The sequence below is a fragment of the Pseudomonas sp. LBUM1660 genome (assembly GCF_059695935.1).
In genome coordinates this window covers 5237481-5294412 of sequence record NZ_CP166795.1, presented here as the reverse complement: position 1 = coordinate 5294412, position 56932 = coordinate 5237481, and the positions used below count along the sequence as shown (strand labels likewise).

Annotated in this window: 50 protein-coding genes, 1 other RNA gene, 1 pseudogene and 1 riboswitch (2 of these 53 only partly in view); of the genes and pseudogenes, 33 read left to right on the top strand and 19 right to left on the bottom strand. The window is 59.3% G+C overall.

Translation table 11 applies throughout. The features are described 5' to 3' along the window. Together ACA068_RS24520 and ACA068_RS24515 are read left to right on the top strand one after the other, a co-directional pair. On the top strand, positions 1-77 hold the 3' end of the coding sequence (locus ACA068_RS24520) for a hypothetical protein (protein ID WP_497305386.1). 409 nt of this gene lie to the left of the window's left edge; 77 of the gene's 486 nt are visible here — the last part of the coding sequence; its start codon lies beyond the left edge, outside the window; it ends in the stop codon at positions 75-77. Between the two features lie 63 nt (positions 78-140). Continuing rightward, positions 141-428: a PA4642 family protein gene (locus tag ACA068_RS24515; RefSeq protein WP_010458223.1), complete on the top strand. Its 288-nt coding sequence runs from the start codon at positions 141-143 to the stop codon at positions 426-428. Between the two features lie 96 nt (positions 429-524). Here ACA068_RS24515 and mqo read toward each other — a convergent pair whose 3' ends face one another. Beyond that, positions 525-2033, bottom strand: coding sequence for a malate dehydrogenase (quinone) (gene mqo / locus ACA068_RS24510; protein WP_497305384.1), 1509 nt, complete (start codon positions 2031-2033; stop codon positions 525-527). 739 nt (positions 2034-2772) lie between these two features. Next, a complete protein-coding gene (locus tag ACA068_RS24505; RefSeq protein WP_497305382.1) occupies positions 2773-3006 on the bottom strand; it encodes a hypothetical protein in 234 nt (77 codons plus the stop codon). Positions 3007-3211: 205 nt separating this feature from the next. Between ACA068_RS24505 and ACA068_RS24500 the strand changes: the two genes are divergently transcribed. Next, the gene (locus ACA068_RS24500; protein WP_109634763.1) at positions 3212-3796 is read left to right on the top strand and encodes a YajG family lipoprotein; all 585 of its coding nucleotides are present in this window, start codon (positions 3212-3214) and stop codon (positions 3794-3796) included. Between the two features lie 181 nt (positions 3797-3977). On the opposite strand, the gene ACA068_RS24495 is transcribed toward ACA068_RS24500, so the two are convergent. Beyond that, positions 3978-4184, bottom strand: coding sequence for a hypothetical protein (locus ACA068_RS24495; protein WP_010458215.1), 207 nt, complete (start codon positions 4182-4184; stop codon positions 3978-3980). Between the two features lie 192 nt (positions 4185-4376). On the opposite strand from ACA068_RS24495, the gene ACA068_RS24490 reads away from it, so the two are divergent. Next, positions 4377-4655: a hypothetical protein gene (locus ACA068_RS24490; RefSeq protein ID WP_497305380.1), complete on the top strand. Its 279-nt coding sequence runs from the start codon at positions 4377-4379 to the stop codon at positions 4653-4655. An 89-nt stretch (positions 4656-4744) separates the two neighbouring features. Here ACA068_RS24490 and ACA068_RS24485 read toward each other — a convergent pair whose 3' ends face one another. After that, complete coding sequence (locus ACA068_RS24485) at positions 4745-5911, bottom strand: 1-acyl-sn-glycerol-3-phosphate acyltransferase (RefSeq protein WP_497305378.1); 1167 nt, start codon at positions 5909-5911, stop codon at positions 4745-4747. A gap of 139 nt (positions 5912-6050) precedes the next feature. Between ACA068_RS24485 and ACA068_RS24480 the strand changes: the two genes are divergently transcribed. Genes ACA068_RS24480 through ACA068_RS24470 form a run of 3 tightly spaced genes read left to right on the top strand, consistent with a single transcriptional unit; the run spans position 6051 to position 7162 of the window. After that, positions 6051-6233, top strand: coding sequence for a CPXCG motif-containing cysteine-rich protein (locus ACA068_RS24480; protein ID WP_214378625.1), 183 nt, complete (start codon positions 6051-6053; stop codon positions 6231-6233). A gap of 9 nt (positions 6234-6242) precedes the next feature. Next, positions 6243-6503, top strand: a complete 261-nt coding sequence (locus ACA068_RS24475; protein ID WP_010458208.1) for a putative signal transducing protein — start codon at positions 6243-6245, stop codon at positions 6501-6503. A gap of 35 nt (positions 6504-6538) precedes the next feature. Beyond that, positions 6539-7162: an SOS response-associated peptidase gene (locus ACA068_RS24470; protein WP_497305376.1), complete on the top strand. Its 624-nt coding sequence runs from the start codon at positions 6539-6541 to the stop codon at positions 7160-7162. A gap of 142 nt (positions 7163-7304) precedes the next feature. Here the strand turns inward: ACA068_RS24470 and ACA068_RS24465 are convergent, their stop codons facing one another. After that, positions 7305-8048, bottom strand: coding sequence for a methyl-accepting chemotaxis protein (locus ACA068_RS24465; RefSeq protein ID WP_370693218.1), 744 nt, complete (start codon positions 8046-8048; stop codon positions 7305-7307). A gap of 111 nt (positions 8049-8159) precedes the next feature. Next, a pseudogene (locus ACA068_RS24460) lies at positions 8160-8357 on the bottom strand (HAMP domain-containing protein); the annotation flags it as partial. Positions 8358-9719: 1362 nt separating this feature from the next. Here ACA068_RS24460 and ACA068_RS24455 point away from each other — a divergent pair. Beyond that, positions 9720-10538 (top strand): M48 family metallopeptidase, encoded by an 819-nt coding sequence (locus tag ACA068_RS24455; protein WP_497305375.1) that lies wholly within the window; start codon positions 9720-9722, stop codon positions 10536-10538. Positions 10539-10580: 42 nt separating this feature from the next. Here ACA068_RS24455 and ACA068_RS24450 read toward each other — a convergent pair whose 3' ends face one another. The 4 genes from ACA068_RS24450 to ACA068_RS24435 form a co-directional block, all read right to left on the bottom strand. Continuing rightward, positions 10581-11069 (bottom strand): hypothetical protein, encoded by a 489-nt coding sequence (locus tag ACA068_RS24450; RefSeq protein ID WP_497305374.1) that lies wholly within the window; start codon positions 11067-11069, stop codon positions 10581-10583. A gap of 146 nt (positions 11070-11215) precedes the next feature. Next, on the bottom strand, positions 11216-11800 hold the full coding sequence (locus ACA068_RS24445; RefSeq protein ID WP_403107213.1) for a TMEM165/GDT1 family protein: 585 nt from the start codon (positions 11798-11800) through the stop codon (positions 11216-11218). Positions 11801-11891: 91 nt separating this feature from the next. Next, positions 11892-12016: riboswitch (yybP-ykoY riboswitch) on the bottom strand. A 40-nt stretch (positions 12017-12056) separates the two neighbouring features. Further along, positions 12057-13055, bottom strand: a complete 999-nt coding sequence (locus tag ACA068_RS24440; RefSeq protein ID WP_497305373.1) for a methyltransferase — start codon at positions 13053-13055, stop codon at positions 12057-12059. 32 nt (positions 13056-13087) lie between these two features. Further along, positions 13088-14053 carry a 2-hydroxyacid dehydrogenase gene (locus ACA068_RS24435; RefSeq protein WP_497305371.1) on the bottom strand — a complete coding sequence of 322 codons (966 nt, stop codon included), beginning with the start codon at positions 14051-14053 and terminating at the stop codon, positions 13088-13090. Between the two features lie 236 nt (positions 14054-14289). Between ACA068_RS24435 and ACA068_RS24430 the strand changes: the two genes are divergently transcribed. From ACA068_RS24430 to ACA068_RS24410, 5 genes are all read left to right on the top strand, one after another. After that, the gene (locus ACA068_RS24430) at positions 14290-14919 is read left to right on the top strand and encodes a LysE family translocator (protein WP_497305369.1); all 630 of its coding nucleotides are present in this window, start codon (positions 14290-14292) and stop codon (positions 14917-14919) included. 163 nt (positions 14920-15082) lie between these two features. Next, entirely contained in the window at positions 15083-16765 is a 1683-nt protein-coding gene (locus ACA068_RS24425; RefSeq protein WP_497305367.1) for a fatty acid--CoA ligase, read from the top strand. A gap of 337 nt (positions 16766-17102) precedes the next feature. Further along, positions 17103-18989, top strand: coding sequence for a DUF1302 domain-containing protein (locus tag ACA068_RS24420; RefSeq protein WP_497305365.1), 1887 nt, complete (start codon positions 17103-17105; stop codon positions 18987-18989). Between the two features lie 28 nt (positions 18990-19017). Next, positions 19018-20382 (top strand): DUF1329 domain-containing protein, encoded by a 1365-nt coding sequence (locus ACA068_RS24415; protein WP_109634739.1) that lies wholly within the window; start codon positions 19018-19020, stop codon positions 20380-20382. 365 nt (positions 20383-20747) lie between these two features. Then, on the top strand, positions 20748-23486 hold the full coding sequence (locus ACA068_RS24410) for a winged helix-turn-helix domain-containing protein (RefSeq protein WP_497305363.1): 2739 nt from the start codon (positions 20748-20750) through the stop codon (positions 23484-23486). 77 nt (positions 23487-23563) lie between these two features. Here the strand turns inward: ACA068_RS24410 and ACA068_RS24405 are convergent, their stop codons facing one another. Beyond that, positions 23564-32194: a M10 family metallopeptidase C-terminal domain-containing protein gene (locus tag ACA068_RS24405; RefSeq protein WP_497305361.1), complete on the bottom strand. Its 8631-nt coding sequence runs from the start codon at positions 32192-32194 to the stop codon at positions 23564-23566. Positions 32195-32406: 212 nt separating this feature from the next. Here ACA068_RS24405 and ACA068_RS24400 point away from each other — a divergent pair, with 212 nt between their 5' ends. Further along, a complete protein-coding gene (locus ACA068_RS24400) occupies positions 32407-33051 on the top strand; it encodes an MBL fold metallo-hydrolase (protein ID WP_497305360.1) in 645 nt (214 codons plus the stop codon). A 103-nt stretch (positions 33052-33154) separates the two neighbouring features. Next, a complete protein-coding gene (locus ACA068_RS24395; RefSeq protein WP_497305358.1) occupies positions 33155-33862 on the top strand; it encodes a YiaD family glycine zipper/OmpA-like lipoprotein in 708 nt (235 codons plus the stop codon). A 244-nt stretch (positions 33863-34106) separates the two neighbouring features. Here ACA068_RS24395 and ACA068_RS24390 read toward each other — a convergent pair. Next, positions 34107-35332 (bottom strand): IS3 family transposase gene (locus tag ACA068_RS24390; protein WP_497303223.1). Its coding sequence is split into 2 segments (ribosomal slippage): positions 34107-34981 and positions 34981-35332, totalling 1227 coding nucleotides; the frame shifts between segments, so codons are not numbered across the junction. A gap of 119 nt (positions 35333-35451) precedes the next feature. Continuing rightward, the gene (locus tag ACA068_RS24385; protein ID WP_497305357.1) at positions 35452-35886 is read right to left on the bottom strand and encodes a Z-ring associated ZapG family protein; all 435 of its coding nucleotides are present in this window, start codon (positions 35884-35886) and stop codon (positions 35452-35454) included. Between the two features lie 144 nt (positions 35887-36030). On the opposite strand from ACA068_RS24385, the gene ACA068_RS24380 reads away from it, so the two are divergent. The 3 genes from ACA068_RS24380 to zapE all read left to right on the top strand — a co-directional run bounded on the left by ACA068_RS24380 (position 36031) and on the right by zapE (position 39226). After that, the gene (locus ACA068_RS24380) at positions 36031-36660 is read left to right on the top strand and encodes an alpha/beta hydrolase (RefSeq protein WP_497305355.1); all 630 of its coding nucleotides are present in this window, start codon (positions 36031-36033) and stop codon (positions 36658-36660) included. A gap of 24 nt (positions 36661-36684) precedes the next feature. Next, positions 36685-38040, top strand: coding sequence for a tryptophan--tRNA ligase (locus tag ACA068_RS24375; RefSeq protein ID WP_497305353.1), 1356 nt, complete (start codon positions 36685-36687; stop codon positions 38038-38040). 91 nt (positions 38041-38131) lie between these two features. Continuing rightward, on the top strand, positions 38132-39226 hold the full coding sequence (zapE, locus tag ACA068_RS24370) for a cell division protein ZapE (RefSeq protein WP_109634727.1): 1095 nt from the start codon (positions 38132-38134) through the stop codon (positions 39224-39226). 176 nt (positions 39227-39402) lie between these two features. On the opposite strand, the gene ACA068_RS24365 is transcribed toward zapE, so the two are convergent. Continuing rightward, positions 39403-40299, bottom strand: a complete 897-nt coding sequence (locus ACA068_RS24365; protein ID WP_403107253.1) for a GlxA family transcriptional regulator — start codon at positions 40297-40299, stop codon at positions 39403-39405. 244 nt (positions 40300-40543) lie between these two features. On the opposite strand from ACA068_RS24365, the gene ACA068_RS24360 reads away from it, so the two are divergent. Beyond that, positions 40544-41680, top strand: coding sequence for an acyl-CoA dehydrogenase family protein (locus ACA068_RS24360; protein ID WP_010458159.1), 1137 nt, complete (start codon positions 40544-40546; stop codon positions 41678-41680). Between the two features lie 122 nt (positions 41681-41802). Here ACA068_RS24360 and ACA068_RS24355 read toward each other — a convergent pair whose 3' ends face one another. Then, the gene (locus tag ACA068_RS24355) at positions 41803-42843 is read right to left on the bottom strand and encodes an NADP(H)-dependent aldo-keto reductase (protein ID WP_497305350.1); all 1041 of its coding nucleotides are present in this window, start codon (positions 42841-42843) and stop codon (positions 41803-41805) included. A 245-nt stretch (positions 42844-43088) separates the two neighbouring features. Here ACA068_RS24355 and rplM point away from each other — a divergent pair, with 245 nt between their 5' ends. The 7 genes from rplM (at position 43089) to ACA068_RS24320 (ending at position 47976) form a co-directional block, all read left to right on the top strand. Further along, positions 43089-43517 carry a 50S ribosomal protein L13 gene (rplM, locus tag ACA068_RS24350; protein WP_007905295.1) on the top strand — a complete coding sequence of 143 codons (429 nt, stop codon included), beginning with the start codon at positions 43089-43091 and terminating at the stop codon, positions 43515-43517. 14 nt (positions 43518-43531) lie between these two features. Beyond that, entirely contained in the window at positions 43532-43924 is a 393-nt protein-coding gene (gene rpsI, locus ACA068_RS24345; RefSeq protein WP_003216038.1) for a 30S ribosomal protein S9, read from the top strand. 267 nt (positions 43925-44191) lie between these two features. Beyond that, on the top strand, positions 44192-44785 hold the full coding sequence (petA, locus tag ACA068_RS24340; RefSeq protein WP_007905300.1) for a ubiquinol-cytochrome c reductase iron-sulfur subunit: 594 nt from the start codon (positions 44192-44194) through the stop codon (positions 44783-44785). Then, positions 44785-45996 carry a cytochrome b gene (locus ACA068_RS24335; RefSeq protein ID WP_083375773.1) on the top strand — a complete coding sequence of 404 codons (1212 nt, stop codon included), beginning with the start codon at positions 44785-44787 and terminating at the stop codon, positions 45994-45996. Before petA ends, ACA068_RS24335 begins: the two co-directional genes overlap by 1 nt. Beyond that, positions 45996-46778, top strand: a complete 783-nt coding sequence (locus tag ACA068_RS24330; protein WP_497305348.1) for a cytochrome c1 — start codon at positions 45996-45998, stop codon at positions 46776-46778. The genes ACA068_RS24335 and ACA068_RS24330 overlap by 1 nt, the downstream gene beginning before the upstream one ends. Positions 46779-46928: 150 nt before the next feature. Beyond that, positions 46929-47546, top strand: coding sequence for a glutathione S-transferase N-terminal domain-containing protein (locus tag ACA068_RS24325; protein WP_027922678.1), 618 nt, complete (start codon positions 46929-46931; stop codon positions 47544-47546). Between the two features lie 16 nt (positions 47547-47562). After that, positions 47563-47976 (top strand): ClpXP protease specificity-enhancing factor, encoded by a 414-nt coding sequence (locus tag ACA068_RS24320; protein WP_008155980.1) that lies wholly within the window; start codon positions 47563-47565, stop codon positions 47974-47976. A gap of 120 nt (positions 47977-48096) precedes the next feature. Here ACA068_RS24320 and ACA068_RS24315 read toward each other — a convergent pair whose 3' ends face one another. From ACA068_RS24315 to ACA068_RS24300, 4 genes are all read right to left on the bottom strand, one after another. Next, on the bottom strand, positions 48097-48675 hold the full coding sequence (locus ACA068_RS24315) for a BON domain-containing protein (protein ID WP_109634717.1): 579 nt from the start codon (positions 48673-48675) through the stop codon (positions 48097-48099). Next, positions 48672-49265: a phosphoheptose isomerase gene (locus tag ACA068_RS24310; protein ID WP_008025961.1), complete on the bottom strand. Its 594-nt coding sequence runs from the start codon at positions 49263-49265 to the stop codon at positions 48672-48674. The genes ACA068_RS24315 and ACA068_RS24310 overlap by 4 nt, the downstream gene beginning before the upstream one ends. A gap of 104 nt (positions 49266-49369) precedes the next feature. Then, positions 49370-49732 carry a YraN family protein gene (locus ACA068_RS24305; RefSeq protein ID WP_007904371.1) on the bottom strand — a complete coding sequence of 121 codons (363 nt, stop codon included), beginning with the start codon at positions 49730-49732 and terminating at the stop codon, positions 49370-49372. Continuing rightward, complete coding sequence (locus ACA068_RS24300; protein WP_497305346.1) at positions 49732-51543, bottom strand: penicillin-binding protein activator; 1812 nt, start codon at positions 51541-51543, stop codon at positions 49732-49734. The genes ACA068_RS24305 and ACA068_RS24300 overlap by 1 nt, the downstream gene beginning before the upstream one ends. Before the next feature lie 174 nt (positions 51544-51717). On the opposite strand from ACA068_RS24300, the gene rsmI reads away from it, so the two are divergent. From rsmI to ACA068_RS24265, 7 genes are all read left to right on the top strand, one after another. Then, positions 51718-52623, top strand: coding sequence for a 16S rRNA (cytidine(1402)-2'-O)-methyltransferase (gene rsmI / locus ACA068_RS24295; RefSeq protein WP_497305344.1), 906 nt, complete (start codon positions 51718-51720; stop codon positions 52621-52623). Between the two features lie 76 nt (positions 52624-52699). Then, positions 52700-53053, top strand: an RNA gene (gene rnpB, locus ACA068_RS24290) — RNase P RNA component class A. 354 nt (positions 53054-53407) lie between these two features. Then, complete coding sequence (gene mraZ / locus ACA068_RS24285; RefSeq protein WP_008147486.1) at positions 53408-53863, top strand: division/cell wall cluster transcriptional repressor MraZ; 456 nt, start codon at positions 53408-53410, stop codon at positions 53861-53863. Further along, entirely contained in the window at positions 53860-54807 is a 948-nt protein-coding gene (gene rsmH / locus ACA068_RS24280) for a 16S rRNA (cytosine(1402)-N(4))-methyltransferase RsmH (RefSeq protein ID WP_497305342.1), read from the top strand. Before mraZ ends, rsmH begins: the two co-directional genes overlap by 4 nt. Next, on the top strand, positions 54804-55097 hold the full coding sequence (ftsL, locus tag ACA068_RS24275; protein WP_497305341.1) for a cell division protein FtsL: 294 nt from the start codon (positions 54804-54806) through the stop codon (positions 55095-55097). Before rsmH ends, ftsL begins: the two co-directional genes overlap by 4 nt. Beyond that, positions 55097-56836, top strand: coding sequence for a peptidoglycan D,D-transpeptidase FtsI family protein (locus ACA068_RS24270; RefSeq protein WP_219094613.1), 1740 nt, complete (start codon positions 55097-55099; stop codon positions 56834-56836). The genes ftsL and ACA068_RS24270 overlap by 1 nt, the downstream gene beginning before the upstream one ends. Next, positions 56836-56932, top strand: the 5' portion of a protein-coding gene (locus tag ACA068_RS24265; RefSeq protein ID WP_497305339.1) for a UDP-N-acetylmuramoyl-L-alanyl-D-glutamate--2,6-diaminopimelate ligase. It continues 1367 nt past the right edge of the window; only the first 97 of its 1464 coding nucleotides appear in the window; its start codon is at positions 56836-56838; its stop codon lies off the right edge, out of view. Before ACA068_RS24270 ends, ACA068_RS24265 begins: the two co-directional genes overlap by 1 nt.

Genomic DNA, 56932 nt, shown 5'->3' with positions numbered 1-56932 from the left:
TGTATTGCCAGTTCCTCAGCTACGCCAACGGCCATGTCTGGGCTGATCTGCACACGGGCGCTGTTCGTCCGCGTTGAGCCTTGTGCCCGGGCAGGGGTAAACTGCCCGCCCCGTGAAATGTCTGCGAGCTGGAGTCGGCAATGCGTAAAGATAAGAAGCAAGTGATTGGTGACGAGATCGGCGATGAGCAGATCAAGTTGTTTCTCGATTTCGAGCCGGTCGACGCCACTTCGCCGTCCCTGCACAAGCTGATCAAGGCCTACCGTGGCCTGCGCATCGATGATTTCGAGCGTTTTCTGACGTTCTTCGTCGCAGCCGGTCTGGACCTGGATGGCAAGGATGAGCACGGCAATGACTTCGTCGCCCTGATCAAGGATCAGCGCAATGCCGCCGAGTACATCGAGTTGATCGCCAAGGCGCGCGGCTGATCCTTTCTGGGAGGAACTCGCCACAAAGATGATTTCAGCGCCCTAAAAAAAACGCCCCGCTCTCACTGAGAACGGGGCGTTTTTTATGGGACCGAATCAAGCGTAGCTTTCGGTCTCGCTACTGGCTTCAACCAGTTCCAGCGCGACGTTGTTGTGCGCATTGATCTTGCGATACAGCGCAGCGTCGGTCTCCAGAACCTTTTCCCGAGCCGGGAAGATTTCCGCCAGTTTGGCAGACCATTCACCAGAGGCTTTGTTCGGGAAGCATTTTTCGATCAGCTCAAGCATGATCGAAACGGTCACCGAGGCACCTGGCGACGCGCCGAGCAGGGCGGCAAGGGAACCGTCCTTGGCCGCGACCAGTTCGGTACCGAACTGCAGAACGCCGCCCTTTTTCGGATCCTTCTTGATGATCTGCACCCGTTGGCCGGCCACTTCCAGGCGCCAGTCTTCGGCTTTCGCCTCAGGGTAGAAGCGACGCAGGGAATCCAGGCGCTGCTCCATCGACTGCATCACTTCGCTGACCAGGTACTTGGTCAGGTCCATGTTGTTTTTCGCCACGGCCAGCATCGGGCCGATGTTGCCGGCGCGAACCGACATCGGCAGGTCCATGAAGGAGCCATGCTTGAGGAACTTGGTGGTGAAACCGGCGTAAGGTCCGAACAGCAGGGACTTCTTGCCATCGACCACGCGGGTGTCCAGGTGCGGCACCGACATCGGTGGCGAACCCACCGCTGCCTGGCTGTAGACCTTGGCCTGGTGATGCTTGACCACTTCCGGGTTGTCGCAACGCAGCCACTGGCCGCTGATCGGGAAGCCGCCGAAGCCTTTGCTTTCCTCGATGCCCGACGCCTGCAACAGCGGCAGTGCCGCGCCGCCAGCGCCGAGGAAGACGAACCTGGCGTCGACTTCACGGGAGTTACCGCTGTTGACGTCCTTGATGCTGACGGTCCAGCCGCTGCCATTACGCTTGAGGCCAGTCACGCGCTTGCAGTACTTGACCTGGGCATCGGGTGCGCTGGTCAGGTGCTTGAGCAATTGATTGGTCAGGGCGCCGAAATTGACGTCGGTGCCGTTCATCACGCGGGTGGCGGCGACGACTTCGTCGGCTGGCCGGCCCGGCATCATCAACGGCATCCACTCGGCCATGGTGGCCTTGTCTTCGGTGTATTCCATGTCCGAGAAGGCGTGGTGCTTGCTCAGGGTCTTGAAGCGTTCCTTGAGGAAGGAAACGCCATCATTGCCCTGCACGAAGCTCAGGTGCGGCACCGGGCTGATGAACGTCTTGCAGGAGCCGAACGTGCCTTTTTTGGTCAGGTAGGACCAGAACTGCTTCGACACTTCAAACTGAGTGTTGATGTGCACGGCTTTCTTGATGTCGACGCTGCCGTCGGCGGCCTGCGGGGTGTAATTGAGCTCACACAGCCCGGCGTGACCGGTACCGGCGTTGTTCCACGGATTCGAACTCTCCGCGGCACCGGAATCCATCAGCTCGACGACTTCCAGCTTGATCGCGGGGTCGAGTTCTTTGAGCAGTACGGCAAGGGTGGCACTCATGATGCCGGCCCCAACCAGTACTACATCGACTGCTTCGTTATGCGCCATTTAACGCGTCTCCAAAATCTGCAGCACCAAATTGTCGGCATGGCTGCCAAGCGTTCCGGGGCGTGTCAGTGATGCCCCAAGTACCCATGGCCAGTGTCGCCATGTCCGAATCTTCGCAATTTTTCGCAACTTCGACGGATGCATGCGGCCGGGACAAAAGAGTTACATGAACTCATCTCTGCGCGCGGCTGGCAATTCGACTTATGGTCGAGACATCCGTTTGTGCAACCAAATCCGTAGCGGACAGGCTTCAGGCTCCGGTGTTCGAGGAGCACTCGGTCCTGTGTCGTTGGGCTGTTTCAGACGCTAATGGTGCATGTTCAGACGCAAAACTATTCATTTGCTCGCCACACTCTTGTGAAGTTGTGAAAACCCGTTTTTTTCACGCTCTTTTGAAGACGTGAACCTCAAAAAAGGGCTGTCACAGCCTGGCACCGTGCCCGGATGGATTGCCGCCATGGGGTACATGACAGGCAAAACGGGCAAACAGCTCAGTGACCGAGCGTAATGACAGCTCTGCAGATTCGCGAAAAGTGGGGTTTTTGCTCAAGGAACAGCAAGCGCGCCAGCTTCACTCGATCTGTGTGGGCGGCTCTCTGTGGGCGGTGCGGGGTGCCAATACCGAAGCATTGACGATGCTGCGAGGCCCGATCAGGAGACGTCCTTATAATCGGGGGGAGATTGTATCTAAGAAACGCAGGGAAATGGACGTGTTTAATGACTTTAATTAGGCGTCTGGTCAGGTGGTCAACAGATGTTGCACCCGTGCACGTGGCTGGCGCTGGTTGACACGGGCGCTCGGGGGCAGCGGATGGTGCAGCCAGTTGAGGCGGATTTCTTCGATTTCGACCCAGCCATCGCCCATCGGCTGGAGGCTGCACTGCTTGAACGCCTGGCAATGGCCATTGCGGTCGAGCAGGGCAAAGCTGCGGTGCAGCGGGCGTGGAGCGAACAGCGAGATGAGATAACGCATGGCGAAGTACCTTGTGGGTGACCTACTGAGAAGATTGCCAGCGAGCCGTGACGTGCAAGTGTATGGGCGGTGACAGATGTGTGACAGGAACCGGTTTCCCAAGGGTTTGTCAGACATTTCAGTATTCACTGTGAGGTGCTAGTTACCCGCAGTGGCCCACCGCTATACTGCGGGCCTGTTTGTGCCTGATTCTGGAGAGAAGAGCATGTTGCAACGCCTGTTGTTCGGTTTGATCACTGTGACCAGTTTGACCCTCGTCGGCTGCGCCCACAGCCCGCAACAACTGAACCCTGAACCCAAGTTGACGACTCAGCTGGCGCCGGTCGGCCGTGGTCAGCCGGTGGTGGTGCGTGTGGTGGACGGTCGTCCGTCGCCAACCCTGGGCACCCGTGGTGGCTTGTACCCCGAGACCAGCGCGATCACCGTGCAGGGCGCGCAGATCCTGCCGAAGTTGCAGGCTCAGGCCGAGGCCGCCGTGCGGTTGCTGGGCTTCACCCCGACGTCGAATGCGCTGAATGCTCCGCAGTTGACCGTGACCCTGGCCGAGCTGAAGTATCAGTCGCCTAAAGAGGGCATGTACGTGACTGAAGCGACCATCGGCGCAACCTTCCGCTCGGATGTGCAGAACGCCAACCGTCGCTACAGCGGCCGTTACGGCGCATCCCTGGACCAGCGTTTCGGCATGGCGCCAAATCAGGAAACCAACACCAAGTTGGTCAGTGATGTCTTGAGCGATGCGTTGACGCGTCTGTTCAAGGACCCGACGATTGGTCAGATTCTCAGCGAGTAACCTTCGCGAGATTCAAAAAAAGCCCGGAGCCAGCAATGGCCCCGGGCTTTTTCATGCCTGCTGATTACCGATCACCTGTAGGAGCGAGGCTTGCCCGCGAACGCGTTGTGTCAGGCAACATCACCGTTGGATGTTCCGCCGTCTTCGCGGGCAAGCCTCGCTCCTACAGGGGCTGGTGGGGTCAGGCAGCTTGGGAGTAGAAATCCAGCACACTCACGCCCGTCAGCAAATCCGTCTCCGGCAAATCCGCATGTTGATGCCCACCCAATGCGCAATAAACCAGCCAGTGGCGGTCCTGAACGTTAAAGGCGAGGCTTCCCACGAGATTTTGTTGTTCGTCACTCTGGGCGATGAGGTAGAGGCGGTCCTGGTTTTCGGCGTGCAGCATGACGGTTTCCGTGTCGGTTTCGAGGGCCGCCAGACTGGCGTATTCAGATGACGGAGCCGTGACACAGGGCAGCATTTGGTCAGATGGTTCGTTATTTGTCGGAAAGGCAGGGCAGGGGGGCAGGCTTTCGGTAGAATCCGCGCCGCAGTCGCCGGTTCGGCGTCTGCCACACCTGTTTTGCCGAGGTCCGTGATGTCGTTGCATTTGATTTCGCTGTTCACCCAGCATCCCGCCAAGTTGATCAACCTGCTGGCCTTGCTGTTGGCCTTTCCGGGCAGTTGGCTGCTGCATGCCACTCGGCGCCGTGAACAACGCGCCATGGCCAGCCTGGTCGCCCAGCGTCAAAGCCGCCCGAACGAAGAGCCCATCCTGGATTGGGCCACCTTGCGCATGAACCGGTTCTTCTACCGCTTTGGCTTCGCCTGCCTGGGGCTGGCGTTGCTGGTGTCGTGGATCAGCACGCGCTTCTGAATCTCCAGCGCAGACCCCTGTGGCGAGGGGGCTTTGTGGCGAGGGGATAAATCCCCTCGCCACAGGGCGCCGTGTTTTATCCAGCCCAATTACAGCGGCAAACCAGCCTTGACCCGGTACTGATTACGCACCGGCGTTGCATATTGCAGAACCAGATACGGACGATGTTCCTCAGGGCAAGCCTCCAGACGACGTTGCCATTCTTCCTGGGCCTGGGCCAGTTCGTCGGCCGCAAACACCTCGGCGGCCTTCGGCACCTGCAATTGCGGATCGGTGTCTTTCCACTGGGCGTAAGCCAGGTAATGCACCGGGAATAACCGGTAGCCGCCGAGGATCTGCCGGTCCATCTCGATCGCCAACTGCTTGGTGTCGTCGAACAGCTCGGTGATCGGCGCGGCGAAGTTTACGTGCACCCGGCCCTTGTAGCCGGTGATGCCCTTGGCAATGCTGACGTCGTCCTCGCCCGGGACTTTGGAGTAGCTGCCGCTGGTGGCGCGGATGAACAGCTCGCGAGCCTTGGCCTGGTCGCACGGGTCGTATTCGTAGCTGATCGAGACGGGGCTGACGTTAAGCGAGCGGATGACTTCGCCGAACGGCTCGTCCTTGCGGCTCATGTGGAACATCTTCAGGATCGCCGACTCGGTGCGGTCGTCGCCGTCCTTGGCCCGGCCTTCGGCCTGGGCGATCCAGATGGAGGCGCAATCGTTGCGGATCGAGTGGTTGATGTAGGCCGACAGCAGCTGATACGCCGCCATCTTCTCGCGACGCCCGGAGATCGAACGGTGCACGATGAAGCTCTTGTTCAGGCGCATCAAATCGCTGACGAAGGGCTTTTGCAGCAGGTTGTCGCCGATCGCGATACGCGGTGTCGGCAGGCCAGCGTGGTACACGGCGTAATTGACGAAGGCCGGGTCCATCACAATGTCACGGTGGTTGGCGATGAACAGGTAGGCGCTGCCGGACTTGAACTGCTCGACGCCGGTGTACGTCACACCGTCCGTGGCCCGTTCAATGGTGTGGTCGACATACATCTCGACTTTATCCTGCAGCGTGGCTACCGAGGTGACGCCGGCGAACTCACGGCGCAGCCGATGAGCTATAAGAGGTTTGAGCGCCCAGCCAAAGGCACCGGCAAAGCGCGGGAAGCGGAAGTGGATGAGGATATCTAGAAACGCCTTGTCGCCGAGCAGTCGGTCCAGCACCGCAGGGACTTCGCTGTCATTGTAAGGTCGGATGGCATCGAATTCGCCCATCATGCTCTCTTGTTAGAAACGGCTAGGGTAAGTAAAGGTTTTGATCGAAAACCAACGGGGCACGGTCTGAAAAGGTAGCCAGACAAAAATAGCCCTGCAAATAGACCGGCGATTATACGCACAAGTCACCTGGGAGACCGCGATGCTGGAAACTGCGCAGTATGAATGTCCGTATTGTGGTGAAGAGGTCGAGACGACGGTGGACCTGTCCGGGGGCGATCAGACCTATATCGAGGACTGTCAGGTGTGCTGTCGGCCGATAACGTTTGTGTTGCAGGTTGACGGAGAGGAATGGCACCTCGAAGTGTTCAGCGAAAATGAGTAAGGGGCGTCTATGCAGCGAATCTACGAGCCGGAAAACTTGATGGAAGGTGAGTTGCTGCAAGGCATGCTGGCCAGCGAGGGCATCGAGGCGCATCTGGTGGGCCGCGATTTAATCGGCGGGACCGGTGAACTGCCAATCTATGGCCTGCTGGGCTTGTCGGTGGATAACGACCAGGCCGAATATGCCCGCGAGCTGATCACCGCGTACAATGCCGCGCTGCCACTGCCGGGTGATGAACCGGACAGTTTTCCCGGCACGCTGGTCTGTTAGGCTGGCGTTCGTTTTATTGAGAGTCGTGTTGCCCCATGTGCGGACGTTATGCCCTGTTTCGCTGGAACCCCGCCTTCGCGGCCCTGCCTGGCTTCCCCGCCGATCAGCAGGCCCAGTGGAATATTTCTCCCAACGATTCGGTGCTGATGCTGCGTGCCGGCACAGACGCCCAGCGTGAGTTGGCGCGGGCGCGTTGGGGTTTGACGCCGCCGTGGCTGACCGATCTTTCCCGCACCCCGGCCCATGCCCGGGCCGAAACCGTTGCCGAACAACCGATGTTTCGCCAGGCCTTGCGCGAACGCCGTTGCCTGCTGCCGGCCAACGGTTTTTACGAATGGCGTGGCACGACCCGCAAGCGCCCGTATTGGCTGACGCCGGGGGAAGGCTCGACCTTGTTTTTTGCGGCGATCTGGGAAGCGTATCCGGTGCAGGAGCAGGTGTGGCTGAGCACGGCAGTGATCACGCAACCGGCGGCGAGTCAGCGTCGGCCGTTGATTCTGGATGAGGCAGGGCAGCAAGCATGGCTCGATCCCGAGACGCCGCTGCATGTATTGCAAGGGTTGCTGGCCAGTGAGCCCGCGGCGTTGCGCGAGCGGGTGTTGGCGAATCTGGTGAATGATCCGAAGCTCAATGGGCCGGAGTGTTTGACCCCGGGCTGACTCGGCGCTTGCGCTGACGCCATCGCGAGCAGGCTCACTCCCACATTTGGATCTCCAGTGAACACATTATTTATGAACAACAGAGATCCACTGTAGGAGTGAGCCTGCTCGCGATAAGGTCCGCAGGACCTTCCGGCGATTCCTAAACCTTGAACTGATTGATCAACCGCCGCTGCTGCTCAGCAAGCTTGGTCAAATCCGCACTGGCCGCGCTCGATTCATCCGCCCCGCCCGCCACTTCATTGGCCACTTGCCCGATGTTGATCACGTTCCGGTTGATGTCATCCGCCACCGCGCTCTGCTCTTCGGCCGCACTGGCAATCTGCGTGTTCATGTCATTGATCACCGACACCGCCTGAGTAATGGTCTCCAGCGCTTCAGCCGCTTTCGCCGCATGTTGCACGCTTTCGTCCGTACGGTTCTGGCTGTCCTCCATCACCCGCACCACATCGCGGGTGCCTTGTTGCAGCTGTTGGATCATGGTCTGGATTTCTTCCGTGGCCTTCTGGGTTTTCTGCGCCAGGTTGCGCACTTCATCGGCCACGACTGCAAAACCGCGGCCCTGTTCGCCCGCGCGGGCCGCTTCAATTGCCGCGTTCAAGGCCAGCAAGTTGGTCTGCTCGGCGATCCCGCGAATGGCGGTCAGGATCGCGTTGATGTTCTCGCTGTCCTTGGCCAGGGTCTGCACCACGCCGACAGCCTTGCCGATTTCAATTGCCAGGACGCCAATCGAATTCGACGTGTCGCGCACGATCTGCATGCCCTGGGCCGCTGCCTGATCGGCATGGCTGGCGGCTTGTGCGGCTTGGGTCGCGTTGCGTGCCACGTCCTGGGCGGTGGCGGTCATTTCATGCACCGCCGTGGCCACTTGATCGATCTCGGCCATTTGCTTTTGCACACCGATGTTGGTGCGGATGGCGATATCGGCGGTGTGTTCCGAAGAATCGCTGACGCTCTGCACCGAGGTCACGACCTGGGTGATCATCGCCTGTAGCTTGGCCAGGAACGTGTTGAAGCCTTTGGCAATCGAGCCCAGTTCATCAGCGCGGTCGCTGGTCAGGCGGCGCGTGAGGTCGCCTTCGCCTTTGGCGATATCGTCGAGCATCGCCACCATTTGCTTGAGCGGGCGGGCGATGCCGTGGCCCACCAGCCAGATCACCAGCAAGCCGATACCGGCGATCAACAAACCCACCATGGCCATGCCGAAGGTGTCGGATTTGCGTTGAACGTCCAGGTCGCCCTGCAGTTTTTGCAGGTCGGCCATCACGGCGTTCAGCGGCAGTTGCAGCATGAGGGTCCAGCGCGCATCGGTCTGGCCGATGCCGAAGGGCAGGTACAACTCGATCCGGCCCTGGGCCTTGTCGACGGTGTAGGTCACTTCGCCGCGCTTGAGGTTGGCCATGTTGGCGATCTGCTTGCTGTCGAGGATGTCGCTGACCTTCTCGCCGAATTTGCTCGGGTCCTTGGTGTAGGCAACGATCCGGCCGTTACCGCCGATCAGCGCCATTTCCCCTGCGCCGCTGTACAGTTTCTGATTCGCCCCCAGCAACATTTCCTGGATGAAGTTCACCGACAGGTCGGCGCCGACGATGCCCTGGAAGGCTCCGTTGAGCATGATCGGTTCAATAAACGAGGCGAGCATGACGATCTTGTCGCCGACCTTGTAGGGCGCCGGATCGATCACGCAGGATTTTTTTGTTTCCTTCGAGCACAGGTAGTACTCGCTGGCGCGCACGCCGGTGGACAGGGTTTTCTGGTCGTCGACGTCCACCAGTTTGTCCAGGCCCAGGGTGCCGTCCTCGTTGCGGAACCACCACGGCAGGAAGCGCCCGTTGCTGGCGTCGATGCCGACCACCTTGGTGTCGACGTAGGCCGCATCGTTGTGGTCGAGCGCGTCTTTTTCCCAGCCTATATAGGTGCCGAGAATTTTCGGGTTCTTGACCACGTTTTCCTTGATCAGGCTGATCAACTGCTCCCGGCTCAGGCTCAAGGTCGGCTGACCATCGGCGCCCGGCGTACCGATCAGCGCGTTGACCCGCACCAGGCCGCCGGCGATCAGTAGCGGCGCTTCGAGTTCGCGCTGGATCTGGCTGACCTGGGTTTGCGCCAGAGAGGTCAGGCGCTGCTCGATGACTTGCTCGAATTGCGCCTGGGTCCGCTCCTGGACCATGTCTTGCGTCCGGGCGCCGGAAAACAGTGCGTACAGCACCAGCGCGGCGACTACGCTAAGAACGATGGCGCCGGCGAGGGCCGCCACGGAAAACTGGATCGACTTGAATTTCATGGGTGCTCCGCACGCAAGAGAACGTCTGCGGTGGTGTATCGGCAGAGGGGCGGAGGGCCATGAGCGGAGTTGGGCGATATGGCTGTTTTGGAGCGTTGGATGTCGCAAATGGATCATTGCGGGCCGGTGTCGGCCATGGCGGGCGTCGTTATGTGAATTTTTTCCTACGGCAATGAGAGCTTTATCTGAAATGAGCGTCTACACGTCAGTTGTATCTGGTGTGGATACAGTTCCCCGCCTAGGATACGCACCATGTTTTCAGGGAGTTTTTTGATGAACAAGACATTGGTTGTGTGTGCGCTGAGCGCAGGTTTGCTGCTGGCCGGTTGTCAGTCGGTCAATACCACCAGCGGTGGGGCCGTGGGCGTTGAGCGTAAGCAGTACATGTTCAGCATGTTGTCCACCGACGAAGTCAACCAGATGTACGCCCAGTCTTACCAAAAGACTGTTGGAGAGGCGAGCACCAAAGGCGTGCTGGACAAGACCAGTAACGACGCCAAACGCGTCCAGCTGATTGCCGATCGGCTGATTGCCCAGGCGCCCGTTTTCCGTCCGGATTCGGCCCAGTGGAAATGGGAAGTCAACCTGATCAAGAGCGACGAGCTCAACGCCAACTGCGGGCCTGGCGGCAAGATCATTTTCTACACGGGGTTGATCGACAAACTGCAACTCACCGACGATGAAATCGCCGCGATCATGGGCCATGAAATCGCCCATGCCCTGCGCGAGCACGGTCGTGAAGCGATGTCCAAGGCATACGGCGTGGAGATGGCCAAGCAGGGCGCAGGTGCGTTGCTCGGCCTTGGGCAGGACAGCCTCGCCCTGGCGGACACCGTGGCGAAATACGGCATGACCTTGCCCAACAGTCGTGGCAATGAAAACGAGGCGGACCTGATCGGCCTCGAACTGGCGGCCCGTGCCGGTTACAACCCGAATGCCGCGATCACCCTGTGGAACAAGATGAGCAAGGCCTCGGAAGGCGCGCCCCCCGAGTTCTTGAGCACTCACCCGGCTTCTTCCAGCCGGATTGCTTCGTTGCAGGCGGCGATTCCCAAGGTGATGCCGTTGTACGAGAAAGCGCCGAGATCCTGATGAAGAAAGGCGCTCTTGTTGGACAGGAGCGCCTTTATTTACTTACTTGTCTGACTTCGTGAAGTGATCCTTCATCCGGGCATTCACGTCACGCATTAAATAATCAATGAATATGTAATTGCCGTTCGGGTTGTAATCATATTTTTCCCCGAATACGGCAAAGAATTCGCACTCAAACTCGAAATACTTCGAGTCCTTCTTTTCGAAGGTAATCCTGAATGGATTCCCTGCACCATCCGAAATGGTGAAGTGAGACGCCACGCCTTTTGGAGGAAAAGTCCAGTAATAGCTTTCTGATGAATCACTGCCGTACTCGTTGGAGGTGGACATGTAGCCTCCGTCGTTCTGAAAAAGTAATTCAGCTCTCTCAATGGACTCCAATTCTTTCAGACCATTTTCAGTTCGGCCACTTAAGCGAATACGCACGCGTTTTCGATTAATTGGATCCACTGTGGCCGTATAGACACATGCGTCGCTGTAGGGCGTGTAGGGAATAATTACACCTTCGAGTTCAGGCTTTGGGGTGTTCATGGCTACGATCCTTGTGTTCGGAGCGAGATCAGGGAGCCATGAATATAAGTCTCGTGTTTGATTGCCAATAGCTGTCAACTCTGACAGCTATTGGCGATGGACTTTTGATAGCGGGTATCTATAAGTTGGAGCCGGGAGCTATCAGATCAAACCCACCCACTGCTCTGCATCGCCTTGTACACCGCCACAATCGCCAGGACAAAGAACGCCGAAGCCGCCAGGCGACGGATCAGGGTGAGCGGCAATTTGTCCGCGGCAAAGTTACCGGCCAACACCACCGGCACGTTGGCAATCAGCATCCCGGCGGTGGTGCCGATGATCACCAGCCACAAATCCGGGTATTGCGCGGCGAGCATCACCGTGGCGACCTGGGTTTTGTCGCCCATTTCCGCCAGGAAAAACGCAATCAGCGTGGTCAGGAACGGCCCGAACTTGCGGGCGGTGCTGGCTTCATCGTCGTCCATCTTGTCCGGCACCAGGGTCCACAGTGCGGTCGCGGCGAAGCTCGCCGCCAGGATCCAGTGCAACACCGCATCCGAGAAGAAACTGCCGAACCAGGCACCTACCGCGCCGGCTGCCGCGTGGTTGGCCAGGGTCGCGGCGACGATGCCGGCGATGATCGGCCAGGGTTTGCGAAAGCGAGCAGCGAGAATAAGCGCGAGCAGTTGCGTCTTGTCGCCGATTTCGGCCAAGGCAACGATTGCTGTGGGAACGAGCAGAGAGTCCAACATCATCAGGGTTTTCCTAAGGGGCGGGTCGACACGGCTATGACACGTACAGCCTTCCCGCCCCGGGTAAGGTGTTCGTGTCATAGGTCTTGTCAAACCCTGCGATCCGTCTGATGCGGACGCTTGGGTCGCATACGCCATGGTCTGTTGACCAAGTATGTTGACGTATGCCGGACGAGCATGGCGCTCGTGGGAGACTACTCCCCTAGGACGGAGCGGATTCTGCCTAGGCGAAACCCGTTAGGCAAGCACTTATTTGTCAGCCTCTTTTGGCCCGATAAATTCTGAAACCCTGTCCCTCGGCCTTGATCGCACACACGCCCAAGTGCTCTTCGATCAGCGGCTGGTACTTCAGGAAGCTGTTGGCGACCAGTCGCAGTTCGCCGCCGTTTTTCAGATGTTTGGCTGCTTTTCGTAGCAAGTTTTCGGTGGCGAAGTAGTCCGTGTGGACGCCGACATGGAACGGAGGATTGCTCAGAATTGCACTTAAACCCATCGGTGCCGCGTCGATACCGTCACCGGTAATCACGTCGGCTTCAAGGCCATTGGCAGCCAGCGTCAAACGACTGCTGGCGGCAGCGAATGCGTCGACGTCGAGCAATGTCACCTGATTGTGCGGATAACGACGCTTCACCGCAGCGCCCAACACACCGGCACCGCAACCGAAGTCGAGCAAGTGGCCGCTCGGCAACTTGTCCAGATGTTCCAGCAGCAGCGCGCTACCGCGATCCAGCCGACCGTGGCTGAACACGCCCGGCAGGCTGATGACTTTCAGCGGACCTTCGGCCAGCGGCAATTCATAGGTCTGGGCCAGGCTTTCCAGCGACTTGGCTGCTGGCGCGTTGGCCACGGTGACCAGCCAGAGCTGGCAATGCCGCGCGCTGTCGAGCTTGCGTGGCTTGCCGAACGGGTTCAGTTGCTTGGCTGCGCCTTCGATGCCGCTGCGTTTTTCACCCACCAGGTACAACTCGCGACCGGCCAGGCGCGAGGCGAGGGCGTTGAGGATGTAGTCGGTCAGGTCCTTGGACTTGGGCAAAAACACCACCGCGGTCTCGAACTCAGGCTCAGGTGCGTTCACGCCAAAATGGCTGCGCTCGGGGAAGCGTGCCTCCAGCGCCGCTTGATCGCCGGCATGCCAGCACCAGCCATGGGCGTCGGGCAGACGGCCCAGCAAGTCATCGGCGGGCAAACCGGCCAGCAGCACCGAACCCTGGAATAACTCGGCCTGACGAAGCAGTACTTCACTGCGCGGATCCATAACTGCTCCTGTGAAAAAAGTGCCGCAGTCTATCAACTGACAACCCGCAGCGCTTTACCGCTGAAGAAGCCCTGCGCGTTTTCAGTCAATTGACCGACGATCCGCTGCCGCGCCTCGCGACTGCCCCAGGCGTTGTGCGGCGTGACGATCAGCCGTGGAATGTCGTGGGCCAGCAAGGGATTGCCAGCGGTCGGTGGCTCGACGCTCAGCACATCGGTGGCCGCGCCGCCCAGATGACCCTTGCGCAACGCATCTGCCAGCGCCTGTTCATCGATCAAGCCACCGCGTGCGGTGTTGACCACGAAAGCGCCGGGTTTCATCGAGGCCAGCTCTCGGGCACCGATGAAGTGGCGGGTGTGTTCGTTGAGTGGGCAGTGCAGGGTCAGCGCGTCGATTTGCGGCAGCAGTTCATACAGCGGCAAGCGATCCGGCCGGGCAGGGCGCCCGGGAATCTGACCCAACAGCACGCGCATGCCGAACGCTTCGGCCAGCCGCGCGACCGCGCCACCCAGTTCGCCATGGCCGAGCAGACCGAGGGTTTTGCCCTCGAGTTCGACAATCGGGTAATCCAGCAGGCAGAACTGTTTCGCTTGCTGCCAGTGGCCTTCACCGACGGCTTTCTGATAGTCCGCCAGACGCGTGGCCAGGTTGAGCAGCAACATGATCGTGTGCTGTGCCACCGACGGCGTGCCGTAGCCCTGGCAGTTGCAGACCGTGATTCCGTGGGCGCGAGCGGCCGCGAGGTCGACGTTGTTGGTGCCGGTAGCGGTGATCAGGATCAGCTTCAGATCAGGGCTGGCGGCGATGGCGTTGGCGTCGACCGGGATCTTGTTGCTGATGGCCACGGTGGCGCCCTTGAGGCGTTCGATCACCTGCTCCGGCGTGGTTTGTGCGAACAGCTGCAAGTCGTCAAAGCAGTCGCGCAACGGGCTGAGATCGAGGTCGCCCAGGTCCAGCGAAGGGTGGTCGAGAAAAACGGCGCGGCGAGAGTTCGTCATCAACTGTACCTTTTGTGCAGTGAACTGAAGGCGTAATCTGCCGAGCCTACCAGATGAAACAAATGGTTACCCATTGCCAGGTCGGACGCTGAACCTGTGGGAGCGGGCTTGCTCGCGAAGAGGGCGTGTCAGTCGACATCTTTATTACCTGGCACGCCGCCTTCGCGAGCAAGCCCGCTCCCACAGGGGCGCCTATGAATTTCAATCAGACCAATCTGCCCCACAAAGGAGCCCCCATGTACTGGACAGAGTTCTTGACTGTTGCCCTGATTCACTTGCTCGCCGTCGCCAGCCCGGGCCCGGATTTCGCCGTGGTGGTGCGTGAAAGCGTGACTCACGGTCGTCGTGCCGGGACCTGGACAGCGCTGGGCGTCGGCACGGCGATTTTCCTGCACGTCGGTTATTCGTTGCTCGGCATCGGCCTGATCGTGTCGCAGTCGATCGTGCTGTTCAACGCCTTGAAATGGGCCGCGGCCGCGTATTTGCTGTACATCGGCTACAAGGCCCTGCGCGCGCAACCGGCCAAAGCGGTCGACGACGGCCTGCACAAAGAGGCCGGCGAACGCACGGCTCGCGGTGCCTTCACCTCAGGTTTCGTGACCAACGGTCTGAACCCGAAAGCCACGCTGTTCTTCCTGTCATTGTTCACCGTGGTGATCAACCCGCACACGCCACTGGCGGTACAGGCGGGCTACGGGCTCTATCTCGCGGCGGCGACGGCCGTGTGGTTCTGTCTGGTGGCGCGGCTGTTCAGTCAGCAGCGCGTGCGCGCCGGCTTTGCGCGGATGGGCCACTGGTTCGACCGGACCATGGGCGTGGTACTGATTGCCATCGGCGTGAAACTCGCCTTCACCGAGATGCATTGATCGCGCAAAACCTTTCGGATAACGAATTCCCGCAAATGCTGGCGCAAAGCTAGCATTTGTAAGGCTCTGCAAATCATTCCTTTGGCTGATTTGGCCGGCGTATAAGGGTTCTAGAGTGTTTACCTCTAAAAGCCAACACCGTGCAGTCAGAAAAGGGATTCTTATGTTGCAGACTCGCGTTATCCCCCCAGCCGAAGGCGCTTACCAGTATCCGCTGCTGATCAAGCGGCTGCTGATGTCCGGCGCTCGTTACGAAAAAACCCGCGAGATCATTTACCGAGACCAGGTGCGCTATAGCTATCCGACCCTGATCGAGCGGGTCGCGCGGCTGGCCAACGTGCTCACGCAAGCCGGGGTCAAGGCCGGCGATACCGTGGCGGTTATGGACTGGGATAGCCATCGGTATCTGGAATGCATGTTCGCCATCCCGATGATCGGCGCGGTGATTCACACCATCAATGTGCGCCTGTCACCGGAACAGATCCTCTACACCATGAACCACGCCGAGGACCGCTTCGTGCTGGTCAACAGCGAGTTCGTCGGGCTGTATCAGGCGATTGCCGGGCACCTGACCACGGTCGAGAAAACCCTCCTGCTGACCGACCTGCCGGAAAAAACCGCCGATTTGCCGAACCTGGTCGGCGAGTACGAGCAGTTGCTGGCGGCCGCGAGCACGCAGTACGACTTCCAGGATTTCGACGAAAACTCGGTCGCGACCACGTTCTACACCACGGGCACCACCGGCAACCCTAAAGGCGTGTACTTCACCCACCGGCAACTGGTGCTGCACACCATGGGCGTGTCGACCATCATGGGCGCCATCGACAGCGTGCGGCTGCTGGGCACCAACGACGTATACATGCCGATCACGCCGATGTTCCACGTGCATGCCTGGGGCTTGCCGTATGTGGCGACCATGCTCGGGCTCAAGCAGGTTTATCCCGGCCGTTACGACCCGGAATACCTGGTGGAGCTGTGGCGCAAGGAGAAGGTCACCTTTTCTCACTGCGTGCCGACCATCCTGCAGATGGTCCTCAATTCCAAGGCGGCGCAGAGCACGGATTTCGGCGGCTGGAAAATCGTCATCGGCGGCAGTGCGCTGAACCGTGCACTGTACGAAGCCGCCAAGGCCAAGGGCATTCAGCTGACCGCCGCTTACGGCATGTCGGAAACCGGGCCGTTGGTGTCCTGTGCCCACCTCAACGATGAGTTGATGGCCGGCACCGAAGACGAACGCACCACGTATCGCATCAAGGCCGGGGTACCGGGGCCTTTGGTGGAGGCGGCGATTGTCGACACCGACGGCAACTTCCTGCCCGCCGATGGCGAGACTCAGGGCGAACTGGTGCTGCGTGCGCCGTGGCTCACCGAGGGCTACTTCAACGAGCCGCAGAAGGGTGCCGAGCTCTGGGCTGGGGGTTGGCTGCACACCGGCGACGTGGCAACGCTGGACAGCATGGGCGTGATCGACATTCGTGATCGCATCAAAGACGTGATCAAGACCGGCGGCGAGTGGATCTCCTCCCTGGACCTCGAAGATCTGATCAGCCGTCACGTAGCGGTACGCGAAGTAGCAGTGGTGGGCATCGCCGATCCACAGTGGGGCGAGCGCCCGTTTGCGCTGCTGGTGATCCGCGAAGGGCATGAGATCGGGGCTAAAGAGCTCAAAGAGCACCTCAAGCCATTCGTGGAATTGGGCCACCTGAGCAAGTGGGCGATCCCGAGTCAGATCGCCCTTGTTACTGAAATTCCCAAGACCAGTGTCGGCAAGCTCGACAAGAAGCGTATCCGCCTCGACATCACTGAGTGGCAGGCCAACAACAGCACCTTCCTTTCGACGCTTTAAGCGCCCGCTGGCGTGCCCAAAAAGGCACGCCAGCCTCACCAAGCAAGCGCTTGGCTTGTGAAATCCGAATTTTCAGCCATCCTTGCCGTGCCGACAGGTGTCGGACTGGCGAAAGGACTGTTCCAGAGTGGCCGGCAGCTGCAAATCACACTTTAGAGGGATCAAGCAGTACTACCTGCTGGCTATAGTCCGCTCAAGGATTTTTAAGAACGCAAGCAAACGCACAAACGGGGCGATGCAATTTTGGAGTGACTTCGGGACGCTTTGGCTCCCCGTCATCCACAACGTTTTTAGAAGTGCTAACTGCCATAACAATAATGCACATGGAGTAGCGTCGATGACATCAGTAAACACGTTCTGGCGCCGGGCGAAATTGCCCCTGGCGGTCAGTCTCGCCTCTTCGCTCGCCGGGCCTGCATTCGGCGTCAGTTTCAACGTTGGTGAAATCGAAGGTCAGTTCGATTCGTCGCTCTCCCTGGGTATGAGCGTGTCGACCCAGTCGCCGAACAAGAACCTGATCGGCGTCAACAACGGTGGACACGGTCTGTCCCAGACCTCCGACGACGGCCACTTGAACTTCAAGAGCGGCCAAGCCTTTTCGAAGATCTTCAAGGGCATCCATGACCTTGAGCTGAAATACGGTGATACCGGCGTCTTTGTCCGGGGCAAATACTGGTACGACTTCGCGCTGCAAAACGAAGACCTGGAATTCAAAAACGTCAGCAATGACAACCGCAAGGAAGGCGCCAAGTCCTCCGGCGGGCAAATCCTCGACGCCTTCGTCTACCACAACTACTCCGTTGCCGATCAGCCGGGCTCCGTGCGTCTGGGCAAGCAGGTAGTGAGCTGGGGTGAAAGTACCTTCATCGGCGGCGGTATCAACTCGATCAACCCGATCGACGTGTCCGCGTTCCGTCGTCCGGGTGCCGAGATCAAGGAAGGCCTGATCCCGGTCAACATGTTCTATGTGTCCCAGAGCCTGACTGAAAACCTGTCGGCAGAAGCCTTTTACCAGCTGGAATGGGACCAGACCGTTGTCGATAACTGCGGCACGTTCTTCTCGCAGCCGGACATTGTTGCCGATGGTTGCGACAACAATCTGCGCGTGCTGAACAAGCGTTCGCAGATTCCAGCCGTTGCGTTGGGTCCATTGGCCGCCAACGGCGTCAATGTCAACGAGGAAGGTGTGCTGGTCCAGCGTGGCGGCGATCGTGATGCTCGCGACAGCGGCCAGTGGGGCGCGTCCCTCAAGTACATGTTCGAGCCGCTGGACACCGAGTTCGGTGCCTACTTCATGAACTACCACAGCCGTGCGCCGATCTTCAGCGCCACGGGTGCGCCGCAGTCGGTCTATAACACCGCGGCGTCTCTGCCAGGTCCGTTCGCCGCACTCGCGCCACTGCTGGTGGCAGGTAACTCGAAATACTTCATCGAATACCCTGAAGACATCCGCCTCTACGGTTTGAGCTTCTCCACCACCCTGCCTACCGGTACGGCATGGAGCGGTGAGATCAGCTACCGTCCGAATGCACCGGTGCAGCTCAACTCCACCGACATTCTGTTCGCCGGTGTACGTCCTCTGGGCGGCGCTCTGGGCAATGCTTCGCTGCTCTCTGCCGGCCCGGGTCAAGACCTGCACGGCTATCGCCGTAAAGAAGTGACCCAGTTCCAGACTACCCTGACGCACTTCTTTGATCAGGTGATGGGTGCTAGCCGTCTGACCCTGGTGGGCGAAGTGGGCGTGACTCACGTCGGCGGCCTGGAAAGCACTTCCGACGTTCGTTACGGCCGCGACCCGGTCTACGGCCCGGGTTCATTGCCAGCCACTGGCGCGGTGAATACCTGCGTGGCACTCAACACCAGCACCATCAACGGTGCCGGTCCGGGTACCGCGACCAACAACCGCAGCCGCAACTGCAACAGCGACGGCTTCACCACGGCGACTTCGTGGGGCTACCGCGGTCGCGCCATCTGGGAATACAACGACGTGTTCGCCGGTGTGAACCTCAAGCCGAACGTGGCCTGGTCCCACGACGTCGACGGTTACTCGCCTGGCCCTGGCGGCAACTTCGAAGAAGGTCGCAAAGCGGTGAGCCTGGGCGTCGATGCCGAATACCAGAACACCTACACCGCTAGCCTGGCGTACACCAACTTCTTCGACGGCAAGTACACCACCGTAGATGATCGCGACTTCGTTGCGCTCAGCGTCGGCGTGAACTTCTAAGCACTGTTTTTTCAGGACGAACACACATATGAAAATAACAAAGAGTCTGTTCCACGCTGGAGTTCTGGGGCTTTCGCTGCTGGCGACCAGCGTCATGGCAGCAGTGCCTGCCGCCGAAGCGGACAAACTGGGCAAGAGCCTGACGCCGATGGGCGCCGAAATGGCGGGCAACGCTGACGGTTCGATCCCGGCCTGGAAACCGATGGCGAAAAACGCTGGCACCGTCGACGGCAAAGGCTTCCTGTCTGACCCGTTCGCCAGTGAAAAACCGCTGTTCACCATCACTGCGCAGAACGTCGACCAATACAAGGACAAACTCGCTCCGGGCCAGTACGCGATGTTCAAGCGCTACCCGGAAACCTTCAAGATGCCGGTTTACCCGTCCCATCGCGGCGCGACCGTGCCGGATGCCGTGTTTGCCTCCATCAAGAAAAACGCCACCTCCACTAACCTGGTGTCCGGCGGCAACGGTCTGGAGAACTTCGAAACCGCCGTACCGTTCCCGATTCCAAAGACCGGCGTTGAAGTCATCTGGAACCACATCACCCGCTATCGCGGTGGCAGCGTGACCCGTCTGGTGACCCAGGCCACGCCGCAACCGAACGGCTCGTACAGCCTGGTGTACTTCCAGGATCAGTTCGTGTTCCGCGACAAGATGAAGGACTACGATCCGGCAAACCCTGGCAACATCCTGTTCTACTTCAAGCAGAAAGTGACCGCGCCAGCACGTCTGGCCGGTGGCGTACTGCTGGTGCACGAAACCCTCGACCAGGTTAAAGAGCCACGTTCGGCGTGGGTCTACAACGCCGGTCAACGCCGCGTGCGTCGTGCGCCACAAGTGTCCTATGACGGGCCGGGTACTGCGGCTGACGGCCTGCGTACCTCCGACAACCTGGACATGTACAACGGTGCGCCGGATCGCTACGACTGGAAACTCGAAGGCAAGAAAGAGATGTACATCGCCTCCGACAGTTACAAACTCGATTCGCCGCAATTGAAGTACGACGACATCATCAAGGCCGGTCACATCAACCAGGATCTGGCTCGCTACGAGCTGCGCCGGGTCTGGCATGTGGTTGCCACCTTGAAAGAAGGTCAGCGTCACATCTACGCCAAACGTGACTTCTACATCGACGAAGACACCTGGCAAGCCGCGGTGATCGACCACTACGACGGCCGTAATCAACTGTGGCGTGTGGCGGAAGCTCACTCCCAGAACTACTACAACGTGCAAGTGCCGTGGTACACCCTGGAAACCTTGTACGACCTGCAATCGGGCCGTTACCTGGCACTGGGCATGAAAAACGAAGAGAAGTCGGCGTATGACTTCGGCTTCACTGCGACCACCAGCGATTTCACCCCCGCTGCGCTGCGTCAGGACGGGGTTCGTTAACCTGCACTGAACAGAGGCCGCACCCTCGAAAAACGCCCCGACTGGTTCGGGGCGTTTTTTTTTGCCCGGGGTTTGGCCCCTGAATCTCTGGTGCCGGTGATGGCCTCTTCGCGAGCAAGCCCGCTCCCACATTTGATCCCTCAGTGAGGATGAGATTTGTGGGCAATGGAGATCCAGTGTGGGAGCGGGCTTGCTCGCGAAGGGGGCGACACGGTCAGTCAGGAAAACTTCATCCCGAGTCCCGCAACTTCTGCTTGTATTCTTTTTGTAGCCATTTGTAGCAATAACCTTCATTCCCTCTTCGTTTACCGATAGTCTGCGGACATCTGCAACGCCGCCACCCGCAATTCAAACAAGAGCCGGCCATGACTGATCTGTCCCCACTCCCGGGCCCTGCAAGCGTTGCCGTCGCGGCATTGGACGGGCGCTTTTTTCGGCCCCCGTTGCCCGACGGCCATGTGCTGCGGCCTCGCCTGTGCGAGCGCCTGAGTGCAGGTCTCGGTGGCAGGCTGTTGCTGGTCAGCGCCCCCGCCGGCTTCGGCAAGAGCTCATTGGCGGTGGAGTTCTGCCAGGGGCTGCCGGCCCATTGGCACAGTCTGTGGTTGGGGTTGAGTCCTCGAGACAGCGATCCGGGCCGTTTCCTCGAGCGCTTGCTCGAAGGTCTTCAGGATTACTTTCCGACGCTCGGCAGTCAGGCTCTGGGCCTGTTGAAAATGCGTCAGCGCCATCAGCCCTTCGCCTTCGAAGAATGGCTGGACGGGTTGCTCGATGAACTGGCCAACCACCTTTCGCCGATGACACCCTTGCTGCTGGTGCTGGATGACTATCATCTGGCCCAGGGTCCGGTACTTGACCGCTGCCTGCAATTTTTCCTCAATCATTTACCTGATGGCTTGCTGGTCATGGTGACCAGTCGACAGCGTCCGGACTGGCACCTGGCGCGTCTGCGCTTGTCGCGACAACTGCTCGAGTTGCATGAGCAGGACCTTCGACTGACCCACGATGAAGCCCTCACGTTGCTCGACCGACACAGCAGTTCCTTGCGCGGCGAGGCACTGGAAAACCTGATCCAGCGCAGTGAAGGCTGGGTCGCCGGTCTGCGTTTCTGGTTGCTGGCGGCGTCCGAAGCCGGTACCGACGGTGCGTTGCCGCAGTCGCTGCACGGCGGGGAAGGGCTGATTCGCGATTATCTGCTCGAAGAAGTCATCGATTGCCTGCCCGCCGAAGTGCAGTCATTCCTTTACGACACCGCGCCTCAGGAGCGTTTTTGCAGCGAACTCTGCGACGCGGTCCGCGAGGCCCATGACAGTGCCGAAATCTTGCGTTTCCTTCAGGCGCACCAAGTGTTTCTGGTGCCACTGGACGAACACGGCCACTGGTATCGCTATCACCATTTGTTTTCCGACCTGTTGCGTACCCGGCCCACCGCCCAGTCGATCGTGCCGGCCGCCAGCCTGCATCTGCGCGCCTGTCGCTGGTTCAATGCGCAGGGGTTGCTCGATGAGGCGGTGGAGCAGGCGTTGCGCGCCGGACACCTGGACGTTGCGGCGAACCTGGTGCAAAACCTCTCTGAAGAACAACTGCTCGCCGAACAGAATGTCGGCATGTTGCTGCGCTGGAAAATGGACTTGCCCGACAGCCTGCTGATCAGCACACCGCGGCTGATTGTGCTCTATAGCTGGGCGTTGGGACTGGCCTGTCAACTGGACGCTGCCGAGGAGCTGGCGGCCCACTTGAGCCGCTTCCTGCCAGCCCCGTCGGCGACCGCGCAGAAGTCCATGCTGGCGCAATGGCTGGCCCTGAGCGGCATCATCGCCCGGGGGCGAGGCAATCGTGTGCTCACGCAACTTTATTGCACCGAAGCACTGGAGAGTCTGCCGGCCAAGCGCTACGGGCAACGGCTGATGTGCCTTTCAACCCTGTCCAACCTGGCGATCGCCGACGGAGACTTGTGGCGTGCGCGCAGCTTGAACCGGGAATCGCTGGAATTGGCGCAACGGGTCGGCAACCCGCTGTTCGAAGCGCTGGCCCATTACGACCGCGCACGGGTGTTGCAGGCGCGTGGGGAGATCCTGCGCTCACTGCAAGAAGTCCGTCAGGGCCTGCAACGTCTGCAAGGCTTATCTCCGCAGCGGCTCTACGCCGTGCGCGCACGCCTGACTTTGTACGAGGGCTTTTTGCTGGCCGTGCGCTTGCAGCCGCAAGCCGCGCGGGCACGCTTGCAAGCCGGCTTGAGTGAAGCCCGAGCCTGTCGCGATATCAGCGTGTTGATCGGCCACTGCGTGATCGCCCGGCTCGAAGGTAGCTGCGGCGAATTCGCCAAAGCCTTCGTCGAACTCGCCGAAGCTGAACGCCTGATGCACATCTGGGACGTGCCGCCGATCTACTACCTGGCGATGATCACTCTGGTCAAATGCGAACTCTGGCTGGCCCAGGGCCGAACCGATCTGGCCGAAGCCTGGCTGGCGCGACTGGGCCAGACCTACAACGGCGACCACGCGGCTGCGCCGCCGGAATTTCATCCACAACTGCCACTGCACATCGAATTGCAGCAAGCCTTGCTGGAGGTGATTCAAGGGCAGCCGATGCTGGCCGAGGGGCGTTTGAACGCGCTGCTTGAGCATGGGCAGAAATCGGGACGGCAAATGCTCAGCGTGATGGCGCTGACGCAGAAAATCACCCTGTTGCTGGCGGGCGGCCGTGAGCCTGAGGCCCGCAAGGCGCTGGCCCAGGCGCTGGAAGCGGCAACCGGTGGCGTCCTGCAACCGTTCGACGGATTGCTGGCCGAACACCCGGACTGGCTGCGCGGGCAACTTCAACTTTGCGCACCAACGGCCGTTTCCCAGAGCCTTGCAGAGAAGCTTCCGGCTGCGGCCATCCGCCCGGTTGTGGAGTCATCCCCGGTTGCCGAACAACTCAGCGCGCGTGAGCTGGCCGTTCTGCGCCTGATCGCCCAAGGTTGCTCGAACCAGGAAATCAGCGATCAATTGTTCATCTCGCTGCACACGGTCAAGACCCACGCCAGTCACATCAACAGCAAGCTTGGGGTTGAGCGGCGCACGCAGGCGGTGGCGCGGGCTAAAGAGTTTGGACTGTTGACCTAGCGTCACAACGCTTACACCGTTAACAAAAACGCCCCGATCAAGTCGGGGCGTTTTTGTTGGTGCGGGTGGCGCGACCGCTACGCCACCAGATCGTTGGCGCTAAAAGTGTTCACACCGACCAGCTGGATTTCGAAGTCGGCACCCACGTTGCCGCTGACATTACCCGACAGCACGTGATCGACGAATCGCAGCTGCCCGGCGCCTGTGAAATCCCCGGCACCGATGAAGGTAAAGCCGTTGACGCCATTGACCTGCAGATTGGCGTCGAACTGCGACAGATCAATCTTGTCGCCCTGCAAGGAGCTGAAGTCGGTAACGACGTCGCGGTTGCTACCTGTGCCCATGTCGCTGACGCTGCTGAACACAAACTTGTCGGCACCGGTGCCGCCGATGAGGGAATCCGCACCTGCGCCGCCGTTCAGAATGTTGTTGTCAGCATTACCGGTCAAGGTGTTGTTCAGGCTGTTACCGGTGAGGTTGAACGCACCGTTGCTCAGCAGCAGCACGTCCTCGACGTTCTGCAGATTGCTCAAGCCCAGGTCGATGACATGGTCCTGTGCGGTCGCGTCGAAGATCACGTAGAGCGAGTCTTTGCCCTCATTGGCGTTTTCCTGGACCAGCGCCAGTTCACCGGCCTGATCCACGGCGTAGTAATCGTCGCCCTGGCCACCGCTCATGGTGTCCAGCCCCAGGCCACCGTTGAGCTGGTTGCTGCCGTCGTTGCCGATCAGCACGTTGTTCTGGGCGTTGCCGACGCCGTTGATGTTGGCGGTGCCGGTGAGGGTCAGGTTTTCCAGGTTGGCGCCGAGCACGTAGGTGACCGAGGAGCGGACGGTGTCGATTTCGCCGGCCAGGGTGCTGGTTTCCACCACCACGTCGCCGCTGTTGTCGACGATGTAGGTGTCGTTGCCCGCACCGCCTGCCAGGTAGTCGCCACCCACGCTGCCGTCGATGAGGTTGTTGCCGGCATTGCCGAAGATCACGTTGTTCAAGGCGTTGCCGGTACCGTTGAGGTTGGCCGAGCCCTGCAGTATCAGGTATTCGAGGTTGGCGCCCAGGGTGTAGTCGATCGACGCATTGACGAAGTCGGTTTCCGAGGTCGAAGCGCCACGCTCGATGACCACGTCACCGACGTTGTCGACGTAGTAGGTGTCGTTGCCGGCGCCGCCGTCCAGAGTGTCCGCCCCGGTGCCGCCGTCGAGCACGTTGTTGTCGGTGTTGCCGGTCAAGGTGTTGTTCAGGCTGTTGCCGGTGAGGTTGAACGCGCCGGTCCCCAGCAGCAGGATATTTTCGACGTTCTGCAGATTGCTCGCGCCCAGGTTGATGGCATTGCCTTGATCCGCGTTGTAGACCACGTACAACGAGTCATTGCCTTCGCCGGCGTTTTCCTGGACCAGCGCCAGTTCACCGGTCTGGTCCACGGCGTAGTAATCGTCGCCTTTGCCGCCGCTCATGGTATCCAGCCCCAGGCCACCGTTGAGCTGGTTGCTGCCGTCGTTGCCGATCAGCACGTTGTTCTGGGCGTTGCCGACGCCGTTGATGTTGGCGGTGCCGGTGAGGGTCAGGTTCTCCAGGTTGGCGCCGAGCACATAGGTGACCGAGGAGCGCACGGTGTCGATTTCGCTGGCCAGGGTGCTGGTTTCCACCGCTACGTCGCCGCTGTTGTCGACGATGTAGGTGTCGTTGCCCGCGCCACCCGTCAGGGTGTCGGCCCCGGTGCCGCCGTCAAGCACGTTGTTGTCGGCGTTGCCAGTCAACGAGTTGTTCAGGCTGTTGCCGGTGAGGTTAAACGCACCATTGCTCAGCAGCAGCACGTCCTCGACGTTTTGCAGATTGCTCAGGCTCAGGTCAACGATATGGTCCTGTGCAGTCGCGTCGAAGATCACGTACAGCGCGTCTTTACCTTCGCCAGCGTTTTCCTGAACCAGCGCCAGTTCACCGACCTGGTCCACGGCGTAGTAATCGTCGCCCTGGCCACCGCTCATGGTGTCCAGACCCAGGCCACCGTTGAGCTGGTTGCTGCCGTCGTTGCCGGTCAGCACGTTGTTCTGGGCGTTGCCGACGCCGTTGATGTTGGCGGTGCCGGTGAGCGTCAGGTTCTCCAGGTTGGCGCCGAGCACGTAGGTGACCGAGGAGCGGACGGTGTCGATTTCGCCGGCCAGGGTGCTGGTTTCCACCACCACGTCGCCACTGTTGTCGACGATGTAGGTGTCGTTGCCCGCACCGCCAGCCAGGTAGTCGCCACCCACGCTGCCGTCGATGAGGTTGTTGCCGGCATTGCCGAAGATCACGTTGTTCAAGGCGTTGCCGGTACCGTTGAGGTTGGCCGAGCCCTGCAGTATCAGGTATTCGAGGTTGGCGCCCAGGGTGTAGTCGATCGACGCATTGACGAAGTCGGTTTCCGAGGTCGAAGCGCCACGCTCGATGACCACGTCACCGACGTTGTCGACGTAGTAGGTGTCGTTGCCCGCGCCACCCGTCAGGGTGTCGGCCCCGGTGCCGCCGTCAAGCACGTTGTTGTCGGCGTTGCCAGTCAACGAGTTGTTCAGGCTGTTGCCGGTGAGGTTAAACGCACCATTGCTCAGCAGCAGCACGTCCTCGACGTTTTGCAGATTGCTCAGGCTCAGGTCAACGATATGGTCCTGTGCAGTCGCGTCGAAGATCACGTACAGCGCGTCTTTACCTTCGCCAGCGTTTTCCTGAACCAGCGCCAGTTCACCGACCTGGTCCACGGCGTAGTAATCGTCGCCCTGGCCACCGCTCATGGTGTCCAGACCCAGGCCACCGTTGAGCTGGTTGCTGCCGTCGTTGCCGGTCAGCACGTTGTTCTGGGCGTTGCCGACGCCGTTGATGTTGGCGGTGCCGGTGAGGGTCAGGTTTTCCAGGTTGGCGCCGAGCACGTAGGTGACCGAGGAGCGGACGGTGTCGATTTCGCCGGCCAGGGTGCTGGTTTCCACCACCACGTCGCCGCTGTTGTCGACGATGTAGGTGTCGTTGCCCGCACCGCCTGCCAGGTAGTCGCCACCCACGCTGCCGTCGATGAGGTTGTTGCCGGCATTGCCGAAGATCACGTTGTTCAAGGCGTTGCCGGTACCGTTGAGGTTGGCCGAGCCCTGCAGTATCAGGTATTCGAGGTTGGCGCCCAGGGTGTAGTCGATCGACGCATTGACGAAGTCGGTTTCCGAGGTCGAAGCGCCACGCTCGATGACCACGTCACCGACGTTGTCGACGTAGTAGGTGTCGTTGCCGGCGCCGCCGTCCAGAGTGTCCGCCCCGGTGCCGCCGTCGAGCACGTTGTTGTCGGTGTTGCCGGTCAAGGTGTTGTTCAGGCTGTTGCCGGTGAGGTTGAACGCGCCGGTCCCCAGCAGCAGGATATTTTCGACGTTCTGCAGATTGCTCGCGCCCAGGTTGATGGCATTGCCTTGATCCGCGTTGTAGACCACGTACAACGAGTCATTGCCTTCGCCGGCGTTTTCCTGGACCAGCGCCAGTTCACCGGTCTGGTCCACGGCGTAGTAATCGTCGCCTTTGCCGCCGCTCATGGTATCCAGCCCCAGGCCACCGTTGAGCTGGTTGCTGCCGTCGTTGCCGATCAGCACGTTGTTCTGGGCGTTGCCGACGCCGTTGATGTTGGCGGTGCCGGTGAGGGTCAGGTTCTCCAGGTTGGCGCCGAGCACATAGGTGACCGAGGAGCGCACGGTGTCGATTTCGCTGGCCAGGGTGCTGGTTTCCACCGCTACGTCGCCGCTGTTGTCGACGATGTAGGTGTCGTTGCCCGCGCCACCCGTCAGGGTGTCGGCCCCGGTGCCGCCGTCAAGCACGTTGTTGTCGGCGTTGCCAGTCAACGAGTTGTTCAGGCTGTTGCCGGTGAGGTTAAACGCACCATTGCTCAGCAGCAGCACGTCCTCGACGTTTTGCAGATTGCTCAGGCTCAGGTCAACGATATGGTCCTGTGCAGTCGCGTCGAAGATCACGTACAGCGCGTCTTTACCTTCGCCAGCGTTTTCCTGAACCAGCGCCAGTTCACCGACCTGGTCCACGGCGTAGTAATCGTCGCCCTGGCCACCGCTCATGGTGTCCAGACCCAGGCCACCGTTGAGCTGGTTGCTGCCGTCGTTGCCGGTCAGCACGTTGTTCTGGGCGTTGCCGACGCCGTTGATGTTGGCGGTGCCGGTGAGCGTCAGGTTCTCCAGGTTGGCGCCGAGCACGTAGGTGACCGAGGAGCGGACGGTGTCGATTTCGCCGGCCAGGGTGCTGGTTTCCACCACCACGTCGCCGCTGTTGTCGACGATGTAGGTGTCGTTGCCCGCGCCGCCGGCCAGGTAGTCGCCACCCACGCCGCCGTCGATGAGGTTGTTGCCGGCATTGCCGAAGATCACGTTGTTCAAGGCGTTGCCGGTGCCGTTGAGATTGGCCGAGCCCAGCAGCGTCAGGTATTCGAGGTTGGCGCCCAGGGTGTAGTCGATCGTGGTGGCGACGGTGTCGATTTCCGAGGTCGAAGTGCCGCGCTCGATGACCACGTCACTGACGTTGTCGACGTAGTAGGTGTCGTTGCCGGCGCCGCCGTCCAGAGTGTCCGCCCCGGTGCCGCCGTCGAGCACGTTGTTGTCGGCGTTGCCGGTCAACGTGTTGTTCAGGATGTTGCCGGTGAGATTGAACGCACCGGTCCCCAGCAGCAGGATATTCTCGACGTTCTGCAGATTGCTCGCGCCCAGGTTGATGACGTTGCCTTGGTCCGCGTTATAGACCACGTACAGCGAGTCATTGCCTTCGCCGGCGTTTTCCTGGATCCGTGTCAGTTCCCCGACCTGGTCGAGCGCGTAGGCATCGTTGCCCTTGCCGCCGCTCATGGTGTCCAGACCCAGACCGCCATTAAGCTGGTTGTCGCCATCGTTGCCGATCAACACGTTGTTCCGGGCGTTGCCGACGCCGTTGATGTTGTCGGTGCCAGTCAGGGTCAGGTTTTCCAGGTTGGCACTCAGGGTGTAAGTGACCGAGGCGAAAACACTGTCGATCTCGAAATTTACTTCACTGGTTTCGCTGATGACATCGCCGACGTTGTCCACGATGTAGGTGTCGTCGCCGCGGCCGCCCGCCATGAAGTCGGCACCTGCGCCACCGTCCAGGATGTTGGCGCCATAGTTGCCGGTAATACGGTTGTTCAGAGCGTTGCCTGTACCGTTGAAGTCACCGACGCCTGTGATGTTCAGGTTTTCAACGTTGGCGCCCAGGGTGTAGCTGATCGTGGCGTTGATGGTGTCGATTTCCGACGCCAAAGTGCCCCGTTCGATCACCACGTCACCGACGTTGTCGACGTAGTAGGTGTCGTTGCCAGCACCTCCGTCCAGGGTGTCGGCACCGGTACCACCGTCCAGGGTGTTGTTGTCAGCGTTGCCGGTCAGGGCGTTGTTCAGGCTGTTGCCCGTCAGGCTGAATGCCCCGCTGCCCTGCAAAATGATGTTTTCGACGTTCTGCAGATTGCCGAGCAGGTCGACAGAGCTGCCGAAAAACCTCGGGTCGGCGGCGTTGTAGCCAATGTAGAGCGTGTCGGTCCCCTCGTTCGCATTTTCCTGAACAAGGGACAGTTCACCCACCTGGTCAATACCGTAGTCATCGTTACCCTTGCCACCGATCAGCGTGTCCCGCCCGGCGCCACCGTTGAGCTGGTTGTTGCCATCGTTGCCGATCAGCACGTTGTTCTGGGCGTTGCCGACGCCGTTGATGTTGGCGCTGCCGGTGAGGGTCAGGTTTTCCATGTTGGCGCCGAGCACGTAGGTGATCGAGGACCGGACGGTGTCGATTTCGCCGGCGATGGTGCTGGTTTCACTGGCGACATCGCCAATGTTATCGACGACATAGGTGTCGTTGCCCAAGCCGCCAGCCATGAAGTCGGCGCCCAGCCCTCCGTCTATCAGGTTGTCGCTGTTGTTGCCGATCATCCCGTTGTTCAAGGCGTTGCCGGTCACGCTGAACGCGCCGTTGCCCTGGATCAGGACGTCCTCGACGTTCTGCAGATTGCTCAAACCAAGGTCGACCACATAATCCTGCGCGGTCGCGTTGTAGATGACGTACAGCGAGTCTTTGCCTTCGCCGGCGTTTTCCTGGATCAACGCCAGTTCACCGGATTGATCGAGGATGTAACCGTCATCACCCTTGCCGCCGATCATCGTGTCCAGACCGCCACCACCGCTCAACTGGTTGTCGGCATCGTTGCCGGTCAGCACGTTGTTCTGGCTGTTGCCGAACGCGTTGATGGGGCCGGTGTTCGTGCCGACGAGTGTCAGGTTTTCCAGGTTGGAGCCCAGCGTGAATGTCACGGAGGAACGCACGGTGTCGATTTCACTGGCCAGGGTGCTGGTTTCCACCACTACGTCGCCGACATTGTCGACGAGGTAAGTGTCGTTACCCGTCCCGCCCGCCAGGTAATCGCCACCGGCGCCACCGTCGAGGATGTTGTCGCCGGCATTCCCGTGGATCAGGTTGTTCAGGATGTTGCCGGTGCCGTTGAGGTTGGCCGAGTCCAGCAGTGTCAGGTATTCGACATTGGCGCCCAGTGTGTAGTCGATCGATGCGGCGACGGTGTCGATCTCCGAGGTGGACGCGCCCCGTTCGATGACCACGTCCCCGACGTTGTCGACGTAGTAGGTGTCGTTGCCGGCGCCGCCGTCCAGGGTGTCTGCACCGGCCTTGCCGTTGAGAATGTTCGCGCTCGCGTTACCGGTCAGGAGGTTGTTCAGTTCGTTACCGGTCAGGTCGACCTGAGCATTGCCCACCAGTTGGCCGTTCTCGATATTGGCGCCCAGCGTGTACCCGATGGAGCTCTGGACCAGGTCGATGCCTTCACTGGCGGCTTCGACCACCGAGTCTGCAACGTCGTCCACGACATAGGTGTCGTTACCGAGCCCGCCGATCATCGTGTCGGCGCCAGCACCCCCATCAAGGGTGTCGTTGCCGAGTCCACCGTCAAGCGTGTTGGAGGACCCGTTGCCGCTCAGGGCGTTGTTCAGGTTGTTGCCGATCGCCGAAAAAGCGCCGGTGCCCAGCAGCAACACATTCTCGACGCTCTGCAGATTGCTCACGCGCAGATCGACGACATTGTCCTGGGCGGTTGCGTTGTAAATGACATACAGGGTGTCGTTGCCTTCGTTGGCGTTTTCCACGACCAGCGCCAACTCGCCCGCTTGATCCACCGCATAGGCATCGTTGCCCTGGCCCCCGATCATGGTGTCCAGCCCTACGCCACCATTTAACTGGTTGTCGCCATCATTGCCCGTGAGCACGTTGTTCTGCGTGTTACCAATGGCGTTGACACTGGCATTGCCGGTCAGGATGAGATTTTCCAGGTTGGCGCCGAGCATGAACGTCGCCGACGAGCGAACGGTATCGATTTCGCTGGCCAGTGTGCTGGTCTCGATGACGACGTCGTTCACATTGTCGACGATGTAGGTGTCGTTGCCGGCGCCACCAATCAGGGTGTCGACGCCCGTGTCGCCGTCGAGAACGTTGTTGCCGGCGTTACCGGTGATCACGTTGTTCGAGGCGTTGCCGGTACCGTTGAGGTTGCCGCTGGTGAGCAACGTGAGGTTTTCCACGTTGGGACTGAAGCCGAGGTTGTAGCTGACCGTGGAAAAAACCGAGTCAATTTCCGTGGCGGACGTACCGGTTTCAACGACCACGTCATTTGTGTTGTCGACGTAGTAAGTGTCTTTACCCGCGCCACCGTACATGGTGTCCGCGCCTTCGCGGCCATCTAGGACGTTGTCCAGGGCATTGCCTTTCAAAACGTCGTTGAACGTCGATCCAATGGCGTTTTCGATCTTCGTCCCGTAAGCAATCGCAAGGCCGCTATTGAAGGAGTAGGTTGTCCCGCTGGTGCTGTCTTCGAAGTAGGCACCGATGGAACTGAACGCGCCCTCGTTCAAATCAAGGTTGACCGAATTCAGCTGGTTGCTGGCGTCAATTGTATCGGTACCACCGGAATCCCAGATGGTTTCGAATACCTTCTGGTAGTACTCCCAGCGGTAGACGTTGTCACCGGATTGCCATTGGGTATTGGCCCCATACAGTGCCTGGATCGCGAGAATATCCAGGAGCATCGGCGTCGTAGGCTGATACGAGTAGTTATTGTTGTAACTCATCACGGTGAAGCGTACATCGTCCAGCGACGGGTCCAGGATCGTGGTGTTCAGCGAGTTGGGCGAGAAGGGGTGTTTAAGCCCGATGGCATGACCGATCTCGTGGATGTAGGTCATGTAATCGTATGAGCCATTGATAGCAAATTCATTGGCTGGGTCGCCGATCCAGACATCCCCGCCCTTGGGCGTATTGGACGGTGTGTAGGCCCAGGCAGCGGCCTGATCCTTCATCAGCGCATAGCCGCCAAAGCGCAGGTCTCCGACGTTCGTGATGTCGTCGGTGGTCTGTGTGAATTTGATATTGGCGACCGAACTCCAGCTGCTCAGCGCTCTGATAATGCCGCCACGCTGGTCCTGCGACAGTTGGTACATCGACAGGTATTCATTGTCGGCACTGTAATTGGTAGCAAAGTAGGAATTACTGCCCGAGATGAAGCTGTAGCTCAGGTTTGTCGGTCCGCCAACGGTCCAGTTGGAACCCAGCCAGTACGTTCCGGACAGCAGACTGTCGACGGGTTTGACGCCAGTCAGCAAAGAATAAAAACTTGGGGTAAAACCAGACGGAGAAGGCATGCGAAATTCCTGAGTGCGCTGCGGCCCTTCCTGAATGCGACCGCTACAAAAGTTCGATTTTGCAGGAGAAACGGAAAATTTGACATCATTGAGCCACTACTTTTTTAATCGGTGACGTCAAATTATTGGCCAAGCGAACTGTATCGGCGACTGGCGTAGAATCCTGAAGCAACGCCCACTGCCTTCCGTCTGATACAGGCCATCGACTTCCCATGACTGTGACAACCCCCAAGCTGATCCGCGAAACCTTCCCCGTCGGCCCCTTGCAGTGCAACTGCACAATCATCGGTGATCCGATCACCAAAAAAGCGATCGTGGTCGACCCGGGCGGCAATCATGAATTGATCCTCGCGCGCCTCGACGCCTTGGGCTTGAAGGTGGTGAGCATCATCCACACCCATGCGCACCTGGATCACTTCCTGGCCTCCGGTCAGCTCAAGGAGAAAACCGGCGCGACCCTGCACCTGCATAAAGAAGATCAATTCCTCTGGGACAATCTGGAGATGCAATGCCAGATGTTTGGTGTGCCTTACACCCCAGTGCCATCGCCGGACCGCTGGTTGGCCGACGATGAAGAACTGGCTTGCGGATGCGGCGTGGCGTTGCACACGCCGGGTCATACACCGGGTTCCATGAGCTTTTGGTTTTCCGAGGCCAAGCTGCTGATTGCCGGAGACACGTTGTTTCGTCGCGGGGTAGGGCGAACGGACTTGTGGGGCGGCGATCAGGCGACCATCGTACGGTCGATCAAGCAGCGGCTCTACACGCTCGACGAAGAGGCGACGGTGGTGACCGGGCATGGTCCGGACACGCGCCTGGGTGATGAAATGCGCGAGAACCCGTTTGTGCGGGCTTAAATGTAACCGACGGAATTTTCGTCGGCCAAAATGATCCAACGCCCGCAAAGGTTCAATGCCTTAGTCCGTTGCACCACAGAATGCAAAAAACCAGGAGCTCTTCATGTTCACCAAGCAGCGTTTGATTATTGTCGCTACGGCTGTGGCCTTGCTGTCTGGCTGCGCCTCGCCTAACCCTTACGACAACCAGGGCCAGGCCGACGGTGGCTCCACGGGCATGAGCAAAACCGCGAAATACGGTGGCCTTGGCGCGCTGGCCGGTGCGCTGGCGGGTGCCGCCATCGACCACAACAACCGTGGCAAAGGGGCGCTGATTGGCGCCGCGGTCGTGGGTGCTTCCGCTGCCGGTTACGGTTATTACGCTGACCAGCAAGAGAAGAAGCTGCGTGCCAGCATGGCCAATACCGGTGTCGAGGTGCAGCGTCAAGGCGATCAGATCAAGCTGATCATGCCGGGCAACATCACGTTCGCTACCGATTCGGCGAATATCGCCTCCAGCTTCTATCAGCCGCTGAACAATCTGGCCGGCTCGCTGAAGGAGTTCAGCCAGAACCAGATCGAAATCGTCGGCTACACCGACAGCACTGGCGGCCGCCAGCACAACATGGACCTGTCCCAGCGTCGCGCCCAGAGCGTGGCGACTTACCTGACCTCCCAGGGTGTCAGCGGTACCAACCTGTCGGCTCGCGGTGCCGGCCCGGATAACCCGATTGCCAGCAACGGCGACGCCAATGGCCGGGCGCAGAACCGCCGCGTTGAAGTCAACCTGAAGGCGATTCCGGGGCAGCAGTATTCGCAACCGACCCAGTAGTGACAGCCAAGGCCTGACTGAACCCCAGGCGTAAAAAAGCCCGCTCGATCCTCAGCCGATCGGGCGGGTTTTTTGTGTCACCCGTTCTGGCCCCATCGCGAGCAGGCTCACTCCCACAGTGTTCTGTGTCGATCTCAAGACAGTGGTCAAACACAAATCGCTGTGGGAGCGAGCCTGCTCGCGATGGGGCCAGAGCAGACAACTCAACAATCATGTCTAGTCCTGAAATAGGTTTACACCTGTTTCACCCCAACGCCCGATGCACCGCATCGGGCGTTTTGTATTTTAAGGACAGGTGCGGGCGTTCCTGGTTGTAGATCAGGATCGCTTCTCGCACCATTTGCTCCGCTTGCGCCAAGTCTGTCGGCCGGTGGAGTAATAGTTCTGTTTTCAAGATGCCGTTGACCCGCTCTGCCAAGGCGTTTTGGTAGCAGTCGTAGCCATCCGTCATCGAACACGTGATGCCATGCTTGGCGTGGAGCTTTTGATACAGCGCCGAGCAGTACTGGACTCCTCGATCCGAGTGATGGACCAGTTTCTGACGTGTTCGACGTGTCTTTAACGCCATGCGTAAGGCTTGGGCCACCGAGTCGGCATGCAGGCTGCCATGCACGTGATAACCGACAATTTTTCTTGAGAAGGCATCTGTGACCAGGCTCAGGTAGACCGGATCGTCACGCTGGGTGGACAGGTAAGTAATATCGGCCACCCAGACCTGTTCCGGACCGGTTGCAACGACTTGCTGCGGGCCTGGCTTTAGCAGATTGGGATGGCAGCGAAAGTGATGATGGCTGTCGGTCGTCTTGTGATACGCCCGTTTCCTGCGAACCAACTGCCGGTGCTCGCGCAGCACTTCAAACAAGCGATCCCGGCCAACATGCAACTCAGGTTTCTCATGCTCCGCGTGCATCAATGACTGGAGCTTGCGTGCGCCAATGCAGGGTTGGCGCACTCGGATTGCCTGCACAAACTTGATGAGTTTCTGATCTTGATCGACTCGCGCCCGATAGACGCGATCACGCTTGTAAAAGGCTTGGCGACTGATCCCCATAAACTGGCAAGCCCTGCTGACACTCAGGGTTTGGGTTTGCGCAACGACTTGCCGGGCCGCTTTTTTACAATGGATACGCCGTAGTCATTCTTCAGGACATCAACCACATCTTCAAAGAATTTGGCTTTCTGATTTGCTAGTGCCAGTTGCTCCTCAAGCTCTTTGATTCTCTGCTCGGGGGTCAAAGGCAAAGTTGGCTCGTCCATCGGTCGAGTCCTCTGCGTACGAATGGAGGCGCCTTGGCTCCAATCTTGTCGACCATGCTTGCGTAACCAGACCAACACCGTCGACCGACCTTGAATCCCATAACGCCGCTGAGCCTCTTTATAACTCAACTCGCCTTTTTCTACTTGGTCGACAACCGACAATTTAAAAGTCAGCGTGTAATCGCGCTGACTACGTTTTGCGCCCGTATCCATTGCACCTTCCTGATAAAAAGCCAGAAGGTGTAAACCTTATTCAGGACGAGACATCAGAGACAAAAAAGCCCCCGGACAATCACTTGTCCGGGGGCTTTTTCATGTCGCGCGAAACCTGATTACTTCTTCAGGCCGTAATGCTCATCGAGCATGCCAGGCGCGTTAGGGGCTTTGGGGGCGTAGTCGCGAGGCGGCTCCTGATTGCGCGGTGGCGTCAGGCGTTCCCGTGGAGCCTGCGTCGCATCGGCGTGCAGGGCGGCCAGCAAGCGTTGACGAGTCTGCTCGTCCAGGGCCAGGCGGTTGGCACCCTCGGCGAGGTGATCCTGCACTTCCTGATAGCTGGCAGTGAGTTTCTTGACCAGTGTTGCAGTGCTGTTGAAGTGGGTGACCACCTCGTTCTGATAACTGTCGAAACGTTCCTGAATATCATCCAGCTGACGTTGGGTGCTGCTGGGCGCGGCATTCGGCACCAAACGAGCGATCAGGAAACCAATGGCGACACCCACAACCAGGGCAAGAGTCGGCAACAACCAAACTAAGAGCGAGTGTTCCACGAGTCCTTCCTCTATAAACGGCTTTGCTTTACGTTAACGGCTCGAACCTGCGCTGTATACCGCGATTCACTCGCAATAGATTGGCACAGACAATTTGCTAGACGAGTCGACCCGATTCGAGGTCACGGAGTTCCTTCCTTGCTTATGCGCGAAACCCCTGTAGTGATTGATGGCCCAGTCGGCCAACTGGAAGCTCTTTACCTGGATATCGAGCAGCCGCGCGGCATCGCGCTGATCTGCCATCCAAACCCGGTGCAGGGTGGCACCATGCTCAACAAAGTGGTCTCGACCCTGCAGCGCACCGCGCGCGACGCCGGTTTGATTACTTTGCGTTTCAACTACCGTGGTGTCGGCGCCAGCGAAGGCTCGCACGATATGGGCACTGGCGAAGTCGACGATGCTCAGGCAGCGGCCGAATGGCTGCAGGGCAGACACCCGGAACTGCCCCTGACCCTGTTCGGTTTTTCCTTCGGTGGTTTTGTTGCAGCAAGTCTCGGCGGACGCCTGGAAGCCAAGGGCGAACAACTCAAGCACCTGTTCATGGTGGCACCTGCGGTCATGCGTCTGGGTGATCAGGACCAGCTGCCGCAGCAGGCCGAGCTGACCCTGATCCAGCCGCAAACCGACGAAGTGATCGATCCACAACTCGTCTACGAATGGTCCGGCAAGCTCGAACGTCCCCATGAGCTGCTGAAAGTGGCAGAATGCGGACACTTTTTTCATGGCAAGCTGACCGATCTCAAAGATCTGATCCTGCCGCGCCTTTCGAATTGATTGCAGTCTGACAAGCGATTACCCATGACGACTCGTACCCGTATCCTCACCGGCATCACCACCACCGGCACGCCGCACCTGGGCAACTACGCCGGTGCCATCCGCCCGGCGATCCTGGCCAGCCGTGACAGCAATGCCGATTCGTTCTACTTTCTGGCCGACTACCACGCCCTGATCAAATGCGATGACCCGCTGCGCATCCAGCGCTCGCGTCTGGAAATCGCCGCGACCTGGCTGGCCGGTGGCCTGGATGTGGAGCGCGTGACGTTCTACCGCCAGTCCGACATCCCGGAAATCCCCGAGCTGACCTGGCTGCTGACCTGCGTTGCCGCCAAGGGCCTGCTCAACCGCGCCCATGCCTACAAGGCTTCCGTGGACAAGAACGTTGAAACCGGCGAAGACCCGGATGCCGGCATCACCATGGGCTTGTACAGCTACCCGGTGCTGATGGCCGCGGACATCCTGATGTTCAACGCCCACAAGGTGCCGGTCGGCCGCGACCAGATCCAGCACGTGGAAATGGCCCGCGACATCGGCCAGCGCTTCAACCACCTGTTTGGCCAGGGCAAAGAATTCTTCACCATGCCGGAGGCGCTGATCGAAGAAAGCGTCGCCACGCTGCCAGGCCTCGACGGTCGCAAGATGTCGAAGAGCTACGACAACACCATTCCGTTGTTCAGCAGCGCCAAGGAAATGAAGGACGCGATCTCGCGGATCGTCACCGACTCCCGCGCGCCGGGCGAAGCCAAGGATCCGGACAATTCGCACCTGTTCACCCTGTTCCAGGCCTTCGCCACGCCAGCACAATCCGACGAGTTCCGCAGCGAATTGTTGCAGGGCCTGGGTTGGGGCGAAGCGAAAAATCGCCTGTTCCAACTGCTGGATAGCGAGCTGGGCGAGTCCCGCGAGCGTTATCACCAGCTGATCGAACGCCCGGCGGACCTGGAAGACATCCTGCAGATCGGCGCCAAAAAAGCGCGTTCGGTTGCGACACCATTTCTCCACGAGCTGCGTGAAGCGGTCGGCCTGCGCTCTTTCGTCGCCCAGACCCAGGTCGCTGCCACCACCAAGAAGAAAGCCGCGAAAGCTGCGCGTTTTGTCAGTTTCCGCGAGGAGGACAGCAGTTTCCGCTTCCGTCTGCTGGCGGCCGATGGCGAGCAATTGCTGCTGTCGCGCAACTTCGCCGACGGCAAAACAGCAGGCCAGGTGACCAAGCAGCTGCAATCGGGCCAGCCTTTGGATGTACGCAGTGAGGAGCAGAGCTTCAGCGTCTGGCTGGAAGGCGAGTGCGTGGCCGACAGCCCGACCTTTGCTGACAACGCCGCTCGCGATGTTGCCATCGACGCTCTGCGGGTTGCGCTCACGCCGGTTCAGGAATAAATCAACGGTTCGGCCCGACTAAGGGCCGATTGCCATTCCCGCAGGCCGTCGCTACAGTGACGGCCCGTTTTTGTTGCCTTGCTAACGAATTATGACGCCCCTAGAACGATACCAAGCTGATCTGAAACGCCCGGAATTCTTCCATGACGCCGCGCAGGAAACCGCCGTGCGTCATTTGCAGCGCCTGTACGACGATCTGGTCGCTGCGTCGAACAACAAGCCTGGCCTGCTCGGCAAACTGTTTGGCAAGAAAGACCAGGCGCCGGTCAAGGGCCTGTATTTCTGGGGCGGCGTGGGTCGCGGCAAGACTTACCTGGTCGACACCTTCTTCGAAGCGCTGCCGTTCAAGGAAAAGGTCCGCACTCACTTCCACCGCTTCATGAAGCGTGTGCACGAAGAGATGAAGACCCTCGGCGGCGAGAAGAACCCGCTGACCATCATTGCCAAGCGCTTCTCTGACGAAGCCCGGGTGATCTGTTTCGATGAGTTCTTCGTGTCCGATATCACCGACGCGATGATCCTCGGCACGCTGATGGAAGAGTTGTTCAAGAACGGCGTGACCCTGGTCGCGACCTCGAACATCGTGCCGGACGGTCTGTACAAGGATGGCCTGCAACGTGCGCGCTTCCTGCCGGCCATTGCGCTGATCAAGCAGAACACCGACATCGTCAACGTCGACAGCGGCGTCGATTATCGTCTGCGCCACCTCGAGCAAGCCGAGCTGTTCCACTTCCCGCTGGACGAAGCCGCTCAGGAAAGCCTTCGCAAAAGCTTCCGCGCCCTGACACCAGAATGCACGGCCGCCATCGAGAATGACGTGCTGATGATCGAGAACCGCGAAATTCGTGCCGTGCGCACCTGTGATGACGTGGCCTGGTTCGACTTCCGCGAACTGTGCGACGGCCCACGCAGCCAGAACGATTACATCGAACTGGGCAAGATCTTCCACGCCGTGTTGCTCAGCGGTGTCGAGCAGATGAGCGTCACTACCGACGACATCGCCCGACGCTTTATCAACATGGTCGACGAGTTCTACGACCGTAACGTCAAGCTGATCATCTCGGCTGAAGTCGAGCTCAAGGACCTCTACACCGGCGGTCGCCTGAACTTCGAGTTCCAGCGCACGCTCAGCCGTCTGCTCGAAATGCAGTCGCACGAATTCCTGTCCCGGGCGCATAAGCCGTAGGATTATTCGGAAAATGAAAAAAGGGCCTGCACATGCAGGCCCTTTTTTGTGCGCGCCGAAGAACCCATGTGGGAGCGGGCTTGCTCGCGAAAGCGGTGGTTCAGTCGACATCAAGTTTGAATGTCAGACCGCTTTCGCGAGCAAGCCCGCTCCCACATTGGATTTGTGTTCAGTCCTTAAGCCGCTTGCTGAAACTGCTGCCGATACTGATTCGGCGACAACTCAGTGTGCTGGCGGAACAACCGCGCAAAGAAGCTCGCATCGTCGTAACCGACTTCATAGCTGATGGTCTTGATGCTCTTGCGGCTACCCGACAGCAGACCCTTGGCGGTTTCAATGCGCAGGCGTTGCAGGTAATGCAGCGGCTTGTCGCCGGTGGCGGTCTGAAAGCGGCGCATGAAATTGCGGATGCTCATGCCGTGTTCGCGGGCGACGTCTTCGAAGCGGAATTTGTCGGCGAAGTGTTCTTCGAGCCAGTGCTGGATCTGCAGGATGATCACGTCCTGGTGCAGTTTCTGTCCGCCGAAGCCGATGCGTCCTGGCGAGTAGCTGCGCTGCACTTCGTAGAGAATGTCCCGGGCCACGGCCTGGGAGACGTTGGCGCCGCAGAAGCGTTCGATCAGGTAGATGTAGAGATCGCACGCCGAAGTGGTGCCGCCTGCGCAATACAGGTTGTCGGCGTCGGTCAGGTGCTTGTCCTGATTGAGATGGACCTGTGGGAAGCGCTCGGCGAAGGCATTGAAGAAGCGCCAGTAGGTGGTCGCTTCCTTGCCATTGAGCAGGCCGGCCTCGGCAAGCCAGAACACCCCTGTGGCCTCACCGCAAAGCACGGCGCCGCGAGCGTGTTGCTGGCGCAACCAGGGCAGGACCTGTGGATAACGTTGGCAAAGGGTATCGAAATCGTCCCAGAAGGCCGGGAGGATAATGACGTCGGCATTTTCCAGGCCTCCGTCCACCGGCATGATCACATCGCTGAAGCTGTTTACCGGTTTGCCGTCGGGGCTGACCAGCCGGGTTTCGAACGCCGGTGTCAGGCCCTGGCCCAGTTGTTTGCCATAGCGCAGGCTGGCCAGGTGGAAGAAATCCTTGGCTTGCATAAGGGTGGAAGCGAAAACCCGGTCGATAGCCAGGATGCTGACGCGCCGCAAGGGCGTGGAGACGTGGTTAGACATAATTCAACTTTATTCTTATAGGGGAAAGTGGTCACCAGACGGCTGGATCGTCTTATTTTTTGTCTGATGTGTCCAGTGTCCTGTATCGGGTGTGAGGCTTAGTCTCTGAAGGTCAACTCCCTCTAACAATAACGACAGGTGCCGCATGATCCCCAGAACCTTGTTCAGTTCCGAGCACGAATTGTTTCGCGACAGCGTGCGAACGTTCCTCGAAAAAGAGGCCGTGCCGTTCCATGGGCAATGGGAAAAACAAGGCTACATCGACCGTAAACTCTGGAACAAGGCAGGGGAGGCGGGGATGCTTTGTTCGCATCTGCCGGAGGAATACGGCGGGCTGGGGGCGGACTTTCTCTATAGCACGGTGGTGATCGAAGAGGTGGGGCGACTGGGTCTCACCGGGATCGGTTTTTCGCTCCATTCGGACATTGTGGCGCCCTACATCCTGCACTACGGCAGTGAAGCGCTGAAGCATAAATACCTGCCGAAACTGGTGTCCGGCGAGATGGTTACTGCGATTGCCATGACCGAACCGGGCGCCGGTTCCGATCTGCAAGGGGTGAAAACCACTGCGGTGCTGGATGGCGACGAGTACGTGATCAACGGGTCCAAGACATTCATCACCAACGGTTTTCTGGCTGACCTGGTGATTGTCGTGGCCAAGACGGATCCGAAGGCTGGCGCGAAGGGCACGAGTCTGTTTCTGGTCGAGGCCAACACCCCGGGTTTCGACAAGGGCAAGCGCCTGGAAAAAGTCGGCATGAAGGCTCAGGACACGTCGGAGTTGTTCTTCCAGGACGTTCGGGTCCCCAAAGAAAACCTGTTGGGGCAGGCGGGCATGGGCTTCGCTTACCTGATGCAGGAGTTGCCTCAGGAGCGCCTCACCGTCGCCATTGGCGGGCTGGCGTCGGCCGAAGCTGCGTTGAAATGGACGCTAGATTACACCCGTGAGCGCAAGGCGTTCGGCAAGGCGATTGCCGATTTCCAGAACACACGCTTCAAGCTGGCGGAGATGGCGACTGAAATCCAGATCGGCCGGGTTTTCGTGGATCGCTGCCTGGAACTGCACCTGCAAGGCAAGTTGGATGTGCCGACCGCCGCGATGGCCAAGTACTGGGGCACTGACCTGCAATGTAAGGTGCTCGATGAATGCGTGCAGTTGCATGGCGGTTACGGGTTCATGTGGGAATACCCGATCGCCCGGGCGTGGGCGGATGCGCGGGTGCAGCGGATTTATGCGGGGACCAATGAAATCATGAAGGAGATTATTGCTAGGTCGCTTTGATTTTGCGGTGACTGTCAGGCTGCTATCGCGAGCAGGCTCGCTCCCACACTTAGCCGCGTTCTCCCAGAGGAATGCGATCAAATGTGGGAGCGAGCCTGCTCGCGATTGGGTCTATGAATCGATCAAGGCGCCGGGTTCGGGTGATCCTTGTGAATCGCCTCAATCCCCTCCAGCACGTCATCGGAAAGTTTCAGCTCGAAACTGGCGATGTTGCTCTCCAGTTGCTCCATGGTTGTGGCGCCGATGATGTTGCTGGTCACAAACGGCTGCTGGGTGACAAACGCCAACGCCATTTGCGCCGGGTCCAGGCCGTGTTCCCGGGCCAGCGCGACATAACGACTGCACGCTGCCTCTGACTGCGGGTTGAAATAGCGGCTGAAGCGGCTGTAGAGGCTCAGGCGGCCTTTGGGTGGACGCGCGCCACCTTCGTACTTGCCTGACAGGAAACCGAACGCCAGCGGCGAATAGGCGAGCAGGCCGCACTGTTCGCGGATGGCGATTTCCGCCAGGCCGACTTCGAAGCTGCGGTTGAGCAGGTTGTACGGGTTCTGGATCGACACCGCGCGCGGCCAGCCACGGGCTTCTGCCAGGGCGAGGAAGCGCATGGTGCCCCATGGCGTTTCGTTGGACAGGCCGATGTGGCGGATCTTGCCGGCCTTGACCTGCTCGTCCAGCGCTTCGAGGGTGTCCTCCAGCGGCGTCAGGTTGGCTTCGATCTTGTGCTTGTAGCCCAGCTGGCCGAAGAAATTGGTGCTACGTTCCGGCCAGTGCAACTGATAGAGGTCGATGTAGTCGGTTTGCAGGCGCTTGAGGCTTGCATCCACGGCTTCGGTGATGTGCTGGCGGTTGTGCCGCAGGTTTTTGTCGCGGATGTAATCGATGGTGTTGCCGGGGCCGGCGATCTTGCTGGCCAGTATCCAGTCGGCGCGATCACCGCGACTTTTGAAGTAATTGCCGATGTAGCGCTCGGTGGTGGCGTAGGTTTCGGCCTTCGGCGGCACCGGGTACATTTCGGCGGTGTCGATGAAATTGATCCCGGCGTCCTTGGCCCGTTCGATCTGGGCGAAGGCTTCAGCTTCAGTGTTTTGCTCGCCCCAGGTCATGGTTCCGAGGCAGATGGCGCTCACGTTCAGATTGGTTCGGCCTAGCTGTCGATAGTCCATCGGGTGCTCCTTGGGCAAAACAATCATAAAAGCAGGTTGAAATATTTTTCGCAATCTGCATAATTGCGCACCTCTTTCTGCAGTGGAAGTGATGCGCCGCCGCCGAAGAATCTTGCCGTTGAACGGACGCGCCGACCCGAGCCCCCGAAAGCGTCTGTATCCGGCTGCCTTTGACTTGTCAAAGTACGCACTATTCAGTAAGATCCGCCGTCTAATTTACAGGGCGGCCCCTGAGGCTATAAAGAATGAAAACTTTTACTGCTAAACCGGAAACAGTACAGCGCGACTGGTTTGTCGTCGACGCTGCAGGTCAGACCCTGGGTCGTCTGGCCACCGAAATCGCGAGCCGTCTGCGTGGCAAGCATAAAGCTGAGTACACTCCTCACGTTGACACCGGCGACTACATCGTCGTTATCAATGCCGAGCAGATTCGTGTAACTGGTGCTAAAACCACCGACAAGATCTACTACTCCCACTCCGGTTTCCCGGGCGGCATCAAGTCGATCAACTTCGAAAAGCTGATCGCTAAAGCCCCTGAGCGCGTGATCGAGACCGCGGTCAAAGGCATGCTGCCTAAGAACCCGCTGGGTCGCGACATGTATCGTAAGCTGAAAGTCTATGCGGGCGCTGTACACCCTCATACTGCTCAGCAGCCCCAAGAACTGAAGTTTTAACGGAATAGTTCATTATGTCGGCGACTCAAAATTACGGCACTGGCCGTCGCAAGACCGCAACCGCACGCGTTTTCCTGCGTCCGGGTACTGGTAACATCTCCATCAACAACCGCACCCTGGAAAATTTCTTCGGCCGCGAAACTGCCCGCATGGTAGTTCGTCAGCCGCTGGAACTGACTGAGACTGTCGAGAAATTCGACATCTACGTCACCGTGATCGGTGGTGGTGTAAGTGGTCAAGCTGGCGCAATCCGCCACGGTATCACTCGCGCACTGATGCAGTACGACGAAACCCTGCGTGGCGCTCTGCGCAAAGCTGGCTTCGTTACTCGCGATGCTCGTGAAGTTGAACGTAAGAAAGTTGGTCTGCGTAAAGCGCGTAAGCGTCCGCAGTACTCGAAGCGTTAATTCGCTTTCGCGTTCAAAAAGAACGCCCAGTTTCCTCGCGAAGCTGGGCGTTTTTTTATGGGCGCGATTTATCAAAGAATTGCGCTGTGACAACTTGCCACAGCCGTAGAAGCCCTATACTGCAAGGCTTGGCAGTGAAGCCCCTCGGTAATTACCTTGTCAGAATTGGGGCTTTTCATTACCATTCGGCAAAATTTTTATAAGTTCAGATTTTTACTTAGTAGACGCCTGATTTAACAGGCCACAAAGCTGATGGGAGAGGACTGAATGAGCAATGACGGCGTGAATGCAGGCCGGCGTCGCTTCTTGGTAGCAGCCACATCCGTGGTGGGTGCTGCAGGAGCGGTGGGGGCTGCGGTCCCGTTCGTGGGGTCATGGTTTCCCAGTGCCAAGGCGAAAGCCGCAGGTGCACCGGTGAAAGTGAATGTCAGCAAAATCGAACCAGGTCAGCAGATGATTGCTGAGTGGCGCGGTCAGCCGGTGTTCATTGTCCGCCGTACCGAGGAAATCCTGGGGAATCTGAAAAAGATCGAGGGCCAGCTGTCTGACCCGACCTCCAAGAACTCGACACAACCGACCTATGTCGACCCGGAAACGCGTTCGATCAAGCCAGAAGTTCTGCTGCTGATCGGCATCTGCACGCACCTGGGTTGCTCGCCGACCTTCCGTCCAGAAGTGGCACCTGCGGATCTAGGCAAAGACTGGGTAGGTGGTTATTTCTGCCCTTGCCACGGTTCCCACTACGATCTGGCTGGCCGCGTCTACAAGTCGCAACCTGCGCCCTTGAACCTGCCAGTTCCCCCGCATTCCTATGAGACCGATGACATCATTGTCATTGGCGTCGATACGGAGAAAGCGTGATGAGCAAGTTCATGGATTGGGTTGATGCGCGCTTTCCCGCAACCAAAATGTGGGAAGACCATCTCAGCAAGTACTACGCCCCGAAGAACTTCAACTTCTTCTATTTCTTTGGCTCCCTGGCACTGCTCGTTCTGGTCAACCAGATCGTTACCGGTGTCTGGCTGACCATGAGCTACACCCCGTCGGCGGAAGAAGCCTTTGCCTCCGTTGAATACATCATGCGCGATGTCGAGTACGGCTCGATCCTGCGTATGTTGCACGCCGTCGGCGCTTCGATGTTCTTTATCGTGGTTTATCTGCACATGTTCCGTGGCTTGCTCTACGGTTCGTACCAGAAGCCGCGTGAGTTGGTGTGGGTCTTCGGCATGCTGATTTACCTGGCGCTGATGGCTGAGGCCTTCATGGGTTATCTGCTGCCGTGGGGCCAGATGTCCTACTGGGGCGCCCAGGTGATTATCTCGCTGTTCGGTGCGATCCCGGTCATCGGTAACGACCTGACCCAGTGGATCCGTGGTGACTACCTTATTTCCGGTATCACCCTGAACCGCTTCTTCGCCCTGCACGTTGTCGCCCTGCCAATCGTGATTCTCGGTCTGGTAGTGCTGCACGTCCTGGCGCTGCACGAAGTCGGCTCGAACAACCCGGACGGCGTGGACATCAAGAAACACAAAGACGAAAACGGCGTACCGCTGGACGGCATTGCCTTCCACCCGTACTACACCGTGAAAGATATCGTCGGCGTGGTGGTGTTCCTGTTTATCTTCTGCTCGATCGTGTTCTTCTTCCCGGAAATGGGCGGCTACTTCCTCGAGAAGCCGAACTTTGAAGTGGCGAACGCCTTCAAGACACCTGAGCACATCGCTCCGGTCTGGTACTTCACGCCGTTCTACGCGATTCTGCGGGCGGTTCCGGACAAGCTTCTGGGCGTTATCGCCATGGGCGCGGCCATCGCTGTGCTGTTCGTCCTGCCGTGGCTGGATCGCAGCCCCGTCAAGTCGATGCGCTACAAAGGCTGGCTGAGCAAAATCTGGCTGGTGGTGTTCTGCGTCTCGTTCGTGATCCTCGGCATTCTGGGTGTTCTGGCTCCGACGCCGGGTCGTACGCTGCTGTCGCAGGTATGCACCTTCCTGTACTTCGCCTACTTCATTCTGATGCCGTTCTACACCAGGCTCGAGAAGACCAAACCGGTTCCGGAAAGGGTGACTGGCTGATGAAAAAGTTATTTGCTGTACTGATTCTTGCTGCCATGCCTGTGTTCTCGTTCGTGTCGACAGCCGGTGCTCCAGAATTGGAAAAGGTCGACATCGACGTTTCCGACAAGGCTGCAATGCAGGATGGCGCGCGTACGTTCGCCAACTATTGCATGGGCTGTCACAGCGCCAAGTTCCAGCGTTACGAACGTGTTGCCGATGATCTGGGTATTCCTCACGATCTGATGCTGTCGAAGCTGGTGTTCACCGGCGCCAAGATCGGCGACCACATGAGCATCGGCATGCAGCCGGCTGACGCCAAGACCTGGTTTGGTGCCGCACCGCCTGACCTGACTCTGGTAGCGCGTGTTCGTGGTACGGACTGGCTTTATGGTTACCTGAAGTCCTTCTACGAAGATCCGTCGCGTCCTTGGGGTGTGAACAACAAGGTTTTCCCGAACGTGGGCATGCCGAACGTCCTGGTTGGCCTGCAAGGTCGTCAGGTTGTCGGTTGCAAACAGGTTCAGATCGTCGAAGACGGCAAGAAGCAATATGATCCGCTGACCGGTACCGCGCTGACTCATGAAGCGTGCGATCAGTTGACCATCGTGCCGAAGAGCGGTGCTCTGACCGAAGAGCAGTTCGATGAGAAGGTCAAGAATCTGGTAACCTTCCTCGCTTACTCGGCTAACCCGGTTAAGCTGGAGCATCAGCGCATCGGTACCTATGTGTTGCTGTACCTGGCGTTCTTCTTCGTATTCGCTTACTTGCTCAAGCGTGAATACTGGAAAGACGTCCATTGATAAAGCTGTAAGCAATTGCTGTTAATCGCACGCGCCCAGGGGCGTCTCTGAAGGTGTAACGAGTCTGGCAAGCCAGACGTTACGGGAGGCGTCTTCTGGGCGCGTGCGTTTTTCCGCTTCCGATAATTTCAACAAGCGAGGAGGACCGCCATGGGCGTGACCAATCGGTTGGCCTGTTACTCCGACCCCGCCGACCACTATTCCCACCGAGTGCGCATCGTACTTGCAGAGAAGGGTGTCAGCGCAGAGATCATTTACGTGGAGGCTGGTCGCCAGCCGCCTAAACTGATTGAAGTGAACCCTTACGGAAGCCTGCCCACCCTGGTCGATCGTGACCTGGCGTTGTGGGAGTCGACCGTGGTGATGGAATATCTGGATGAGCGTTACCCGCACCCGCCCTTGCTGCCGGTTTATCCTGTGGCGCGTGCCAACAGCCGTCTGCTGATCCATCGTATTCAGCGTGACTGGTGTGGTCTGGTGGATCTGATCCTGGATTCGAAGACCAAGGAAGCTGCCCGCGTCGTGGCTCGTAAAGAGTTGCGTGAAAGCCTGACTGGCGTGTCGCCGTTGTTCGCCGACAAGCCGTTTTTCCTCAGTGAGGAACAAAGTCTGGTGGATTGCTGCCTATTGCCAATACTCTGGCGTTTGCCGATTTTGGGTATTGAACTGCCGCGGCCTGCCAAGCCGCTGCTTGATTACATGGAGCGCTCGTTTGCGCGTGAGGCTTTCCAGGCGAGTCTGTCTGGTGTCGAACGCGATATGCGCTAAGGCTTAAGGAGCCGCTATGAACTCCAGTCGACCTTATCTGGTCCGCGCGCTCTACGAGTGGATTGTGGACAACGATTGCACCCCGCACATGCTGGTCAATTCCGAGTATCCGTCGGTGCAGGTGCCTCAGGGTTTTGCCAGTGACGGACAAATTGTCCTGAACGTATCACCGGCTGCCGTGCGTCATCTGCACATGGACAACGAGGCGGTCAGCTTCGAAGGGCGCTTCGGTGGCGTGCCGCACACTCTGTACGTGCCTATCGCATCGATCCTGGGTATTTACGCCCGGGAGAATGGCCAAGGCATGGTGTTTGATCTGGAATCGCCTATGGAAGACGAGGAAGAGATCGAGCCGGATGATGATATTCCGCCGCCCGACAGCGAGCCGCCGCGTCCCAGCGGTCGACCCAGTTTGAAAGTGGTGAAGTAAAAAAAAAGGCGATCCGCAAGGATCGCCTTTTTTTATTACTTCTGTAGGAGTCAGGCTTGCCGGCGAAAGCGATCTGGAGGGCGCCTTCGCCGGCAAGCCTGGCTCCTACAGGATGGTGTATCAGTCGATATATTCAAACAACTTCACAATCTTCTGCACACCGGAAACGCTCTGCACCAGGTTGGTGGCCTGCGCCGCTTCCTGCTTGGTCAGCAGACCCAACAGATAAACGATGCCGTTCTCGGTGACGACCTTGATGCGCGACCCCGGGATGTTCGGGTCGGTGAGCATCTGGGTCTTGATCTTGGAGGTCAGCCAGGTGTCGTTCTGGCGGGCAAGGAAGCCGGAGGGTGGCAGAACCTGCAGTTCGTTATGCACCTTCTTTACGCGCTGGACCGCGGCGGCGGCCTGTTCGGCCTTGGCCTTGAGGTCGGCGGTCGGTGTTTGCCCGGCGAGTAGCACGACGCCGTTGAAGCTGGTGACGACGATGTGCGAATCGTTGTCCAGGGCAGGATCGGCCTTGGCGACGTTCACGCCGACCTTGGTATCGATCAGGGAGTCGTCGATCTTGCTGCCGAAGGTGCGCGTACCGCGGTCATCTTCAATGGGCGCTTCACGGCTGGCTTTAACCACCGAAGTGCAGCCGCTGATGCCGAGGCACAGGGTCAAGGCCAGAAGGCCTAGGCGATTAGGGGTCATTCTTCACTCCCGAACAGTTGGCTGTCGATCAAATCGCAAAGGCAATGGATCGCCAGCAGGTGGACTTCCTGAATACGTGCGGTGACGTTGGCCGGTACGCGAATCTCGACGTCCTCGGGCAATAGCAACGACGCCATGCCGCCGCCATCGCGACCGGTCAATGCTACGACAATCATTTCGCGATCATGTGCGGCCTGGATCGCTTGAATAATGTTCGCCGAGTTGCCGCTGGTGGAAATCGCCAGCAATACGTCACCCGGTTGGCCGAGGGCGCGGATCTGTTTGGAGAAAATTTCGTTGTAGCTGTAGTCGTTGGCGATCGAGGTGATCGTCGAGCTGTCGGTGGTCAGCGCAATGGCGGGCAGGCTCGGACGTTCGCGCTCGAAGCGGTTGAGCAGCTCGGACGAAAAGTGCTGGGCATCACCGGCGGAGCCACCGTTGCCGCAAGAAAGCATTTTGCCCTCATTGAGCAGGGCGTTGACCATTACCTGGCTGGCTTGCTCGATGTGCGGTGCAAGTACGTCCATCGCCATTTGCTTGGTGTCGATACTGGCCTGAAAAAGCTGGCGAATTCGGGATTGCATGTCCATCTGTGTGACCTTAATTAGCGCGGCTACTCGGCACATGAATGTGCAGCCCGCAAAGCAAAGAGCAAAAGTGTTGGGTAAAGGTATCCGCTTCGGGGCGCACGCGATCAGCTGTCGAAGGCATTCTGCAACCAGTTCAACTGATCGAGGTTGCTGTCGATGGCAACCACGTCGAAGCGGCAGGGGGAATTGGCCCAACGCGACTCGCGCTGAAGAAAATACTGCGCGGCGAAAATCAGTTTCTGCCGTTTGCGCCCATCGATGCTGTCGAGCGCTCCACCCCACTGGGTGTTTTTTCTGTAGCGGACTTCAACGAATACTACTGTATCGCCATCAAGCATGACCAGATCAAGCTCGCCGCGTTTACACAACCAGTTCTGCGCCAGCAGGCGCAGACCCTGTTGTTGAAGATGCTCGAGCGCATGGCGCTCGGCATCTTTACCGCTTTGTTGGCGTGACCTGTCAGGCATCAGCGTGGGGTATCCGGCAGGCGTTGAACCTGACCGCTGACGAACTGTGCCCACGGCAACTGGCGCACCACGCGCTGGTTTTGAGTCATGCCCAGGCTGCCCGACTGGCCTTCAATGCGGCTGTCCGGAAGCGCCTTGAGTTGCCCCAGTCGCGGCGCCAGGCGATAGGCGTCAACGCCCATTGCGTACAGGCGGCCCAGGCTGCCAGCCGCTTGCGGCCATTGTGCCGTGACCTGTTTGCGCAGCGGATCATTGGCGTCCAGCAACCACGGGGTTTCGCAGAAACGGATGCCGTTCATGTCGTTGTACTGGTTCACGTCGCCGCTGGCACTGAACACGTGGGACGTGGCGTAAACCGGCACGTCGCCCGCGTACTGGAAGTTCAGGGTCGGCTTGATCTGCTGAGCCTGTTGCGGAGTCGCGGCCAGGAAGATGAACTCGATGTCCTGGCGGCGCGAAGGCTGGGCCGCTACCTGCGAGCCAACGGTACTTTGCAGGCTCTTGGCGCGACCTTCGCTCTGACGCAGCTGGAACATGTCGGCAATCTGCTGGGCCAGTTGAACCGGTTGGTCAACGCGCTCGGTCGCGACGATGCTGCCGCCGTTGGCTTGCCAATCCTGGCTGAACGCTCTCAGCACGCGATCGCCCCATTCCCCTTTCGGCACCATGATCGCGGCGCGATGCAGGCCGTCGGCGCGAGCACGACGAGACACTTCACGTGCTTCATCTTCAGCGGCCAGACCAAACTGGAACAGCTGGGCCGGACCTTGTTCGCCTTCGCTGTAATTCAGCGCCAGGGTGGTGATCGGCAGTTGCGGGCGAGCACTGAGCTGTTTGACCAGTGGTTTTTCCAGCGGACCGACCACCAGTTGCACGCCATCGGCCTGGGCCTTGCGGTAGAACTCGTCCATCGAGGTCAGGCGTGAGCTGTCATAGAACTCGATGGCTGGCGGCTTCTGCCCGGCTTGTTGCGCCTGGTAGTGAGCGGCCAGGAAGCCTTCACGCAGCGCTTTGCCGACCGATGCCAGCGGGCCGTCTTGCGGCAACAGCAGGGCGATTTTGCTCAGGGGCTGGCTGGCCAGTTCCTTGAGCTTGGTCAGTGGCAGCGGCAATTGAATGGCAGCCGGGTGCTTAGGGTTCTGGGCGCGCCAGTTGTCGATCGCGGCTTGCTGTTGTTCCAGGGTGCCGGCGGTTTTCACCGTCAGTGCCAGGCTCATCCAGCCACCAAGGTCGTCGTCGGTGGTTGGCTGCAGTTGATCGGTCGGCAGCGAGGCGATCAGGGTCCAGATCGCTTCGTGGTTTTTGCCGGCGGCTTCACCTTCGAGCATGGGTGCGATGAAGATGCGCTCCCGTGCGGCGGCCAGCGTCTGCCCGTCGGCCTCAAGGGCGCGAGCATGGACAGTGCCGGTGCGAACCTGTTGCTCGACCGGCAACTCGCTCAGGCGTTGCAGGCTCGGATGGCTCAAGGCAGTCAACGCCGCCTTGGGCTGATTGCGCGCCATGGCCAGTTCAGCCGCCAGGGTGCTGGCGAAGACCTGTTGGCCGGGCTTGAGTTGTTCCACCGGAACCTGTTGCAGGATTTGCGCGGACTGGCCGGCATTGCCCTGGCGATAGGCCAGGTCTGCCGCGCTCAGACGCAACAACGCGGCTTTTTCCGCGTCCTTGCTTTGAGCGGCCTGTTCGAGCAGTTGCTCGATACTGGCGTCCGGGGTCCGTGGAAGTTCGCCAAGGCTGGAAGAGGGCGAGCTGGCGCAAGCCGCCAGCAAGGCAGCGAGGCAGAGGGCAGTGAACAGCCGCAGGCAAGCGATCATGTAGTGTTCCTGATACTCGATCAAATTAGCGTGGAATTGTACCCAAGCACTGGCCGGGGCGCGATGTTACTGGCGTGAATCGATCAATTTAGCTCGTGCAAATGTTGCAGCGCTGCACAAACGCCTGAAAACCCGAGGAGGGCGGGGCGATCGCAAGCGCCGCTACGCGCTACAATGTCGCCTTTTACCGATCATGAGGTGTGCGCTTTGACTGCTCCAGGTGCTTTGAATTCCGCTGCTGGCTCGCTTTATGTGGTGGCGACGCCCATCGGCAACCTGGACGACATCAGTGCACGTGCGCTGAAGATCCTGCGCGACGTCGCGTTGATTGCCGCCGAAGACACCCGTCACTCCCAGCGCCTGATGCAACACTTCGGCATTCCCACGCCGCTGGCGGCCTGCCATGAACACAACGAGCGCGATGAAGGTAGCCGCTTTATCACGCGATTGCTGGCGGGCGACGATGTGGCGCTGATCTCCGATGCCGGTACGCCGCTGATTTCCGATCCGGGTTATCACCTGGTGCGTCAGGCTCGCGCCGCCGGGATCAATGTGGTCCCGGTTCCAGGCGCCTGTGCCTTGATCGCGGCGTTGTCGGCGGCGGGACTACCGTCGGACCGTTTCATTTTCGAAGGCTTCCTGCCGGCCAAGGCTGTCGGTCGTCGCGCTCGTCTTGAGCTGGTCAAGGAAGAGCCGCGCACACTGATTTTCTATGAAGCGCCGCATCGCATTCTTGAGTGCCTGCAAGACATGGAGTTGGTGTTCGGCCCCGAGCGTCCGGCGTTGCTGGCCCGTGAAATTACCAAGACCTTCGAAACCCTTAAAGGCCTGCCGCTGGCCGAGTTGCGTGAGTTCGTCGAGTCGGACAGTAATCAGCAGCGCGGCGAGTGCGTGGTGTTGGTGGCGGGTTGGTCGGCACCCGAGACCGAGGATGCGGTCAGCAGTGAGGCCATGCGCATCCTCAATCTGTTGCTTGAAGAGATGCCGCTCAAGCGTGCGGCGGCATTGGCGGCGCAAATTACCGGTGAACGCAAGAATGTGCTCTATCAGGTTGCGTTGGATAAACAGAAGGGCGAGTAAAAACCCGACGCGCAGGAGCAGCCAAAGGCGTTTAGCGCTTGTTCTTCGGCCGCTCTGCCGTTAACCTTCGCGGCGGAGAGTCGATTGGACAGTCGCTGCCCTCTATGAAAATTAGGGGGGGGAGGAAAGTCCGGGCTCCATAGGGCGAAGTGCCAGGTAATGCCTGGGAGGCGTGAGCCTACGGAAAGTGCCACAGAAAATAACCGCCTAAGCGCTTCGGCGCCGGTAAGGGTGAAAAGGTGCGGTAAGAGCGCACCGCACGTCTGGCAACAGTTCGTGGCTAGGTAAACCCCACTTGGAGCAAGACCAAATAGGGTCCCAAGGCGTGGCCCGCGCTGGGACCGGGTAGGTTGCTAAAGATGTCCAGTGATGGCCATCGTAGACGAATGACTGTTCAAGACAGAACCCGGCTTACAGATCGACTCTCCACCTTTTTTCCCTCCCTGCTTTGATCGTTGAGCAGGGCGCTGGTAGTAGCATTTTCCCTCCTTCCAGAATCGTTGCCAGAATACTTTCGTAATACCGAAAAAATCTTACACTTAACAAATTACTTTAACTTTCGAACGCAGCCTTCTGTGCTGATTCAAGTTATAGGACAAATTCATCCGCCAGATTGTCGTTACTCCTCCGTTTACCCTCCTAAATCTCAGTTCTGTAAGGGTTTTCCTTTAAACCGCGCCTTGACGGTGCGGTGGCCGCATTCCTATAGTGTGCGCAAGTGGCGGAAAGTGGCATGAAGTGGGTTTTTTGAGCGTAAAACGCTAATATTTGGAGAAACGCTGACGTGTTTCGCGGAGCTAACGCTATCAGTCTCGATGCAAAGGGCCGTCTCGCCATGCCGAGCCGGTACCGTGACGAGCTCGTTTCGCGTAGTTCCGGTCAGTTGATCGTCACAATTGACGCCGTTGATCCGTGTTTGTGTGTTTACCCCCTCGATGAGTGGGAAATTATCGAAACCAAACTGCGCGCACTGCCTTCGCTTCGCGAAGAGAACCGCCGCCTGCAACGTTTACTGATTGGTAATGCCGTCGACCTCGAGCTCGATGGCAGTGGTCGTTTTCTGGTTCCGCCGCGTCTTCGTGAATATGCCAAGTTGGATAAGCGCGCGATGTTGGTAGGCCAACTGAACAAGTTCCAATTGTGGGACGAGGATGCCTGGGATGCGGTTTCTGCCGCTGACCTGGCTGCCATTCAACAACCGGGCGCCATGCCTGATGAACTGCGTGATTTGATCCTGTGACTATTGATAGCGGCTTTAACCACATCACCGTACTGCTTGACGAAGCCGTCGAGGCTCTCGCCGTACGTCCTGATGGCTGCTATCTGGACGGTACGTTCGGGCGCGGCGGACATAGCCGGTTGATCCTGAGCCACCTCGGCCCCGATGGCCGGCTCCTCGGATTCGACAAGGATCCTCAAGCGATTGCCACCGGGCAAACGCTAGCGGCCGAAGACGGCCGCTTTGTCGTTGTGCAGCGCAGCTTTGCCGAGCTCGGTTCGGAAGTGGCCGAACGCGGTCTGCACGGCAAGGTAAGTGGCGTTCTGCTCGACCTGGGCGTGTCTTCGCCACAGCTCGACGACCCTGAACGCGGCTTCAGTTTCCTCAATGATGGCCCGCTGGACATGCGCATGGATCCGTCCCGCGGGATCAGTGCTGCCGAATTCGTCAACACCGCACCGGTGGAAGAAATCGCCCGGGTGTTCAAGGAATACGGCGAAGAACGTTTCTCCGGTCGCATGGCCCGTGCCGTGGCCGAGCGCCGCGACATCAAGCCGTTCGAGCGCACGGCCGACCTGGCTGAAGTCCTGAAAGTCGCCAACCCGGCATGGGAAAAGGGCAAGAACCCTGCCACCCGCGCGTTCCAGGGCCTGCGTATTCACGTCAACAACGAACTGGGCGATCTGGAAGCCGGCCTCGAAGCCGCACTGGACAGCTTGGAAATCGGCGGCCGTCTGGTGGTCATCAGCTTCCACTCGCTGGAAGACCGCATCGTCAAACTGTTCATGCGCAAACTGGTAAAAGGCGAAGCCGACAACCTGCCGCGCAACCTGCCGGTCCGTCACGTCGCGTTCGAACCGATCATCAAAATCCATGGCAAAGCGCAGTCCGCCTCCGAGGCCGAACTCAAAGCCAACCCACGTTCCCGGAGCGCCGTCATGCGCGTCGCGGAGAAGCTGCGGTGAGCAAGCTTTTCGCCAAGCCTCTTCCCGGCGGAAGCTTTTTCATGCTGCTGCTGTTTATTGGCGTGCTCGTGTCGGCCATTGGCGTGTCTTACAGCGCCCACTGGAATCGTCAGTTGCTGAACGCGCTGTTCGCCGAGTTGAGCGTGCGCGATAAGGCGCAGGCGGAGTGGGGCCGGTTGATTCTCGAACAGAGCACCTGGACCGCGCACAGCCGTATCGAAGTCCTGGCCACCGAGCAACTGAAGATGCGCATTCCCGGCGCCGCTGAAGTGCAGATGGTGGCGCCATGATGAAACTCGAAGGCGCACTGTTCCCATGGCGTTTCCGCCTGGTGCTGGGCTTGCTCGGCGTCATGGTCGCGGCGATTTGCTGGCGCATCATCGACCTGCAAGTCGTCGATCGTGCCTTCCTCAAGGGGCAGGGCGATGCGCGCAGCGTTCGTCACATTCCGATTCCGGCTCACCGTGGTCTGATCACCGACCGTAACGGCGAGCCGTTGGCCGTGAGTACCCCGGTCACCACGCTGTGGGCGAATGCCAAGGAAATGCAGCTGGCCAAAGAGAAATGGCCCGCCCTGGCGGCCGCTCTGGGTCAAGACCCTAAAGCCCTGGCCGAACGTCTCGAAGCCCAGGCCAACAAAGAATTCATCTACCTGGTGCGCGGGCTGACCCCCGAGCAGGGCCAGTCCGTGCTCGACCTGAAAGTGCCGGGTGTCTATGGCATTGAAGAGTTCCGGCGTTTCTATCCGGCCGGTGAAGTCACCGCGCACATGGTCGGCTTTACCGACATCGATGACCACGGTCGTGAAGGGGTCGAGCTGGCCTACGACGAATGGCTGGCCGGGGTCGCCGGCAAGCGACAGGTCATCAAGGATCGGCGTGGCCGACTTATCAAGGATGTCCAGGTCACCAAAAACGCCAAGGCCGGCAAGCCCTTGGCGTTGTCCATTGACCTGCGTCTGCAATACCTGGCCAACCGCGAGCTGCGTAACGCGATCATCGAGAACGGCGCCAAGGCCGGCAGCCTGGTGATCATGGACGTGAAGACCGGTGAGATCCTCGCCATGGTCAACCAGCCGACCTACAACCCGAACAACCGTCGCAACCTGCAACCGGCGATGATGCGCAACCGTGCCATGATCGACGTGTTCGAGCCGGGTTCGACCATGAAAGCCATCTCTATGAGCGCCGCGATCGAAACCGGTCGCTGGAAGCCGAGCGATACCGTCGAGGTATACCCAGGCACCTTGCAGATTGGTAAATACACCATCAAGGACGTCTCCAAGACCGAAGGCCCGGTGCTCGACCTGACCGGCATCCTGATCAATTCCAGTAACGTCGGCATGAGTAAGGTCGCGTTCGATATCGGCGGCGAAACCATCTTCCGCCTCGCGCAGAAGGTCGGCCTCGGCCAGGACACGGGTCTTGGCTTCCCGGGCGAACGCGTCGGCAACCTGCCGAACTACCGCGAATGGCGCAAGGCTGAAACCGCCACGCTGTCCTACGGTTACGGTATTTCCGTGACCGCGATCCAGTTGGTCCACGCCTTCTCGGCCCTGGCCAACAACGGTCGCCTCGCACCGCTGACCCTGATCAAAACCGACAAGCCAGCTCAAACCACGCAAGTGCTGCCGGAAGCCGTCGCGAAAACCATGCAAGGCATGCTGACCCAAGTGATCGAGGCCCCGCGCGGTGTATTCCGTGCGCAGGTGCCGGCGTATCACGTGGCCGGCAAGTCGGGCACTGCGCGCAAGACGTCGGTGGGCACCAAAGGCTACGCCGAGAATTCCTACCGATCGCTGTTCGCCGGCTTCGGCCCGATGAGCGATCCGCGTTACGCAATCGTGGTGGTGATCGATGAGCCGACCAAGGCCGGCTACTTCGGTGGTCTGGTCTCGGCGCCGGTGTTCAGCAAAGTGATGTCCGGGACGCTGCGCCTGATGAACATCACCCCGGACAATCTGCCACCGACGCAAACCGCTAACGCCACACCGGTCGTTCCGCTGAAAGCCAATGGAGGGCGCGGCTGATGTCTCTTAGTCTGAATAAAATTTTTGCCCACGCAGGCCGTGATCTGTTGATCCGCGAACTGACCCTGGACAGCCGCAACGTGCGGGCTGGCGATC

Bases quoted from the DNA above. Each gene is read 5' to 3' on its own strand.
- ACA068_RS24515 (WP_010458223.1), top strand. From the start codon at position 141: ATGCGTAAAGATAAGAAGCAAGTGATTGGTGACGAGATCGGCGATGAG.
- mqo (WP_497305384.1), bottom strand. From the start codon at position 2,033: ATGGCGCATAACGAAGCAGTCGATGTAGTACTGGTTGGGGCCGGCATC.
- ACA068_RS24505 (WP_497305382.1), bottom strand. From the start codon at position 3,006: ATGCGTTATCTCATCTCGCTGTTCGCTCCACGCCCGCTGCACCGCAGC.
- ACA068_RS24500 (WP_109634763.1), top strand. From the start codon at position 3,212: ATGTTGCAACGCCTGTTGTTCGGTTTGATCACTGTGACCAGTTTGACC.
- ACA068_RS24495 (WP_010458215.1), bottom strand. From the start codon at position 4,184: ATGCTGCACGCCGAAAACCAGGACCGCCTCTACCTCATCGCCCAGAGT.
- ACA068_RS24490 (WP_497305380.1), top strand. From the start codon at position 4,377: ATGTCGTTGCATTTGATTTCGCTGTTCACCCAGCATCCCGCCAAGTTG.
- ACA068_RS24485 (WP_497305378.1), bottom strand. From the start codon at position 5,911: ATGATGGGCGAATTCGATGCCATCCGACCTTACAATGACAGCGAAGTC.
- ACA068_RS24480 (WP_214378625.1), top strand. From the start codon at position 6,051: ATGCTGGAAACTGCGCAGTATGAATGTCCGTATTGTGGTGAAGAGGTC.
- ACA068_RS24475 (WP_010458208.1), top strand. From the start codon at position 6,243: ATGCAGCGAATCTACGAGCCGGAAAACTTGATGGAAGGTGAGTTGCTG.
- ACA068_RS24470 (WP_497305376.1), top strand. From the start codon at position 6,539: ATGTGCGGACGTTATGCCCTGTTTCGCTGGAACCCCGCCTTCGCGGCC.
- ACA068_RS24465 (WP_370693218.1), bottom strand. From the start codon at position 8,048: ATGGCCGAGATCGATCAAGTGGCCACGGCGGTGCATGAAATGACCGCC.
- ACA068_RS24455 (WP_497305375.1), top strand. From the start codon at position 9,720: ATGAACAAGACATTGGTTGTGTGTGCGCTGAGCGCAGGTTTGCTGCTG.
- ACA068_RS24450 (WP_497305374.1), bottom strand. From the start codon at position 11,069: ATGAACACCCCAAAGCCTGAACTCGAAGGTGTAATTATTCCCTACACG.
- ACA068_RS24445 (WP_403107213.1), bottom strand. From the start codon at position 11,800: ATGTTGGACTCTCTGCTCGTTCCCACAGCAATCGTTGCCTTGGCCGAA.
- ACA068_RS24440 (WP_497305373.1), bottom strand. From the start codon at position 13,055: ATGGATCCGCGCAGTGAAGTACTGCTTCGTCAGGCCGAGTTATTCCAG.
- ACA068_RS24435 (WP_497305371.1), bottom strand. From the start codon at position 14,053: ATGACGAACTCTCGCCGCGCCGTTTTTCTCGACCACCCTTCGCTGGAC.
- ACA068_RS24430 (WP_497305369.1), top strand. From the start codon at position 14,290: ATGTACTGGACAGAGTTCTTGACTGTTGCCCTGATTCACTTGCTCGCC.
- ACA068_RS24425 (WP_497305367.1), top strand. From the start codon at position 15,083: ATGTTGCAGACTCGCGTTATCCCCCCAGCCGAAGGCGCTTACCAGTAT.
- ACA068_RS24420 (WP_497305365.1), top strand. From the start codon at position 17,103: ATGACATCAGTAAACACGTTCTGGCGCCGGGCGAAATTGCCCCTGGCG.
- ACA068_RS24415 (WP_109634739.1), top strand. From the start codon at position 19,018: ATGAAAATAACAAAGAGTCTGTTCCACGCTGGAGTTCTGGGGCTTTCG.
- ACA068_RS24410 (WP_497305363.1), top strand. From the start codon at position 20,748: ATGACTGATCTGTCCCCACTCCCGGGCCCTGCAAGCGTTGCCGTCGCG.
- ACA068_RS24405 (WP_497305361.1), bottom strand. From the start codon at position 32,194: ATGCCTTCTCCGTCTGGTTTTACCCCAAGTTTTTATTCTTTGCTGACT.
- ACA068_RS24400 (WP_497305360.1), top strand. From the start codon at position 32,407: ATGACTGTGACAACCCCCAAGCTGATCCGCGAAACCTTCCCCGTCGGC.
- ACA068_RS24395 (WP_497305358.1), top strand. From the start codon at position 33,155: ATGTTCACCAAGCAGCGTTTGATTATTGTCGCTACGGCTGTGGCCTTG.
- ACA068_RS24380 (WP_497305355.1), top strand. From the start codon at position 36,031: ATGCGCGAAACCCCTGTAGTGATTGATGGCCCAGTCGGCCAACTGGAA.
- ACA068_RS24375 (WP_497305353.1), top strand. From the start codon at position 36,685: ATGACGACTCGTACCCGTATCCTCACCGGCATCACCACCACCGGCACG.
- zapE (WP_109634727.1), top strand. From the start codon at position 38,132: ATGACGCCCCTAGAACGATACCAAGCTGATCTGAAACGCCCGGAATTC.
- ACA068_RS24360 (WP_010458159.1), top strand. From the start codon at position 40,544: ATGATCCCCAGAACCTTGTTCAGTTCCGAGCACGAATTGTTTCGCGAC.
- ACA068_RS24355 (WP_497305350.1), bottom strand. From the start codon at position 42,843: ATGGACTATCGACAGCTAGGCCGAACCAATCTGAACGTGAGCGCCATC.
- rplM (WP_007905295.1), top strand. From the start codon at position 43,089: ATGAAAACTTTTACTGCTAAACCGGAAACAGTACAGCGCGACTGGTTT.
- rpsI (WP_003216038.1), top strand. From the start codon at position 43,532: ATGTCGGCGACTCAAAATTACGGCACTGGCCGTCGCAAGACCGCAACC.
- petA (WP_007905300.1), top strand. From the start codon at position 44,192: ATGAGCAATGACGGCGTGAATGCAGGCCGGCGTCGCTTCTTGGTAGCA.
- ACA068_RS24335 (WP_083375773.1), top strand. From the start codon at position 44,785: ATGAGCAAGTTCATGGATTGGGTTGATGCGCGCTTTCCCGCAACCAAA.
- ACA068_RS24330 (WP_497305348.1), top strand. From the start codon at position 45,996: ATGAAAAAGTTATTTGCTGTACTGATTCTTGCTGCCATGCCTGTGTTC.
- ACA068_RS24325 (WP_027922678.1), top strand. From the start codon at position 46,929: ATGGGCGTGACCAATCGGTTGGCCTGTTACTCCGACCCCGCCGACCAC.
- ACA068_RS24320 (WP_008155980.1), top strand. From the start codon at position 47,563: ATGAACTCCAGTCGACCTTATCTGGTCCGCGCGCTCTACGAGTGGATT.
- ACA068_RS24315 (WP_109634717.1), bottom strand. From the start codon at position 48,675: ATGACCCCTAATCGCCTAGGCCTTCTGGCCTTGACCCTGTGCCTCGGC.
- ACA068_RS24310 (WP_008025961.1), bottom strand. From the start codon at position 49,265: ATGGACATGCAATCCCGAATTCGCCAGCTTTTTCAGGCCAGTATCGAC.
- ACA068_RS24305 (WP_007904371.1), bottom strand. From the start codon at position 49,732: ATGCCTGACAGGTCACGCCAACAAAGCGGTAAAGATGCCGAGCGCCAT.
- ACA068_RS24300 (WP_497305346.1), bottom strand. From the start codon at position 51,543: ATGATCGCTTGCCTGCGGCTGTTCACTGCCCTCTGCCTCGCTGCCTTG.
- rsmI (WP_497305344.1), top strand. From the start codon at position 51,718: ATGTCGCCTTTTACCGATCATGAGGTGTGCGCTTTGACTGCTCCAGGT.
- ACA068_RS24270 (WP_219094613.1), top strand. From the start codon at position 55,097: ATGAAACTCGAAGGCGCACTGTTCCCATGGCGTTTCCGCCTGGTGCTG.